Source organism: Aliihoeflea sp. 40Bstr573, assembly GCF_024105655.1.
In the GTDB taxonomy this organism is placed as follows: Bacteria; Pseudomonadota; Alphaproteobacteria; order Rhizobiales; family Rhizobiaceae; genus Aliihoeflea.
In genome coordinates, this window is the sequence record NZ_JAAAMH010000024.1 from 1 (window position 1) to 41,852 (window position 41,852).

33 protein-coding genes, 1 tRNA gene, 1 pseudogene and 1 other annotated feature are annotated in these 41,852 nt (G+C 64.6%); of the genes and pseudogenes, 20 read left to right on the plus strand and 15 right to left on the minus strand.

Going from position 1 to position 41,852, the window contains the following annotated elements:
- Positions 1–171: 171 nt before the first annotated feature.
- The 5 genes from GTK01_RS18500 (at position 172) to fhuB (ending at position 6,504) form a co-directional block, all read left to right on the plus strand.
- Positions 172–504, plus strand: coding sequence for a helix-turn-helix transcriptional regulator (locus tag GTK01_RS18500; protein WP_252928849.1), 333 nt, complete (start codon positions 172–174; stop codon positions 502–504).
- A 158-nt stretch (positions 505–662) separates the two neighbouring features.
- The gene (locus GTK01_RS18505; protein WP_252928851.1) at positions 663–2,846 is read left to right on the plus strand and encodes a TonB-dependent siderophore receptor; all 2,184 of its coding nucleotides are present in this window, start codon (positions 663–665) and stop codon (positions 2,844–2,846) included.
- 2 nt (positions 2,847–2,848) lie between these two features.
- Entirely contained in the window at positions 2,849–3,649 is an 801-nt protein-coding gene (locus GTK01_RS18510; RefSeq protein ID WP_252928853.1) for an ABC transporter ATP-binding protein, read from the plus strand.
- A 33-nt stretch (positions 3,650–3,682) separates the two neighbouring features.
- On the plus strand, positions 3,683–4,549 hold the full coding sequence (locus GTK01_RS18515; RefSeq protein ID WP_252928855.1) for an ABC transporter substrate-binding protein: 867 nt from the start codon (positions 3,683–3,685) through the stop codon (positions 4,547–4,549).
- Positions 4,546–6,504, plus strand: coding sequence for a Fe(3+)-hydroxamate ABC transporter permease FhuB (fhuB, locus tag GTK01_RS18520; protein ID WP_252928857.1), 1,959 nt, complete (start codon positions 4,546–4,548; stop codon positions 6,502–6,504). The genes GTK01_RS18515 and fhuB overlap by 4 nt, the downstream gene beginning before the upstream one ends.
- A 149-nt stretch (positions 6,505–6,653) precedes the next feature.
- Here fhuB and GTK01_RS18525 read toward each other — a convergent pair whose 3' ends face one another.
- From GTK01_RS18525 to fdnG, 12 genes and pseudogenes are all read right to left on the minus strand, one after another.
- A complete protein-coding gene (locus tag GTK01_RS18525) occupies positions 6,654–7,505 on the minus strand; it encodes a universal stress protein (protein WP_252928859.1) in 852 nt (283 codons plus the stop codon).
- A 17-nt stretch (positions 7,506–7,522) separates the two neighbouring features.
- Positions 7,523–9,007, minus strand: a complete 1,485-nt coding sequence (locus GTK01_RS18530; protein WP_252928861.1) for a SulP family inorganic anion transporter — start codon at positions 9,005–9,007, stop codon at positions 7,523–7,525.
- Between the two features lie 77 nt (positions 9,008–9,084).
- Positions 9,085–9,140, minus strand: a sequence feature (sul1 is cis-regulatory element that is thought to sense ions involved in sulfur or methionine metabolism; They are found in Alphaproteobacteria).
- 190 nt (positions 9,141–9,330) lie between these two features.
- Complete coding sequence (locus tag GTK01_RS18535; protein ID WP_252928863.1) at positions 9,331–9,717, minus strand: hypothetical protein; 387 nt, start codon at positions 9,715–9,717, stop codon at positions 9,331–9,333.
- Positions 9,704–10,174 (minus strand): hypothetical protein, encoded by a 471-nt coding sequence (locus GTK01_RS18540; protein WP_252928866.1) that lies wholly within the window; start codon positions 10,172–10,174, stop codon positions 9,704–9,706. Before GTK01_RS18540 ends, GTK01_RS18535 begins: the two co-directional genes overlap by 14 nt.
- A 17-nt stretch (positions 10,175–10,191) precedes the next feature.
- Positions 10,192–10,287, minus strand: a tRNA-Sec gene (locus tag GTK01_RS18545).
- 66 nt (positions 10,288–10,353) lie between these two features.
- Positions 10,354–12,228 (minus strand): annotated as a pseudogene (selB, locus tag GTK01_RS18550) (selenocysteine-specific translation elongation factor); the annotation flags it as partial.
- A complete protein-coding gene (locus GTK01_RS18555; RefSeq protein WP_252928868.1) occupies positions 12,225–12,998 on the minus strand; it encodes a tetratricopeptide repeat protein in 774 nt (257 codons plus the stop codon). The pseudogene selB and the gene GTK01_RS18555, both read right to left, overlap by 4 nt.
- Positions 12,985–14,385, minus strand: a complete 1,401-nt coding sequence (gene selA / locus GTK01_RS18560; protein WP_252928870.1) for an L-seryl-tRNA(Sec) selenium transferase — start codon at positions 14,383–14,385, stop codon at positions 12,985–12,987. The genes GTK01_RS18555 and selA overlap by 14 nt, the downstream gene beginning before the upstream one ends.
- Before the next feature lie 7 nt (positions 14,386–14,392).
- Entirely contained in the window at positions 14,393–15,310 is a 918-nt protein-coding gene (gene fdhE, locus GTK01_RS18565) for a formate dehydrogenase accessory protein FdhE (RefSeq protein WP_252928871.1), read from the minus strand.
- A gap of 85 nt (positions 15,311–15,395) precedes the next feature.
- Complete coding sequence (locus GTK01_RS18570) at positions 15,396–16,103, minus strand: formate dehydrogenase subunit gamma (RefSeq protein WP_252928915.1); 708 nt, start codon at positions 16,101–16,103, stop codon at positions 15,396–15,398.
- Positions 16,104–16,138: 35 nt separating this feature from the next.
- A complete protein-coding gene (fdxH, locus tag GTK01_RS18575; protein ID WP_305883898.1) occupies positions 16,139–17,116 on the minus strand; it encodes a formate dehydrogenase subunit beta in 978 nt (325 codons plus the stop codon).
- Between the two features lie 13 nt (positions 17,117–17,129).
- Positions 17,130–20,210 carry a formate dehydrogenase-N subunit alpha gene (gene fdnG / locus GTK01_RS18580; protein WP_252928873.1) on the minus strand — a complete coding sequence of 1,027 codons (3,081 nt, stop codon included), beginning with the start codon at positions 20,208–20,210 and terminating at the stop codon, positions 17,130–17,132.
- Positions 20,211–20,406: 196 nt separating this feature from the next.
- Here fdnG and selD point away from each other — a divergent pair, with 196 nt between their 5' ends.
- From selD to GTK01_RS18600, 4 genes are all read left to right on the plus strand, one after another.
- Positions 20,407–21,459: a selenide, water dikinase SelD gene (gene selD / locus GTK01_RS18585; protein ID WP_252928875.1), complete on the plus strand. Its 1,053-nt coding sequence runs from the start codon at positions 20,407–20,409 to the stop codon at positions 21,457–21,459.
- Positions 21,460–21,513: 54 nt separating this feature from the next.
- Complete coding sequence (locus tag GTK01_RS18590; RefSeq protein WP_252928877.1) at positions 21,514–22,116, plus strand: hypothetical protein; 603 nt, start codon at positions 21,514–21,516, stop codon at positions 22,114–22,116.
- A 108-nt stretch (positions 22,117–22,224) separates the two neighbouring features.
- Complete coding sequence (locus GTK01_RS18595) at positions 22,225–22,473, plus strand: DUF982 domain-containing protein (RefSeq protein ID WP_252928878.1); 249 nt, start codon at positions 22,225–22,227, stop codon at positions 22,471–22,473.
- Between the two features lie 146 nt (positions 22,474–22,619).
- A complete protein-coding gene (locus GTK01_RS18600) occupies positions 22,620–23,396 on the plus strand; it encodes an SDR family oxidoreductase (protein ID WP_252928880.1) in 777 nt (258 codons plus the stop codon).
- Here the strand turns inward: GTK01_RS18600 and GTK01_RS18605 are convergent.
- Positions 23,389–24,084, minus strand: a complete 696-nt coding sequence (locus GTK01_RS18605; protein WP_252928882.1) for a hypothetical protein — start codon at positions 24,082–24,084, stop codon at positions 23,389–23,391. The genes GTK01_RS18600 and GTK01_RS18605 overlap by 8 nt on opposite strands.
- Before the next feature lie 195 nt (positions 24,085–24,279).
- Between GTK01_RS18605 and GTK01_RS18610 the strand changes: the two genes are divergently transcribed.
- The 3 genes from GTK01_RS18610 to GTK01_RS18620 all read left to right on the plus strand — a co-directional run bounded on the left by GTK01_RS18610 (position 24,280) and on the right by GTK01_RS18620 (position 28,996).
- Positions 24,280–26,295 (plus strand): exopolysaccharide transport family protein, encoded by a 2,016-nt coding sequence (locus tag GTK01_RS18610; RefSeq protein ID WP_252928884.1) that lies wholly within the window; start codon positions 24,280–24,282, stop codon positions 26,293–26,295.
- Between the two features lie 5 nt (positions 26,296–26,300).
- Positions 26,301–27,545 (plus strand): VpsF family polysaccharide biosynthesis protein, encoded by a 1,245-nt coding sequence (locus GTK01_RS18615; protein WP_252928885.1) that lies wholly within the window; start codon positions 26,301–26,303, stop codon positions 27,543–27,545.
- A gap of 65 nt (positions 27,546–27,610) precedes the next feature.
- Positions 27,611–28,996 (plus strand): AMP-binding protein, encoded by a 1,386-nt coding sequence (locus GTK01_RS18620; protein ID WP_252928887.1) that lies wholly within the window; start codon positions 27,611–27,613, stop codon positions 28,994–28,996.
- On the opposite strand, the gene GTK01_RS18625 is transcribed toward GTK01_RS18620, so the two are convergent.
- Positions 28,993–30,093: a glycosyltransferase family 4 protein gene (locus GTK01_RS18625; RefSeq protein ID WP_252928889.1), complete on the minus strand. Its 1,101-nt coding sequence runs from the start codon at positions 30,091–30,093 to the stop codon at positions 28,993–28,995. The two genes, GTK01_RS18620 and GTK01_RS18625, sit on opposite strands and share 4 nt — an antisense overlap.
- A gap of 189 nt (positions 30,094–30,282) precedes the next feature.
- Between GTK01_RS18625 and GTK01_RS18630 the strand changes: the two genes are divergently transcribed.
- From GTK01_RS18630 to GTK01_RS18655, 6 genes are all read left to right on the plus strand, one after another.
- Complete coding sequence (locus tag GTK01_RS18630) at positions 30,283–31,716, plus strand: oligosaccharide flippase family protein (protein ID WP_252928890.1); 1,434 nt, start codon at positions 30,283–30,285, stop codon at positions 31,714–31,716.
- A 2-nt stretch (positions 31,717–31,718) separates the two neighbouring features.
- Entirely contained in the window at positions 31,719–32,846 is a 1,128-nt protein-coding gene (locus tag GTK01_RS18635; RefSeq protein WP_252928892.1) for a glycosyltransferase, read from the plus strand.
- On the plus strand, positions 32,843–34,147 hold the full coding sequence (locus tag GTK01_RS18640) for a glycosyltransferase family 4 protein (RefSeq protein WP_252928894.1): 1,305 nt from the start codon (positions 32,843–32,845) through the stop codon (positions 34,145–34,147). The genes GTK01_RS18635 and GTK01_RS18640 overlap by 4 nt, the downstream gene beginning before the upstream one ends.
- Before the next feature lie 7 nt (positions 34,148–34,154).
- The gene (locus GTK01_RS18645) at positions 34,155–36,092 is read left to right on the plus strand and encodes an alginate lyase family protein (RefSeq protein WP_252928896.1); all 1,938 of its coding nucleotides are present in this window, start codon (positions 34,155–34,157) and stop codon (positions 36,090–36,092) included.
- On the plus strand, positions 36,089–37,075 hold the full coding sequence (locus GTK01_RS18650; RefSeq protein WP_252928898.1) for a GNAT family N-acetyltransferase: 987 nt from the start codon (positions 36,089–36,091) through the stop codon (positions 37,073–37,075). The genes GTK01_RS18645 and GTK01_RS18650 overlap by 4 nt, the downstream gene beginning before the upstream one ends.
- 62 nt (positions 37,076–37,137) lie before the next feature.
- A complete protein-coding gene (locus GTK01_RS18655; RefSeq protein WP_252928900.1) occupies positions 37,138–38,550 on the plus strand; it encodes a hypothetical protein in 1,413 nt (470 codons plus the stop codon).
- A 19-nt stretch (positions 38,551–38,569) separates the two neighbouring features.
- On the opposite strand, the gene GTK01_RS18660 is transcribed toward GTK01_RS18655, so the two are convergent.
- The gene (locus tag GTK01_RS18660; protein ID WP_252928901.1) at positions 38,570–39,883 is read right to left on the minus strand and encodes a nucleotide sugar dehydrogenase; all 1,314 of its coding nucleotides are present in this window, start codon (positions 39,881–39,883) and stop codon (positions 38,570–38,572) included.
- A gap of 323 nt (positions 39,884–40,206) precedes the next feature.
- On the opposite strand from GTK01_RS18660, the gene GTK01_RS18665 reads away from it, so the two are divergent.
- Both GTK01_RS18665 and GTK01_RS18670 read left to right on the plus strand, forming a co-directional pair.
- On the plus strand, positions 40,207–41,385 hold the full coding sequence (locus GTK01_RS18665; protein WP_252928903.1) for a serine hydrolase: 1,179 nt from the start codon (positions 40,207–40,209) through the stop codon (positions 41,383–41,385).
- A gap of 224 nt (positions 41,386–41,609) precedes the next feature.
- Positions 41,610–41,792, plus strand: a complete 183-nt coding sequence (locus GTK01_RS18670; RefSeq protein ID WP_252928913.1) for a hypothetical protein — start codon at positions 41,610–41,612, stop codon at positions 41,790–41,792.
- Positions 41,793–41,852 lie beyond the last annotated feature (60 nt).

The window sequence follows — 41,852 nt, forward strand, 5'->3', positions numbered from 1 at the left end:
GCTGCTGGAGCCTATCGGCAACATCCCGCCGGCCGAAGCCGAGGAACGCTACTACGCCATGCTGGAGCAGCCAGACATGGCAGCGTAACTTAATTCAAACGGCCTCCGGCAAACCCGGGGCGATTCACCCTGTTCGACGTCGCCCCGGACCAGACGAGGCGACGCCCAGCCTTGTCCCGCAAACAGCTTAGAACAGCGCTGGAATACATCGACGCCCATTGTGCGGATGTGTTGCGTCTGAGTGACCTTGCCAGACTTGTCGGAGTTTCGGACACCTATTTCAGCCACGCCTTCAAGGCGGCGACAGGCGTCCCGCCGCATCGGTTCGTCATGCAGGAGCGGATCCGCAAGGCTCAGGCGCTCATGGTCACGCGGCATATCTTGCTCGTCGACGTAGCGGCGCAATGCGGCTTTTCTGACCAAGCGCATTTCAACAGAGTGTTTCGGTCCGTCGCCGGGATGACCCCCGCAGCCTGGCGGCGGGACCAAGGGGCGGCCCAATGAATGATAAATTTGCACCATTTGCCGGACCACGTGTCAGCCTGGAGACAAAATCAGGCAAACTGGTCAAGAATGTTCAATCCAATCGGCTAAAGTAGAGCTAAACGGTCAACTTTGAGGGGCGCGGAACCGAAGCCGCGCGGGGTTGACTGGAGCTCGTTATGACCGACCGTTCGCACTATCGATTGATGCTCGCCGCCGGCGTGGCGACACTTGCCCTTGTGCCGGTGTTCGACGCATCGGCTCAGCAGGCGACCGAACTCGAGGAGATCGTCGTCGAGGGCCAAGGCACGGAAGAGGCAGGCGGCGTCGGACCCGTCACTGGCGTCGTTGCGCGCTCGACGCGTACGGGCATGAAATCGGCGACCGAGATCGAGGCCATTCCGCAAGCGGTCTCCGTCGTGGGGCGCACCGAGATCGACGACATGGGCGCGCAGAATGTCGGCGAGGCGCTGCGCTACACGCCCGGCGCGTTCACGCAGCCCTTCGGCACGGACGCCGACACGAACTGGCTGTTCCTGCGCGGTTTCCAGGCGACGCAGACCGGCGCCTACATGGATGGTCTCCAGCTCTTTGGCTACGCTTTCGGCAGCTTTTACGTCGATACGTTCGGCCTCGAGCGGGTCGAGGTGCTCAAGGGGCCGGCCTCCGTTCTCTACGGCGGCAGCAACCCGGGCGGAATCGTCAACTACGTTTCCAAGCGGCCCGACTTCAGCCGGGAAAAATACGTCGAGAGCGGCATCAACGATGCCGGCAAGGGCTATGTGGGCTTCGACTTCTCCGACCTCGCGAACGAAACCGTTGCCCTGCGGGTCAACGGGCGCGTGCAGGGCGGCAACGGCTACAGCGATTTCCAGGACGGGTGGCGCGGTTTCGTCGCGCCGAGCATCACCGTGCGCCCGGACGAGCTGACCAGCTTCACCGTCTTCGGCAACTACACCCACATCGACGAGACGCACAATGGCGACAGCTTCCTGCCCTACGAAGGCACGGTCGTCGACCGCGTCGTCGGCGGCGTGAACTACGGCCGGATCGATCGCGATGCCAATTTCACCGAGCCGTCGGTCGACTTCTACGAACGCCGCCAGGGCTCGGTCGGCTATGAGCTCGAGCATACGTTCGACAATCAATGGACTGCGCGCTCCAACGCGCGCTTCGGCGTTGCCGACGTCGAGGAGCAGTTTCTCTACGCCAATGGCTACGTCGCCGGCAGCCCGACGCTTCTCGACCGGGTCAACTTCGCCCACCAGACGCGCTCGACCACCTTCCTGATCGACAACCAGATCGAGGGAACGGTCGACACCGGCGCTGTCGAGCACCGCATCCTCGCGGGCGTGAACTACAAGTACTTCAACGTCGATCAGGTGCAGGCCTCGGCTCTGTTCGGCACGACGCCGCCGATCGACGCGTTCAATCCAGTCTACGGATCGCCGCTCACCGACCCGGTGTCCTACACGAACCAGGACCTGACCCAACGCCAGCTCGGCATCTATCTGCAGGACCAGATGCGCTTCGGCGGCGGCTGGATCGCGACGCTGAACGGCCGCTACGACAAGGGCTGGCTCGAAGCTCATGACCGGCCGACCTTCTACGCGCCGACGCAGGACGTGACCCAGAAGCGCAGCGACGGGCAGTTTTCAGGCCGCGCAGGCCTGGCGTACGAATTCGCCAACGGTCTAACGCCCTATGTGAGCGTCGCGAGCTTCTTCAACCCGATCATCGGTACCGACGCGAACGGCGACCTGTTTTCGCCCGAGGACGGCGTCCAGTACGAAGCCGGTGTCAAATACGCGCCGACCTTCATCGATGGCCTCTTCACCCTCTCCGTCTTCGACCTGACACGCGAGAACGTGCCGTCCAATGTCACGGCTTTCACGCAGCTACAGATCGGCGAAGTGCGCTCGCGCGGCTTCGAGGCCGAGGCCAAGGTGAACGTGACCGAGCAGTTCAAGGTGACGGCCGGCCTGACCGCCTACGACATTGAGATCACCGAGGATGCGAACGCCGCGCTGATCGGCAACACCCCTTTCATCGTGCCCGAGGTGCTTGCCTCGGTCTCCGGCGACTACACGTTCCGGGAGGACGGCGCATGGTATGACGGCGTGACGGCGGGTGCCGGCGTGCGCTATGTCGGCTCCTCGTGGGTAGATAACGAGAACTCGTTGAAAGTCCCCTCCGCAACCCTCGTCGACCTCAAGCTGGGCTACGAGAAGGACGACTGGGGCGTGTCGCTCAACGTGACCAACGTGTTCGACGAGACCTATGTGGCGAGCTGCCAGGGAATGGCGGTATGCTCCTATGGCGAGGGACGTTCCTTCAAGCTCAAGGCTCATGCGCGCTGGTGAGGATGGCTGAAAGCGACATTGTGAAACAGGCAGGATTGCTGGCGCTGGAGGAGGTCACCTTCAGCGCCGGTTCTGTTTCAATCCTGCAGCCGGTTTCCCTCGATCTTCATCGCGGCCGGATGACCGGTGTGATCGGCCCGAACGGTTCGGGCAAGAGCTCGATGGTGCGCCTCGTCGCGCGCCAGCAGCAGCCGACCTCCGGCACCATCCGGCTCGACGGACGCCCTCTCGATGGTTTCGGCGACCGTGAGCTGGCGCGGCGGATTGCCTACATGCCTCAGTTCACGCCGCCTGCCGAAGGAATGACGGTGCGCGAACTCGTCGCGCTCGGGCGCTTTCCATGGCATGGCGCGCTCGGCCGATTTTCCCTTGAAGACCGCGAAAAGGTGGACATCGCGCTGGAGCGCACCGAGCTGACCCGTTTTGCCGACCGGCTGATCGACAGCCTTTCCGGCGGCGAGCGCCAGCGTGCCTGGCTGGCGATGATGCTGGCGCAGGACACGGCCTGCCTGATCCTCGACGAGCCGACTTCCGCGCTCGACATCGCTCATCAGGCCGACATGCTGGCGCTCGTGCGCGACCTGACGCGCGAACGCGACCTCGCCGCGCTCATTGTCCTGCACGATGTCAACATGGCCGCCCGCTACTGCGACGAACTCGTGGCGCTGAAAGGCGGCCGGATCGTCGCGCGCGGCGCGCCCGAATCGATCGTCGAGCCCGGGACGCTGGAAGCGCTCTACGGTCTGCGTATGGGCATCCTGCCTCACCCGGCGACGGGACAGCCGCTCAGCTACGTCGCCTGAGCCATGGCGACCGAGCGCCGACTCCCGCTGGCAATGACCCGTCGCGCCTTCATGGCCGCAGGCGCGGCGGCGCTTGCCGCCAGGCGCGCGGACGCGGCCACCCTTCCCCGTCTTGCGATCATCGACTGGGCCCTGCTCGAGACGGCACTGGCGCTGGGCGCGGTGCCGGCTGCAGCCAGCGAACTCATCCAATACCGTTCGCTCGTCGTCGAGCCCGAACTTCCTGGCACGGTCGCCGATCTCGGCCTTCGCGGATCGCCAAGCTTCGAGATGCTGCGCCAGGTCGCACCAGACCTCATCTTGATTTCGCAGTTCTACGACTATCAGCGCCCGCAACTGGAGCGCATCGCACCCGTGCTCAGCCTTCCGGTCTACGAGGCCGGCACTGCGCCTTACGCGCTCGTGGAAGCTTCGACGCTGAGGTTGGGCGAGGCGGTGGGCCTGAGACGCAAGGCGCGCGCCTATGTCGACGACACTGCAAACGAGATCGCGCGGCGGCGTGCAGCGCTTGCGCCGCATCGCGACCGCCCGGTCTTCGTCATCAACCTCGGCGATTCCCGCCATTTTCGTGCATTCGGCGGCGATTCCATGTTTGGGGACGTGGTCGACCGTCTCGGACTCACCAACGCCTGGACCGACACGACGAGCTACAGCGCAGCAGCGCCGGTCGGCATTGAGGCGCTCGCCCGCAGGCCGGAAGCGGGCATCGTCATCGTCGAGCCGTCCCCGCCGGAAGTCGCGCGCGGACTGCCCCGCAATGCCATCTGGAACGCCCTTCCCGCTGTCCGGGACGGCCGCGTCGCGAGCATCGCGCCCGTCAGCCATTTCGGCGGGCTTCCTTCGGCGCGCCGCTTCGCGCGCCTCCTCGAGGCAGCCCTGTCGCACTGGCCGGCATCATGACGTCCAGACGCGTCCTGCTGCCATGGGCCGCAATGGCCGTGCTTGCCGCTGTCCTGTTCGCATGGAAGGTCCGCGACGCCTGGCCTGTAGGCGGCGACCACCTGCAATGGGTCATCCTCCAAAATGCGGTCCTGCCCCGCGCCGCCGTTGCGATCCTGGCAGGCGCGGCGCTTGGGCTGGCCGGCCTTCTGCTCCAGCGCGTGTTGCGCAATGCGCTCGCCGAGCCCTCGACGCTCGGCATTTCGGCGGGCGCGCAGCTTGCAATGGCGCTTGCCACTCTTTTCGCCCCCGCTTTGATGATCTGGTCGGTCGGCTTCGTCGCCTTCACCGGCGGCATCGCCGCCGTCGCGATCATTCTCGCCCTTACCTGGCGGCGCGGGCTCGAACCGGTCTCCGTCGTGTTGGCGGGTATGATGGTGGCGCTGACGGCCAATGCTGCCAGCGCCGCGCTCATCCTCGCCAATGGGGACTATCTGTTCTCGCTCTTCATCTGGGGCGGGGGCTCGCTCGTCCAGCAGAGCTGGGACCCGGCCGTCACCATCGGCTCGCGACTGGCCATCGGCCTTGCGGCAGCGATCCTGCTCCTGCGCCCGCTCGCAATTCTCGGTCTCGACGACGCATCGGCGCGCAGCCTGGGCGTCGCGCTGCACGCCAGCCGCTTCGCCATTGTCGCGCTGGCCGTATGGATCGCGACGACCGTCGTCGCCGCGGTCGGCGTCATCGGTTTCGTGGGCCTCGCCGCGCCCGCGCTCGCGACGCTTTCCGGCGCGCGCACGCTCGGCCAGCGCGTCGTCGCCGCGCCGCTGATCGGCGCGATCCTTCTGTGGCTGACCGATGGCCTGGTGCAGTTGGTCTCGGGTGTCGGCGGGGAGCGCCTGCCAACTGGCGCCGCAACGGCACTTCTCGGCGGCCCCTTGTTACTTTGGATTCTGCCGCGCCTGCGCATGATGGAATGGCCATCCTTGAGCACGCTGATGGCGGCTTCTCGACGTGCGGCCAGACCATCCGCGATTATTGTCATTGCGCTGGTAGCCCTGTTCGGGGCAGCGCTGGCTGCCCTGTTGATCGGCAGCGGTCCCGAAGGATGGAGTGTCGCCACCGGCAGCCTTCTGGCAGACCTGTCGCAATGGCGCGCCCCGCGTATCGTCGTCGCGGCGGCGGCCGGCGCGATGCTTGCCGCTGCGGGGGTGATGGTTCAGCGTCTGACGGGGAACCCGCTGGCAAGTCCCGAGGTGCTCGGCGTGGGAACGGGAGCTGGTGCAGGGCTCACCGCGGTGCTCCTCGTCAACGCCGCCGCAAGCCTGTTCTGGCAGATCGCCGGCGCCGCAGCCGGAGCGCTCGGCGCGCTGTTGCTCATTCTCGGCGTTGCCGCGCGCGGCAAATTCGGCCCGGAGCGTCTGCTTCTGGGCGGCGTGGCGATCGGGGCCGCCGCAAGCGCCGTCATCACCGCTGTCATCGCCATGGGCACCATGACATCCTACACGCTGCTGACCTGGCTGACTGGGTCCACGGCGCAGGCCGATGCGACGCAGGCCTGGACCGCGCTGGCGCTGGCCGTGATGCTCGTCGCTCCTGCGTTCCTGGCCGTGCGCTGGCTCGAGATCCTGCCGCTCGGCGGCGAGACGGCGAAAAGTCTTGGCGTTCCGTTGAAGCGTGCCCGATTCGCCGTCGTGCTGCTCTCCGCGCTGATGACGGCCGCGGCGGCTATGTTCGTCGGCCCGCTCTCCTTCATCGGCCTCATTGCCCCGCACCTGGCGCGCCTTGTCGGCCTCGGCCGCGCGCGCGATCACCTTCTTGGCGCAGTTTTGCTGGGCGCGGCGCTCATGGTGCTGTCGGACTGGCTCGCACGCATGGTCGCCTTCCCCTATCAGCTTCCCGTCGGCCTCTTCGCCTCGCTGATCGGCGGTCCCTATCTCATATACCTGCTGTCAAGCGGTGCTCGCAGCCGCCATTGACGGGGTGAAACCAAGACACCCGCTCCAGCGGCGTTTGCACCACAAGACCGATGCCTGCCAGCCCCACCGCTGCGCCGCAATAGCTTTCTGGAGCCGGCCAGACGCAGGCGAGGCACGGAGCTTTGTATTTCGGACGCCCCGTGAGTTCTTCACCTGAACAAGACTACGGGAATCTTGCAGGATCGAATCATTTGGGCTGTCGTCGAACCGATGATCATCGCTCGGATTCGGGAGTGGCCATACGCTCCCATCACGAGCAGGTCGATGCCATCACGTTCGACGACGTCGGAGATCGCATCTTCCGGCTGCCCGGAGGCGATCTCGGTCGAAGCCTGATGCCCGCCGGCCGCAAGCGTCGCCCGCGCATCTTCCAGTCGTCGCAGACGATCGGCATTTTCGCTGCCCACTGTCAAAAGCCGAATGTCGAGCCCAGCGAAAAGTGGCGCTCGCGCAATGTGATCGACTGCCTTCATCACGCTGGGGCCACCATCATAGGCGATAAGCACCTTCTCGATCGGCCGGAAAGCGCGTGCTGCCACGAAGACCGGCTTGGTCGCCGCGCGGGCCAGGCGTTCGAGATTGGAACCGAGATGAAGCTTTGCGAAATCCGCAGCCTCGCCGCGCTTGCCGATGACGATGCCGTGCGCACCGGATTCGGACTCGGCGACCTCCTCCAGGACATCGCCATGGCGCAGCCGTGAGGTCACTTTCTCGATCCCGGCAGAACGAAGAATTTCTTCGGCGTCTTCGAGGATGGCACGGCCACGCTTCTGCGCCAGTTTGGATCGCTGCTCGTCGAGGCCCGACAATTCTTCCAGCAGGGCCGTACGCGCGCCGAGCGCAATTGAGCCGGACAAGTCAGCACTCGCCGTCTCGCGACGTCCGAGAACATGCAGGAGTTCGACAGGCGTACCAGTGCGGCTGGCGATCCAGGCGGCGTTGTCGCAAACACTTCTTGAATAGATCGAGCCGTCGATCAGGGCGATGAGCTTCTCGGTCATTCGTTTTTCCCCTTTCCTCAGTGCGCCATCAGCTTGTCGAGCGCGCCGGGCTTGTCATGGATGGCCAGGCGGTCGACGATGGTCTCGCTTGCCGCATTCATGCCGACGATCTCGACTTCCGCGCCGTCCCGACGGAATTTCAGCACCGCCATGTCGAGCGCGGCCACGCTGGAAATATCCCAGATATGCGCACGCGAGACGTCGATGGTGACCTTCTCCAAAACCTCCCTGAAATCGAACGCGGCCATGAAATCTTCCGCCGAGACGAAGAAGAGCTGGCCCTCGACGACATAGGTCCGATGACGCCCGTCCGCGCTGAGGCTGGACGACACGCGGAAGAGCTGCGCGATCTTCCAGGCAAAGAAGATGCCCGACAGAAAGACGCCGATCAGCACGCCATAGGCAAGGTTGTGCGTGAAGACGACGGTGACCACCGTCGCCAGCATGACGATGGAGGAGGATCGCGGGTGATCCTTCAGATTGACGATCGACGACCAGGAAAAGGTGCCGATCGAGACCATGATCATGATCGCAACAAGCGCGGCCATCGGAATCCGGCTGACGAGGTCGCCCAGAACCAGGATCATGAAGAGGAGGAAGACGCCGGCGGCGAAGGTCGACAGCCGCCCGCGTCCGCCGGACTTCACGTTGATGATCGACTGACCGATCATCGCACAACCCGCCATTCCGCCGATGAAGCCCGTGGCCGTATTCGCGATGCCTTGGCCGATGCACTCCTGATGACGGTCCGAAGGCGTGTCGGTCAGGTCATCGACGATCTGTGCCGTCATCAGGGATTCGAGCAGGCCGACGACGGCAACCGCCGCCGAATAGGGCAGGATGATCAAAAGTGTCTCGAGGGTCAGCGGAATGTCCGGGATCAGGAAGACCGGAAGCGTGGACGGCAACTCGCCCATATCGCCGACCGTGCGCACGTCGAAGCCGAACAGGATGGCGACCGTGGTCAGAACGATGATGCAGACCAGCGGTGATGGGACCGCCTTGGTCGCATAAGGGAAGAGGTAGATGATCGCGAGCCCGGCAGCGACCATGACATAGGTCAGGTTCGGCACGCCGACGAGTTCGGGTATCTGCGCCATGAAGATCAGGATCGCCAAGGCATTGACGAAGCCTGTCATCACCGAGCGCGAGACGAAGCGCATGACCGAGCCGAGCTTCAGGAAACCGGCGCCGATTTGCAGCAATCCGGCGAGGACGGTCGCAGCCAGCAGATATTCGAGCCCGTGATCGCGCACAAGCGTGACCATGAGGACTGCCGTCGCTGCGGTCGCTGCCGAGATCATGCCGGGGCGGCCGCCGACGAATGCGATCATCACGGCGATCGAGAAAGACGCGTAAAGGCCGATCTTGGGATCGACACCGGCGATGATGGAGAATGCGATGGCTTCGGGAATGAGCGCGAGCGCGACGACGAGCCCGGAGAGCAGGTCTCCGCGCACATTGCCGAACCATTGCGCGCGATAGGCGGACAAGGAGGTCATGAAGTTCCAGATGATGAGAAAACCAAACCAGCGGCCCTGGATATCGAGGGTCGCACCGGGAGGACGGTATTTGATTCAGTTGTCCGGCGGATCGGCGGCCGGAAGAGCCACCCGGAATTGCACCGGGTCCTGATGGATGCCGCTTCTTAGCCCAGGCCTATGCCGCCCTGCAATGGCCTTCGGCGTCGAGTTCGCCGCGAGCGCCAGCACGATGCGGCTTCGGCAGCGTGCGTCCGGGCAGTTCCCTGCTGCCATGAGCGTCGCCGCTTTCCGTGGGAGGCTCAAACCGGGCGCGTCATGGGTCGTGACAGGACGTTTGACCTTTAATGGACCAGTTCATCCACCTTCAGACGCCGGCCCTTGCGGTCGAAGAAATGACCCTCGTTCAGGACACGCCGGTCCTCGCGCAGCCGTTCTTCAAGCGCGCGCAGTTCCTGCCGGGCGATGTCGTTGGATACCGGCCCGGCAAAAAAGGGGCTGAGCGGAAAGAAGGCTGCGCCGTTCCACGGAGCGCCCGAGCCGGCCAGCAATTCGCGAAGCTCGACCCAGTGCGTTTCGTCGCCGATGACGTTCATGAATGTGGAGCGCAGGAGAGTGATCTTCGTCCCGTCGATCACGACCAGAACGACCAGCATGGTAAAATCCCCGCGGCTTCGGTATTCGCCCGACAGCCATGCGTCGAAGCGGTTGGGGCGGTCAGAAGTCGACAAGCTGCGTCTCCGGCATGTAGTGCTCGAACAACACCCAGAAGGGCTTTGCGCGCGCGGCAAGATACCACTCTTCAAAAGCGGCGAGCTCCTGCTCGACGTCAGGCGAAGATTTCGCCTCATCCACCGCGGCAGTGCTCTCGCTGGTCGCGCGAAAAGCGGCGGCGGCCACCACGGCGTAGCGATCCAGCACTTCGGTCCGCGCCTCGCTGTCTTCGCGCCAGCCGAGACGGTGGCGCAGCGCGGCGACAGCGGCCGCAACGGCGATTTCAAGCTGTTCGGTCTGCCCCACCGTATCGAACAGAGAGCGCATCACGTTCATTCTGCGATGGGCGAAAGCGCGTGCTTGCGCGAGCGCCGCCAGGCGCGCGTTCATCGTCCGGCGGAATTCGGATTCTTCCCCCTCGCAGGCCTTGGCCGCCTGTTCGAGGCGATTGAGGAAGGGATGGCTGGTTGTCATGAAACCTTCCGGGAAGCTGGCGGAGGAGAGTGGGAGTCGAACCCACCAGGGACCGTCTCACGGCCCCACCCGGATTTGAAGTCCGGACGCCCCACCGGGGACGATTCTCTTCCTTCATCGCTCGTCTCGAGCGGTGCCGGCCCAAACAGGTCGAGCCGGTGAACATTGAGCCGGCGAAGGTCGCCGCGCCGAAGCGTGACGCCGTGCCGATCGAAAAACTCCAGAATCTCAATAGAGACCTTGCGGCCATTTTCCAACCTGTCGCGCAGGTCGGCCGCGGTGCATTCGCCCTTTGCCCTGCTCGTCGCGACGTCTTGCAGAATCGCGACGATTTCGGAGACGACCGGTCGGGCAAAGAAGCTGTCATGCGCGATTTCGTGCACCCGCCCCATGCGGCTCGCGCGCTTCAAAAGCTGGCGCATGCCCGCCTCCGGGACCGCGAACATGGTGGCCAGATCGCGCGTGCGCGGTGGTCGAAAGCGTTGTTCGCCCGACAGGAGCGGTTCGATCTCGTTCCATAGGGCCTCGTCCGCCTCCGACAGCCGCGCGACATGGGCGGCGCGACGGACCCAGGCTCCGTCGAGCGAAATTTCGTCCTGACGCTGCAGGCTCTGCAGGACCAGCCGAAAGACGGGCGCCGGCAGACGCACTTCGCCCATCAAGCGCAGCCGCTCCAGCCCAACGCCCGGATGGTCCGGATTTTCGGCGTGATAGGCGTCGAGATCGGCGAGCAGGCGTTCGCGAAAGCGCAGCCAGCGCGCCGGTGCCATGACGACCGCACCCGTATCGGGCGGAATGCGGATCAGGTCGCCGGCAAGCTTTGCCATCCGTTCCGCACCGATTGCCCGGTCCCGCGCGAAGCCTTCAAGGTCGAGGAAGAAGGGCGACACTTCAAGAAGTGCACGCAAGGCCGCTTGCGGTTCGCTTTTGGCCAGGGCAGCAAGCTGGGCATGGCGCTCGGGCGAGCGACGCCGACGCGCAGGCGCACGCAAGTCCAGGAATCGGCCACCGCCGATCGTGCGCCGTGCGGAGGTGTCGCGGATGACGAAGCGGTCGCCTGCCGCCGCCGCGATCGGACGGTCGAGCACGATCTGGACCAGCGCGCGGCCGCCGGGCGCAATCGGTTCGTCCTGCAACAGAACGATACGCGCCGGCACCTCGCAGGAGGCGTGGTGCAGATGGACAGGGAACCATTGGCCGATCGGCTTCGGTTCGCTGGCAAGAACGGTGAGTTCCGCATCGATGCGCCCAGACGGCGCGTGCAGGACCGGGTCGACGACCATGTCGCCGCGCGCTATCGCATCACGCCCGATCCCGTCACCTGCGAGATTTAGCGCGCAGCGGTCGCCCGCCCGGCCGAACTCGGCCTTCTCGTTCTGAGCGTGGATCGAACGCACGCGCGCCGGCAGGCCGCGAGGGCTGATCACGACCTGATCACCGATGGTTATCCCGCCCGAAAGCACCGTTCCCGTCACGACCGTGCCCGCCCCCTGGATCGTGAAAGCGCGGTCGACCGCGAGCCGGAAGCGGCCCTGTGCACTGCGTCGCCCTACAGCGAGCGCGGCGTCCGCAAGTTCATTTTCGAGGTCTGCAATTCCCTGCCCGGTCGCGCTCGACACGGCGAGCACCTTCGCGCCTTCCAGCGACGTGCCGGCGAGCAGCGCCTCGATTTCGATCTCGACGGCGAGCAGCCGGTCTTCGCCGGCAAGGTCCGCCTTGGTGATCGCGACGATGCCGCGCGAGACGCCGAGCAGATCCAGGATCGCCAGGTGCTCGCGCGTCTGCGGCATCACGCCGTCGTCGGCGGCGACCACCAGAAGAGCGAAGTCGATGCCACCGGCGCCGGCAAGCATGGTGTGGATGAACCGCTCGTGGCCGGGAACGTCAATGAAGCCGATCCGCGCGCCGTTCGCCAATGTGCGATAGGCAAAACCGAGATCGATGGAGATGCCCCGCGCCTTTTCCTCCTTTAGCCGGTCGGTCTCGACGCCGGTCAGCGCACGCACGAGCGACGTCTTGCCGTGGTCGATATGGCCCGCCGTGCCGACGATCACGCCCCACCCTCCTCGGCTAGCGGCCGCGCGGCGCGCTCCCTGGCAGCTTCGCGCTCTTCAGCGGTCAGCGCCGCCGTGGCGGCGGGCACGAAATTCTGCGCCAGCTTCGAGCCGCCATCCCGGGCGCGCAGCAGCCAGGCGAGTGCTGCGACGGGGTCGCGGGTGGTGCCGGCGCCGGTGATATGCGCCGCACCGAGCATCGCCTGCCCGTCGGCATCGCCAAGAAGCGCCGCTTTGCGCCACCACTCGGCAGCCGCCGCCGCATCGCGCTCGACGCCCAGCGCATTGTGAAGAAGGTTGCCGATGCGCGTCATCGACGCCGCCACTCCCTGCGCGGCTGCCCTGCGGGCATAGGCAAGAGCGCCCTCGTAGTCCTCATTGTCGGCGAGCATCCATGAGTACATGTCCTGCGCGGTCGCATCGCCCTGGTCGGCTGCAAGGCGATAAAGTCGCATCGCCTCCGCCTCGTCCTGCGCGACGCCCTCGCCGCGAAAGTGAAGGGTCGCCAGGTTGCGCTGACCGACCGGATCGCCCTGCGCGGCCGAAAGCTTCAGCCATTTCGCGGCAAGTTCCGGATTTTCCTCGATCCCGTAGCCGCCCGAAAAGCAGGCGGCGATGTTGTTTTGCGCCCGCGCGTTGCCCGCCCGCGCCAGCGGCTCCCAGATGGCGAGCGCGGCGGCAAAATCGCCGGCCTTGGCAGCGCGAAGCGCTTCGTCCATCGGATCGAGCCGCGGTTCTGCGGCGCGCCGGAAGCGTTCAAGCCAGCCCATCGGCCAGGCTCCGGAAATTGGCGAGGAAACTAGGCGCATCGTCCAGGCAGCGCAGATCGAGCAACAGCGCGTCATCGGATATCCGGCCGATGACCGGGACGGGAAGCGCGCGCAAGGCGGCCGCCAGTCGGTCGAGCGCCGAGCCGCTGCCGTCGACGGCACGGAATGCGAGCGCCATGGATGCGAGCGTGTCGAGCGGTAGCGCGCCCGATCCGACCTGGCTCGCACATTCGGCCAGCTCGACCGTATATGCCGCTCCGACCACGGAGCGTGCATCCGGCAGGATCGCCGCTGCCATTTGGGCGATGTCTGACTGGCTTCGCGCAAGCAGCCGCAGGGTCGGCAAGCGCTCGGCGAGCCGGTCAGGATCGCGGTAGAGTTTCAGCGTCGCCTCGAGGGCCGCGAGCCGCAGCTTGTCGACGCGCAACGCCCGCTTCATCGGGTTGCGGTTGATGGCGGCGATCAAATCCCTGCGGCCGACGATGAAGCCCGCCTGCGGTCCGCCGAGCAGCTTGTCGCCAGAGAAGGTGACAATGTCCGCCCCCTCCTCGACGGCGGCGCGCACCGTCGGCTCGCGGCGCAGGCCCCAGCGCGCGAGGTTGACCAGCGTGCCGGAGCCGAGGTCGTTGACGAGCGGTACATTCGCCTCGCGAGCCAGCGCCGCGAGCTCGGGCGCCGCGACCTCTTTCGTAAATCCTTCAATGCGATAGTTCGACGTGTGCACCTTCAGAATCAACGAGATGTCGCCCGCGCCGAGCGCTGCCCGGTAGTCCTTCTCGTGCGTGCGGTTCGTGGTGCCGATCTCGACGAGCCGCGCACCGGCACGAGCCATGATATCGGGCATCCGGAACGCGCCGCCGATCTCGATCAGTTCGCCGCGCGAGACGACCGCACCGCCGCCATGCCCTGCGAGCGTGTTGAGGACGATGAGAACGGCGGCGGCATTGTTGTTGACGAGCGTTGCATCCTCCGCGCCGGTCAGTTCGCATACCAGTTCGCGCAGGTGGTCGTCGCGCTCTCCCCGCTTGCCGGTCTCAAGGTCGAATTCGAGCGCGGCGGCATGGCGCATGGCCTGCGTCGCCGCCTCGATCGCGGCTTCCGCAAGAAGCGCCCTGCCAAGATTGGTGTGAAGTACCGTGCCGGTGAGGTTGAAGACTGGCCGCAGCGAGGATTGCGACGCGGATTCCAGTTGTGAAATCGCGAGCGCGGCAACGTCTTCCGCGTCGCGCAGCGGCCGGCCGTCGCGAGCCGCCTGCCGCTCAGCGTCGAGAACGAGGCGGATGTGCGTGGTTGCTTCTGCGCGGCCGAACCGATTGATCGCCGCCTGCCCGGCTGACGATTTCAGCACGGTGTCGACCGAAGGAATGGCGCGGAAGCTTTCGTTCATCGCGGGTCTAGTACCCCAGCAGAAACGGGTTGAACGCACCCCGCCTGAATGGCGTCTCGCGCATCAGAAGATCGATGCCGAGGCTCCCGACATCGTCGGCGAGAGGCTCTAGTGCGGCGTCCTGCTGCTGGTTCAGAATCTTCACATAGCAGCCGCACTCGTCGCAGGTTTCGGCCTTGATCGTGCCCGGCCCGTCCTCGATCTCCTGATAGCGTATGCCCTTGGTCGAGGAACAAATCGCGCACTTGATGCGCACGTGATGCCAGAGCGTCGCACAAAGCGCGCAGGCGCAATAGCGCGTTCCGCCTGCCTGCGGCCAGGCTACGATGACGGAAGCGACTGGTGGCCCCCCGCAGGCGGGACACGCCCCGCTGGCCACCGATTTGAGTTCGCGCTCCGGCAACGCGGAGGCCGCGCGAACGAAATGAAGCTGCAATGCCGCGGCAACATAGGCATGTTCAGCCATCGTCTCGGCGGGAACGGCATCGGCGAGCAGATTGGCCACCATCGCATCGAAGCGTAGCGGATCGGCTTTTTGCACCGAGGCGAGCGCGCTCTTTGCCGCTGCCGGCTTCTCGACAGCTTCGATCTTGCCGAACAGCCGCTCACTCAGCGAGCGGAATTCCTCGTCGGGTCGGAAGGCAGTCCGGTCGAGCGGTGGCATGGAATGATCGAGCGAACGCTTGACCGCATCTGGCTCGGCAATACGAGCCGCCGGGAGTTCCTGTGCGAGCGCCTGTTGAGCGGCGGCGATGCCGGCAAGGAAGCCAAGATAAGGGCCAATACCTTCCGGCTGGGACAACTCCGCGAAGCGCTTGGCGCGTCGTTCGAACAGACGCACCGGGTCCGGCACGCGAGCGGCTGGCGGCGTGCGAACCTCGCCGATCGCGGTAATGTCTCCCTTGACGGGAACTCGACGCGCCATGAAACCTCCACGAGCCGCACGGGCCACGCGGCATTCTAGATGACAGCTCGGCGCATTGTCACGCCGAGCCTGAATTCGCGTTGGGTCAGGCCAAGGGGCCGCGGCCGCGCGGCGCCTTGTCGTCACGCTTGCCATAGGTGGCGAGCGCACGCAGCCACTTGCGGTGATGCCGCCATGCCCAGCCGCCGGACACGCTGCCGCGCGTCATGGCGCGCAAGGTGCCCTCGACCCAGAAGGCGGCATAGACGTGGATGATCCACACGCAGATGATCGCCACCGCCGACATCGAATGGACCAGCATCGCCACGCGAAGCTGCGGGACGGTGAGATACTGCGAGAAGTACCGCTCCCAGACGGCCAGACCCGAGACGATCAGGAACGTGATCAGGATCGACATCGCCCAGAAGACGAATTTCTGGCCTGCGTTGTACTTGCCGACCTCAGGCAGCTTGTCCTCGTCGCCCTTGAGCACGTCGCCGATCTGCGCGGCCCATTGCGCATCTTCCCGGCGCGGCAGGTTCAGCCGGAAGAACCGGATGAATAGGCCCGCAAAGGAAATGAACAGCACCACACCGATCCAGGGATGGATCGCCCGCGTCCACTGGCCGCCGCCGAACAGCGCGGTCAGCCAGTAGAGCGAGGGGTGGAACAGGGCCAGACCGGAGAGCGCCAGCAGGATCAGGCTGATAGCCGTGATCCAGTGATTGACCCGAGCCCACTTCGTATAGCGGTCGACGACGACCTCGCGGCCGACATGCAGCCGGTCACCGCGGTCGATGTCGGCCTTGGTCACCTGCGGAACCGGACGCCCGTGCAGCGTGCTGTCCGTCATGACAGGGTCTCCTCGCTCGGGTCGAGCGGCGCCGCGCCCGGCGCCGCCGAAGTCAGGCGACGCGCCTCCTCGTCATCCTCGACGGTGACGCGGTTGCGACCGGATACTGCCATGTGCAGCACGCCGGCGGCCGCCGCGATGCCCATGACGGCAAGGCCGGCATATCTGGTCACGCCCTTCCATGCCTCGACCAGCGGCGAGATGCGCGGATCGTCCGGCAGCCCGGCATAGATCGACGGCTTGTCGGCGTGATGCAGCACATACATCACATGCGTGCCGCCGACGCCCGGCGGATCGTAGAGCCCTGCATTGGCGTAACCACGAGACTTCAGGTCCTCGATGCGCTCGGCCGCATGCGCCTTCATCTCCTCCTTGGTGCCGAAGACGATCGCCTTGGTCGGGCATGCCTTGGCGCAGGCCGGTCCCTGGCCCACTGCAATCCGGTCGGAGCAGAGCGTGCACTTGTAGGCCCGGTTGTCAACCTTGGAGATGCGGGGAATGTCGAACGGACAACCCTTCACGCAATAGCCGCAGCCGATACAGTTCTCCTTCACGAAATCGACGACGCCATTCGAATACTGCACGATCGCGCCGGGCGCCGGACATGCCTTGAGGCAGCCCGGATCGGCGCAGTGCATGCAGCCGTCCTTGCGGATCAGCCATTCGAGATTGTCCGTCTCCGGGTTCACCCACTCCGTGAACCGCATGAGGGTGAAGGTGTTCGGCGTCAAATCATGCGGATTGTCGTAGACGCCGACATTGATGCCTACCTCTTCGCGCAGGTCGTTCCACTCCAGGCATGCCGACTGGCAGGCCTTGCAGCCGATGCACTTCGACACGTCGATGAGCTTGGCGACCGGCTCGAGCTGGCGGGCAGGCGTCGGAACAGAGGAAGCGGACCGCCGGATGTAATCCTGCGGTCCCATCTGCATGGCGGTATCCGGCGCGACGGGCGGATTGACGTTGATGGTCATGGTCTCTCCTCCCTTATGCCGTTGCCGGGCCGCTGGACGGCTCGATATTGACCAGGAACGCCTTGAATTCCGGCGTTTCGATATTCGCGTCGCCCACGAAGGGGGTCAGCGAATTCGGTCCCATGCCGTTCTTGGCCGCACCCGTGAAGCCCCAGTGGAGCGGGATGCCGACGATGTGGACAGGCTTGCCGTCGCAGATCAGCGGCTGGATGCGCTTGGTGACGACTGCTTTCGCCTGCACCGAGCCGCGCTTGTTCCAGACCCGGCACCAGCCGCCCTTCTCGATGCCCCGCTCCGCCGCGAGCTCTTCCGAGATCTCGACAAAGAATTCGGGCTGGAGAACGGCGTTCACCCAGACATGCTTCGTCCAGTAGTGGAAGTGCTCGGTGAGGCGGTAGGACGTGGCCGCATAGGGGAACTCCTCCGCATCGCCGAACGACTCGCGGTCGCTTTCGAAGACGCGCGCCACCGGATTGCCCCGGATCGCGGGCGCAACCACGTTGACCACGGGCGATTCGAACGGCTCGTAGTGAGCAGGGAACGGCCCGTCACGCATCATGCCGCGGGTAAACAGTCGCGACTGCCCTTCCGGGTTCATGATGAAGGGGCCGACCTCGCGCGGTTTTGCCGTCGGCGGAATGTCGGGCACGTCGTATCCCGTCCATTTCTCGCCGTCCCACTCGATGAGCTTGCGATCGGGGTCCCACGCATTCCCATCCAGATCGGCCGAGGCGCGATTGTAGAGGATGCGCCGGTTGGCCGGCCAGGAGAACGCCCAGTTGAGATAGGCGCCGGTCGCGTCGGGGTCGGAATTGTCCCGTCGCGCCATGTTGTTGCCGTTCTGGTTGAAGCAGCCCGAATAGATCCAGCAGCCGGCGGCCGTGGAGCCGTCGTCGCGCAGCGCGGCGAACCCCGGCACCTGCTGTCCCGCCTCCACCGTGACCTTCGTCGGATCGTTCGGATCGCGCAGCGTCTCGACGGCATAGCCGTTCAATTCGCGGGCAATCTCATCCGCCTTCGGATCGGTCGGGTCGGCATACGGCCAGTGCAGGTTCAGGATCGGGTCGGGGAACTTGCCGCCCTCCTCCTGATAGAGCTGCTTCAGCTTCAGGTGAATCTGCGCCATGATCCAGGTGTCGTGCCTGGCCTGCCCCGGCAGGTTCTGCGCCGGCCAGTGCCACTGGAGCCAGCGACCGGAATTGACCAGCGCTCCTTCGTCCTCGGCAAAGCAGCTCGTGGGGAGCTGGTAGACCTCGGTCTGGATCGACGCCGAGTCCACGTCGTTGAACTCGCCGTGGTTCTCCCAGAAGCGGGCGGTTTCCGTCTCCAGCGGGTCCATGACGACCAGATATTTCAGCTTCGAGAGCGACCGCGTGATCTTGCCCCTGTCAGGGAACGAGAGCAGCGGATTGAAGCCCTGGCAGAAATAGCCGAACATCTGGCCCTGATCCATCATCTCGAAGGCGCGCAGCACGTCGTATGCGGGCAGATCGAGCTTGGGCAGATAGTCGTAGGCGAACTGGTTTTCCGGCGTCGCGGCCGAGCCCCACATGGCCTTCATGAAGGACACGAAGAACTTCGGATAGTTCTGCCAGTAGCTGACCTGATTCGGCCGCAGCGGCTTGAAACCGCGGCTCGAAATGTAGGTCGCGTAGTCGACCTCCCTTTCGGTCGGGATGTTGAGATAGCCCGGGATCAGGTTCGACATCAGGCCGATGTCGGTCAACCCCTGGATGTTGGAGTGCCCGCGCAGCGCATTCATGCCGCCGCCGCGCACGCCGATATTGCCGAGGATGAGCTGCAACATCGCCATGGAGCGAATGTTCTGCGATCCCTTGGAATGCTGCGTCCAGCCGAGCGCATACATCGACGTCATCGTCTTGGTCGGCGTCGAGCATTCCGAGATCATCTCGGCGACCTTCAGGAACTTCTCCCTGGGCGTGCCGCAGATGCGCTCGACCATCTCCGGGGTATAGATGGAGATGTGGTCTTTCAGCAGGTTCCACACGCAGCGCGGATTCTGCAACGTCTCGTCCATGACGACGTAGCCGTCATCGCCGATCTCGTAATCCCAGGTCGCACGGTCGTAGTCGCGCTTATCGGCGTCATAGCCGGTAAACAGGCCGTCCTGGTAGGTGAAGCCTTCCTTGACGATGTAGGCCGCGTTGGTAAACGCGTTGACGTAGTCCCACTGCACCTTGTCGTTGTCGATGCAATACTTGATGACGCCGAGCAGGAACGCGATGTCCGTGCCCTGGCGGATCGGCGCGTAATAGTCCGCGACCGAGGCCGAGCGCGTGTAGCGCGGATCGACGACGATGAGTTTGGCGCCACGGTTGGCCTTCGCCTCCGTAACCCATTTGAAGCCGCACGGATGCGCTTCGGCGGCATTGCCACCCATGATGACGACCAGATCCGTGTTCCGAATGTCGGTCCACGAATTCGTCATTGCACCACGACCGAAAGTTGGGCCCAGACTGGACACCGTGGGGCCGTGTCAGACTCTCGCTTGGTTGTCGAAAGCCACCATGCCGGCCGAACGAACGGCCTTGTAGGTCAGGAACGCGGTCTCGTTGGTCGTGGCCGACGCTGCCAAAAAGCCCGTGGTCGTCCAGCGGTTCACCGGAACGCCATCCATGTTGCGCTCGATGAAATTGGCGTCGCGATCGTCCTTCATGTGACGCGCGATGCCTTCGATCGCCTCGTCCCAGGAAATCTCCTCGAAGGCGTTCGAGCCGGGACGACGAACCTTCGGGTTCATGAGCCGGGTGTCGGACTTGATGAAGTCGAGCAGCGCCGCGCCCTTCGGGCACAGCGTGCCGCGATTGGTCGGGTGATCGACGTCGCCCTCAAGGTGGACCGCTTCGGCCGTGCCCTGCGCGATATCGCCCTTGGAGTAGATGATGACGCCGCACGCCACCGAGCAATAGGGGCACGTGTTGCGCGTTTCCGTGGTGCCGGCGAGCTTGTAGGGCCGCAGGCCCTCGACGAATGCCGCTTCCGCTTCCCCGAAGCCGAAAGCGCCAAGCGTCGTCGCCGCGACACCCGCGCCGGCCCCCTTGAGGAAGCTGCGGCGTGAGATTTCCATATTCATTCGGAACTCTCCTCCATACCCTATGCCGGAATCCCGGATTCATTCTCGGGTGAAATGCTACAGTTCCGCTATAGTTGTGTCAAAGAAGTAAAAACATGAGTGTTTTTGTCATATTAATAACGCGAAGGCGGGGATTTACGCCTTTTCTTGAAGCGGTAAGTTTCTGCTTCGAAAGTGTGAGGCCGAGGAGGTAGAAATGGACGCTGCAAGCGAGAAACCCCGTCTGACAAGTCTTGCGCATGGTGGGGGATGCGGCTGCAAGCTGGCACCCTCTGTTCTTCAAGATTTGTTGAGCGAAATGCCCAAGGCGGGTCCCTATGCCAGTCTGCTGGTCGGAACAGAGACGGCAGACGATGCGGCCGTATGGGATCTCGATGGGACGACCTCGGTCATCGCCACCACCGACTTCTTCATGCCGATGGTCGACGACCCGCATGCCTTCGGCCGCATCGCCGCCACCAACGCGATCTCCGACGTCTACGCCATGGGTGGTCGGCCGATCTTCGCGCTCGCGATTGTCGGCATGCCGATCGACAAGATGGAACCCGCGGACATCAGGCAGATCCTCGCCGGCGGCGCTTCGATCTGCGCGGAGGCGGGCATCCCGGTCGCTGGCGGACATTCCATCGACTGCCCGGAGCCCGTCTACGGCCTCGCGGTAATCGGCACCTGTCCCACGGCGCAGGTCAAGCGCAACTCGATGGCCCGCCCGGGCGACGCGCTGATCCTCACCAAGGGCATCGGCGTCGGCATCTATTCGGCTGCCATCAAGAAGGGTGCGCTCGACCGAACGGGCCTCGACGAGATGATCGCCTCCACCACGCTCCTCAACCGGATCGGAACGGATCTCGCTCTCGACGCTGCCGTTCACTCAATGACCGACGTCACCGGTTTCGGCATCTTGGGCCACGGGCTCGAAATGGCGCGCGGCTCGGGCGTCACGATCAGGCTGGAGCTTGGCGCCCTGCCTCTGCTGGCGCAGGCCGAGGCGCTGTCCCGGGCCGGTTTCGTCACCGGTGCCTCGCATCGCAACTGGAAAAGCTATGGTGATGCGGTGTCGCTGCCGGACGGGCTGGAAGACTGGCGCCGCCACCTTCTGACCGATCCGCAGACCTCGGGCGGGCTGCTCGTCGCCGTGGAGGGGGGACGCGCCGGCGATGTGCTCGCCGACATTCGCGCCGCCGGCTATCCGCTCGCAACGATCATCGGCAAAGTCGAAGCCGGCGAGGCACGGGTGATGGTCAGTTAGCAACGAAATCCGCGCTCGCGTGTTTTTCCGGTCACTAATGTTTGGAGGAATGGCATGAAACGCTCACTGTTCTCGCTGCCGCTCGTCGGCGCCATGATGACGGCGTCGGTCGCCTATGCGCAAACGCCCCCACCCGCTGCCGCCACGCCGCCCGCCGAGCAAACCGAACCGGCAGCGCCCTCAGCCGCGCCGTCCCCGTCCACCGAACAGGACGAAGTCCAGCCCGAGCGCGGCGACTGCGCGGAACCGGCTGGCCAGTCTGCCAGCGATGGCTCGACCGACGATATGCAGGCAGCGCTTGGAACCGAAGAAGCGCCAGATGCCGATGAAGCAGAACAGGCGGATTCTACCGGCGAGGAGGCGTCCGCGGAGGAATCCGAGTCCGAGACCCAGCCCGTCGCCGGAGCGGACGCGGGCACTGCGCCTGGTGGCGCGGGCTCGACGGGCTTCACGGGCGGCCTTGGCGGTTCGAACATCGGTACCAGCCAGTCGGAAGCGCTCGATTCATCTCCCCAGCAGCAGCATCCGCAGGTCGCTTCCGGCCTCGATCCGATCAGCGGGGAGACGGCAGTCGAAGGTCCGCAGGCGCCGGCTGAACTTGACGAGGATGCGGCCATAACCCCGACGGCCCCGAACGAGGATGCGGCCGACTGCTGACCCAGATCAATCGATCGATCAGCTTGACCGCCGCACGCCGTATTGCGATGTGAAGCGCAGGAATTCGCTCTCAGGACGTCTCGGGCGACGTTTGTCGAGAGAACACGAATGCGCCATCGCAATTTTCACAAGCCGGTCCAGGTGCAGATCGGTCGCGTCGACCGCGACCAGGTCGTTACCAACACGCGGCACGCGGCCCTGCTCCTTCTGAAGAACTGGCCGAACCGGGACAGCCCAAAGCGCCGCTCGGCGATGAAAGCTTGCCTGCAGGTCATCCGGGGCGAAAAACCGCCATCCGTTGCCCGACGGGCCTTCATCGCGGCTGCCAGAGACGTGTCCGTCCTGTTGGACGCCTGACACGTCCGTGCGGCTTGGCGGCATGCCGCAAAATCCCGTATCGTCTCCAGCGCGCCGTCTCCGATAGATCCGTTGGCAATCGCTCAGCCGGATTGCCGGACGGCCCTCCCTGCCATAACAGTCACATGAAAATCAGGGAGGATGGAATGGATCTCGGCATCACTGGACGTCATGTGCTCGTTACAGGCGGCTCGAAGGGCATCGGGCTTGCCTGCGCGAAAGCGTTTCGCGACGAAGGCGCCCAGCTAACGATCATTTCGCGCAGTCGAGAGAATCTCGACAAGGCAGCCGCGATTCTCGGTTCGGTCGGGCTCGTCACGGCCGACCTTGCGAATGCCGAGGACGCCGCGCGGGCGGTCGAAGAAGCGGAGCAAGCTGGCGGCCCCATCGACATTCTCGTCAACTCCGCAGGCTCGGCGCGGCGCACGCCGGCCGAAGAACTGTCGCCCGGCCATTATCGCGCCGCGATGGACGCCAAGTTCTTCAGCTACGTCAACGTCATCGATCCTGTGATCAAGCGAATGGCTGCGCGCGGCGCAGGCGCCATCGTCAACGTCATCGGGAATGGCGGCAAGGTCGCATCGCCGATCCACGTCGCCGGCGGCGCGGCCAACGCCGCGTTGATGCTGGCGACGGCTGGTCTTGCGAACGCCTATGCCACGCGCGGCATCCGGGTCGTTGCCGTCAATCCCGGGCTCACCGAAACCGAGCGCGTCGCCGAAGGACTGGAGGCCGACGCCAAGGCACAGGGGATCAGTGTTGAGGAAGCACGCCAGCGCGGCGTTTCCAGGATCGCGCTGGGCCGCTATGCGCGGCCTGAGGAAATCGCCGATGCGGTCGTCTTCCTCGCATCGGGTCGAGCAAGCTACATTTCCGGCGTGTCGATCACCATGGACGGCGTCGCGGTGCCGACGATCATCTAGGCTCCAGCCGATCGACCATGCGCCGCAGCGTGTCGAGCGTATCCTGTATCGCGTCAAGGTCGGCCTGTCCGGCTCCGGTTCGCTCGCCAATCCCATCGTGGAGTCCGCGCAGCCGGGCAAGCCTCAGTTCCTCGTCGCGAATCTGGCGGCGAGCGTCGTCGAGTGCGGCGTTGCACTTGGCGATTTCCTCGGCGAGCCAGCCGGCCTTCGACAAGGCAAGCGTCAGGCGCTTCTCGGCGTCTTGGAGGTCGTTGTCGGGCTCAGAACCGGCACTGTCGATCTGCCGACGGATGTCTTCGAAAGCGTCCTCGTCAATCTCGTCGTGCGCGGCAGCTTCCTGTAGCCGATCCTCACCCGTCAGCCGCGCCATCCAGCCGCCGATGCGGTGCCTTGGCTTTCGACTGCGTTGCGGCGCGGCAGCGAGGATCGTGTCGTCGCCCTTGCCCGACAGAAGCTGCCCGAACCACCTCTTGGGCTCGACATGTTCCCCGGAAAGCTTGCGAAGGAGCGCAGGACGCATGTCGGCGGCCAATTCGCCAGGCAGGGTTTCCGCCGGCATCTCATTGTTTTCGGCCAGAGGCTCGGGTTCGATTGCAGGCTCCACCGACAGCAGCGATGCCGGCGCGCGCTCGACCGCCCTCTCCGGGGTCGGCTCGCCACGTCGAAACCGGTCCGCAAATCGCGCCATTGCCATGTCCTGCCCGTCTCCATGCCGGCAAACCCGCAGTCTGCACCTAAGAAAACCTAAAGCTTCATGGGTAAGAAAGAGTTAACGACACGTGTTGGCCGCCCTGTCATGGTGAACATCTTCTTAAGGACTGTCACTTAACCTTGCGCGCACGGAATGGATGGCGCATCGCGCCTTATCGACGAACGAGGCAGGATGAGCGACGTGGCACTCGGTGGCGCCGGCCAGCCGCAAGGCACTCACGACGACGGCAAGGTCACGATCTTCGACTTCGCCGCGCTGCTGCGCACGCTACGTCGCCGCATATTGTGGATTCTCGTCCCAACCATCGCGTTCCCGGTCATCGCGGCAGCGGCGTCGCTTGCCATGTCGAACTACTATTGGGCAACCGCTCAGGTTCTGGTCGATCCAGAGGGGATGCAGGTTCTCGAAGGCGAACTTTCGGCAAATGGCCGCTCCGAACAGACCGCCCTCATCTACGCACAGAACCAGGCCTATATCATGGGCTCGAACCGGGTCCTGATGGAGGTGGTCGAGCGCGAAGGGCTGGTGACAGACCCGGAATTCGGCGTTCCTCCGCCCGGTTTCATCGCGTCCTTCTTCCCTTCTTCGCCAAGCGCGGTTCCCGCCGACCGCCTGGCGCTGCGCGCGCTGGAGCGCAATTTCAACGTCTCGCTCAACGAGGCGAGCTTCGTCGTTGAAGCTTCCGTCAAGTCGGAGGACCCGCAAAAGGCCGCGCGTCTCGCCAATACCATCGCCGCAATCTATGTGGAGCAGCGCGCCGAAACGCGCGCGGAGGCCGTTGGCCGGGCAGCGGACGGCCTGTCGTCGCAGCTCGACCGGCTTCGCGAGCGTGTCGAGGATGGCGAGCGCGCCGTTCAAGCTTACAAGGTCGCCAACAACATCATCGACGCCGATGGACGGCGTATCGGCGAACAGCGGCTGGCAGACATCACAACGGAGATCACCCGCGTCGGCGCCCGCATTGCGGAAGACGAGGCACTCGCGGCTGAAGTCGAGCGCCTGCGCGCCGATGCAGACCCGGTCAGCTCGGTCGCCGAAACGAACCTGACGCCTGCCATCGTGTCGCTGCGCGCCCGCCTCGCCGAGGCACGGGAGGAAGAGGAAACGCTCGCCTCCTCGCTTGGCGCGCGCCACCCATCCTATCAGCTCGCGCGCACCCGCGCGCAGTCCGTCAGCCGACAGCTCGATGCCGAGCTGGACCGTTTCGCCGCCTCCGTCGGCCAGCGGCTCGCCCGTTCGCGTGCCAACCTTGCCAGCCTGGAAGCACAGCTCCAAGCGGCGGGGGCAACGGTCACTGCCGAGAACCAGTCGAGCGTCGAACTGCGCCAGCTCGAGCGCACGGCCGCTAGCGATCGGCTCGTCTACGAGGCCTTTCTGCTTCGCACACGCCAGCTCTCCGAGCAGGAGCAGGCGGTCAATCCAGAAAACCCGCAGATCATCGCCGCCGCCCTCGCCCCTCTCGAAAAGGCCGGCCCGCCGCGCACGATGATGACCGGCGGCGCGCTTGTCTTTGGCTTCCTGTTCGGTGTCGGCCTCGCCATGCTGCGCGAGCAGTTCGACCAGACAGGGACGCCCGCAACGGCTCGCCGTGGCCTTCCCGCCGGCGCTCCGCCGGTCTTCCGCCTGTCGCGCCCCGCGACCGCTGGCGACGAGATGGCGATGCTCGCGACACGGCGCGAGGCCCCTGTCTTCTTCGACCTTGCCGGCCTGATCGACCGGATGCCGGCGACCGGTTCCGTCGCGTCGGTTGCCATCACCGGCGAGAATGCCGACGACCGCGCCTTCGTCGCGCTCAACACGACAATCGCCGCGTCCAAGGGCGGGCGCAAAGTGCTTTTGGTCGACGCCGGCCAGACCAGCAATCCGCTCACCGCCGCTTTCGGCCTCGAGCGTCATCCCGGCCTCAACGACGTCCAGTCGCTGCGCAGATTCGAGCCCGAATTCGCGCTCACGGTCGATGCAGCCGGCTTCGCCTTCCTGCCGCGCGGCCTGACCGCGATCGGCAGCGGCGAGCCGGCGCAAGATCTCGACCTCGCGCGCTGGGTCGCCGCGTCGGGCAAGGATTTCGACCTGATCGTTGTCGATATGCCAGGCACCGGGCGCATTCGCCATGACGGCGTGATCGCGGTCGGCGAGACCACCGCGGCCGGGTCCGTGCCTGTCATCGCCCGGGTCGTCAGGACCTGAGCGCGATGAGCGATGGCGCCTTTTCGGCGTCCTTCGGGCGCGAGCGCGACAGATCGCTCTGGCTGTTCCTCTTTGCGATGGCAATTGGGGCGATTTGCCTGCGCGTTCTCATCACCAATCCATTGATGAACGAGTTCGTCGAATACACGACGGAAACGGGCGCGATCTACGAGAAGATCCATTTCGGCACCTATGCGCTGCTCGGCGTCGCGGCGATCGTTCCCTTGTTCCGGCCGATCCGGCTCGAGATCTGGGAGGTCGCCCCTTTTCGCGCGTTGCTTTTCTTCGGCTTCTGGGTGCTTGCCATTGCGGTCGGCCTCGTTGCGATCGGGCGCGGTGGGTCGGCAGGCTATCTGATCGATTCCTACGTCGCGGCTGCTGCTGCCGGCCTCGCCCTCTTCATGCTGCCGCTCCAGATGCGCCGGACCGCCGGCCACCTCATACTTGCCATCCTGATGGCCAGTGCGCTCATCGGCATCGGCGAGGTCGCGACCGGGACGCGCTTCCTTCCCTACGACGTCGGGGAACTCGATTTTCGACCGACAGGCCTGATGGGCCATCCGCTCAACCAGGGCCTGATGCTTGCCGCCGGCATCGGCTTTCTGGCCGCGAGCCGTTTCCGCTTGTCGATCAAGTTGCTCGGCGCAGCCCTCCTCCTCATCGGCGCCGCCGCCGCCGGTGCGCGCACCGCGACCATCATGGCCGCCGTCGCAATCTTCGCCTGCCTGATGCTGACCCGCTGGCAAAATGTCGACGCCGCCCGCCAGGCCTCGATGAAGCTGATGGTCCTCGCCTTTGCCGCCATCGCCACCTTGCCGGCTATCGGCCTCCTGATCGGTGCCGGTTTCCTCGATCGGTTCGAGGGCGGGCTGATCGACGAGAGTGCAATGGCGCGGCTCGACGTCTACCGGGTGTTCGAATACGTCTCGTGGGCTGATATTCTTGCAGGCACCGATATCGCCATCATTCAGAAAATCGTCGAGACCCGGATCGACCTTCTCTACATCGAGAGCACGCCGGTCATCCTGATCTTCCAGCTCGGCCTGCCGGGCGCACTTTTCTTCACCGGCCTCGTCGTCTATCTCTTCGCTCACCTCTTGCGGCTCAACGGCCGGGCGGCAGCTATCGGAACCGCGATCTTCTTCATCGTGGCGCTTTCCAACAACCACCTTTCTACAAAGATGGCGACGGTCACCATGGTCGTCGTCATGCTGGTCGCGTTCATGCAACGACCGGTTGTCCGGCGCTGACTTGAACCTTCTTTAAGCCGATCCCTGTATTCGGGAGGCGAGGAATCATCGAAGCGGAGAACAGCGTGCGCCTTCTGGACATTGCGCGCAGTGCCTATGTCGGCAGTCCAATCGGTCTGCGGCGGTCGATCGCGCCTTTGATGGCGATGGTCCCGACCTGGCTCAAGTACGGCAGCGGCTATCGCACATGGCGCGCGGACATCGCCCGTAGCGTCCACGATCCGGCCTTTGTGGATGCCGAGCGCCGCCGCGCCCTGTCCGAACTTCTCGCCATCGCCTCCAAAAGCCCATTCTATCGCGAAATCCTCGGCCGCCATGCGCAGCTGGAACCCCAGGACATCGCGCGCCTACCGGTCGTCACGAAAGAGGACCTCACGGCTGCCGGCGCCGACGCACTTGCCGTGCCGCGCAAGACGCTCGACGCAGGCAACACCAGCGGATCGAACGGCGAAGCGCCCTTCGGCTTTTATCTCGACCGTGACCGCTCTGTGCGCGAGATCGCCTTCATCCACCATGTGTGGAGCCGTTGCGGCTTTCAGGCCGGCGAGCCGCGCGCCATGCTGCGCGACGCCTATCTCTACGGCCGCAAGGGTTTCATCCATGAATGGGAAGGAGCCCTCGGCGAGTTGCGCCTCTCCGTCTTCCCGATGACACCGCAGGACATGGACCTCTACCTCGACCTGATCGATGAGCGCTCCATCCGCTACCTGCACGGTTTTCCTTCGGCCATGGAAATGCTGGCCCGCCACGTGCTGACGACCGGCCGCCAGCTTGGCCAACCGCTCAAGGGCGTTTTCCCGATTTCCGAACCGATCTTCGCACATCAGCGCGAGACGATCCGCGCCGCCTTCGGCGATGCCCCCATCCTGCCGTTTTACGGCATGAGCGAAAAGGCAATCTTCGCCGGCGAAGTCCCGAGCGAGCCGGGCACCTACGAGTGCGAACCGCTCTATGGCATTGCCGAACTCGTCGACGAAACCGGCGCGCCGATCAGCGAGCCCGGCCGAGAGGGGCGGCTCGTCGGCACCTCGTTCGTCACGCGCGGCATGCCCTTCATCCGCTACGATACGGAGGACCGCGCGACGCTCGTGCGCGCCGCCACGCGCGAAAATGGATGGCGGATGCGCATTCGCGACATCACGCCGCGGCGCAAGCCCGCCTGGCTTGTCGCTCGTGACGGACGGCGCATCGTGTCGACCGATTTCACCCCTTCCGACCCGGCCTTCTTCGACGGCGTCAAGGAATTCCAGTTCTATCAGGACACGCCCGGAATCTGCGTGATGAAATACGTGCCGAGCGCGGCCGGGACGAGCGAGCAGGCGCAGGAGATTGTCGCCGCCCTACAGCGCAAGGCCGGCGAAGTCGTCCAGTTCCATCTGGAAAAAGTCGAAACACTCTACGCGAGCAAGAACGGCAAGCGGCCATTCATCGACCAGCACCTGAAAACCTAGGCGGCTCTCCGCACATCTCCCATGATCTCGCGATAGCGCTCGATCAGGCCCGGCACCACCGTCTCGGCAGTATAATTGCGCGCGATCCGCTCCGCGGTGCGGCGCGACAACTGCAACCACCCGCCGCTCGTGATGATGGCGCGCACGGCTTCGGCATAAGCCGCGCCATCCGCGTTGCGGTCAAAAATCCGCCCGCAATCGCCGATGACGGATCGGTTGAAACCGTTGTCGGCGCAAAGCGGCACCAGCCCTTCGGCCATCGCCTCGGTCAGTGCGTTGGAATGCCCCTCCCCGTCATGACGCGTCGGGAATATGAAGAAATGCGCGCCGCGGATCGTTTCACGCACCTGCTCGGCATTCACCGCGCCCCTGAACTCGACTGGCAGGCCGGCCGCCAAGGGTTCCAACCTTTTGGCGTAGTCTGGGGACGCGCGGCCGAGGACCTCAAGCCGGACCTCGAGCCCGCCTGCCGCCAACACCCGCACCGCCTCGATCGCCGTCTCGATGCCTTTTTCCGGCACGATGCGCGCCAGGAAGACGAGCCGGACCGGATCGGACAGTCCACGAGGGGCAAGCCCCTCAGGCCCTTTCGAAACGTAGTTCGGCAGATAGTGAACGGGGGTATTTGTGTAGCGCCGGGCGAAATCCACATATTCCAGCCCTTCTACCGTCACCAGATCGGCATGCCGCAGAAGCTTCGCCTGCATTCGGGCGCCGAGCGCACCCTCTTCCATCTCGTCCATGAAACAGCCCGCCCGGATATCCACGACCAGTTTGCGCCCGCGCGCCTTGGCGTTCATGCAGATCACCGCCTCGGGGAGGATGAAATGGCGGCGCAGGGGCGTGATGTGGAGAATGTCGAACCGTCCCGCCTCGCCCAGGATGCGCGCCGCGGTGCCGGCGAAATTCGAGGCATAGGCCAACGCCTTGCCGGCTGGCGTCGAGCGCTCCGGGGCATAGGGATATTCGGCCACGCTCAGCCCCTGCCCGCGCAAATCGTCAATCAGCCGGCGATTTGCCGATTCATAACCGCCACGCGCCGGCTCGCCCGGCTGGGCGATCGGGCCGCAATAGGCAATGCGTGGCAAGACGGACATGGCGGGCTCCTGCAAATCGCCGCGACCATAGCGGGAAACCATGTCGAGACCGCTAACGCGAGCGAAACGCCGCGCGTGGCACGATCAACCGCTTGGTAACCCAATTGGCCGAAAGGCTGGCCGCGTTCACCATTGCTTGGCCCGTCTCGCTTAGGTTGCAGCCGAAGTCGAACAGGCGCGCGCTCCCTCATGCTGATCCGATCCACGATCATCTATCTGCCGGCAATCCTCTTGCCGCGCATTTCGGCGATCCTGCTTCTGATCGTCATGACGCGGCTCGTCAGCCAGACGGAATACGGCCTGCTGGCCCTCGTCGTCGCCATCGGCGAGATGACAGATGCGGCCGTCTCCAACTGGCTGCGCATCGCGCTCCTGCGCCTTGGCGGCACCGGCACCATTGCGTCCGGTAGCCTCAAGCGCGCCGCCACCGTGCTCGGCGCCACGTCGGTGACCGCGATCCTCGTCGCGATCTTCGCGTCGTTTCTCATCGTGCCGGAACGTGCAAGCGAGTTTGCGCTCGCCGTATCCGCCTACATCGTTGCCGGCAGCGTCTCGCGCCATGCACTGTGCATTCTCCAGATGCAACAACGACGCGTCACATACACGATGATGGAGTTCGCGCGCTCGATCTGCGTCATCGTCCTTCCCATCGCCGCGGTCCTCTTCATTGAACCGACCTTCCTCGCCGCCTCGCTCGCGACCAGCCTCGGGACCCTGCTATGCGGCTTGATCGGCCTGCGCGTCGCCTATTCCAAGGTCGAGCACGGACCTGCGCGCTTTTCCTATTCCGAACTGTTTTCGCTCGGCGTTCCGCTCATCGTCCTGGCCCTGATCAGCTTTGGGCTAGACGCCATCGAACGGCCTCTTTTGAAGCTCTTCCACGATGCGGGCGTCGTGGCCATCTACGCAGCCGCCTATGCGCTGGCACGCCAGCCCATCGACATTCTCGGCAATGCCATCAACCAGGGCGCCTTTCCCGAGATGGTGTCGATCTTCGATACGCGCGGACCCGCGGCCGCAGGCGCCTTCATCGTTCAGCAGCTCAATCTGATCGCGATGCTGATCCTGCCCGCCGGCGCCTTCCTGATGGTCCTCGGCCCGGACATCGTCGGCCTCGTGCTTCCGGCGAGCTACCACGCCGATGCTTCCGCCATGTTCCCGGTGGTTGTCGTCTCGGTCGTGCTCTTCAACTTCAAGGTCTTCGTCTTCGACAACGTCTTCCACGCGCACAAGCGCAACTGGCTACAGTCGGCCTCGCTGCTGCCGGGCGCCGTCATCGGCATCGCGCTCAGCCTCTATCTGATCCCCACCTACGCCGCACTGGGTGCGGCATGGGGCTATCTCGCGGCCTGCGGGATCGGGCTTTTGACCAGCATCGCCATGTCGTCGAGCCTGTTGCGACTGCCTGTCGCGCTCGGTGATCTCGCGCGTGCGCTCACCGTCGCCCTCGGCGTCTTCGTCGCCACCGCCCTCGTTCGGCAATTGACCGCCGACCAATGGGTGCTCGTGCGTCTCGTTCTTGCAGGCGCTGCCGGCGGTATGGCCTTCCTGGCGCTTGTCGCGCTTCTCCACAGGCAGGAAGCGCGCACGCTGATGACCACCTTGCGGCTGAGGCGGGCGTAGCGATGCGGATCGGGCTTTATCTTCCCAGCCTCGAGGGAGGCGGCATCGAACGGCTTTATCTCGGCCTCGCCCGCCAATGGATCGCGCGCGGCCACCTCGTCGAGCTGGCGCTCAACGAGCGGCGCGGCGAACTTCTCGGGGACGTGCCCTCCGGCGTTCGTATCCGTGATCTCGGGGTGCGACGTCAGGCGGCCTCCCTTCCGGCCCTCATCCGCTATCTGCGTACCTCGCGGCCGAACGTGGTCATGGCCGGGCACGATCACAACAACATCATGCTGTGCGCGGCCAGCTTTGCGCGCACGGGCAAGACCCGCATCGTCGCAAGCCAGCACAACACGTTGTCGGCAAACGACACGCGCGGCGCTAAGTTCGGCCCGGTGCCCCTCCTCTACCGCGCCCTGTTCAGCCAGGCCGACGCGATCGTCGCCGTCTCGTCGGGGGTCGCCGACGATCTCGCCTTGACCTGCCACCTGCCGCGCGGACGCATCGACGTGATTCACAACGGCATCGTCCCCGCCGATCTGGCAACGCGCATGGCGGCGCCCGTGGACGACACGCTCTATCGCGAGGGCGTCGCGACGATCCTCGCCATGGGCCGCATGGTCGAACAGAAGGATTTCGCGACGCTTCTGGCAGCGTTCGCGCAGGTGCGGCAATCCCGGCCTGCACGGCTCGTCATTCTCGGCGAAGGACCGCTGCGCCCCGCACTCCAGGCGCAGGCCGATGCGCTCGGCATTGCCGGCGACGTCGCGATGCCCGGCTTTGTCGACACGCCATTTGCGCACCTTGCCCGCGCTTCGCTCTTCGTCCTCTCCTCGCGCCATGAAGGCTTCGGCAATGTCATCGCCGAAGCGCTTGCCTGCGGGACGCCCGTCGTTGCGACCGATTGCAAGCACGGCCCGGCGGAAATCCTGGGTGGCGGTCATTTTGGAACGCTGGTTCCAGTGGGCGACCCGGCGGCCATGGCATCCGCCATCGTCAACGCGCTCGACCACGATCCGGACCACGAGGCGCTTCGCACCCGCGGCGCAGCCTTTTCCGAAGCCGCCTGCGCATCCCGCTATCTCGAACTCTTCCGGCGCATCGTCCCGCGGGGCCTTGCCGAAACCGCTCGCAAGGAGGTCGCATGACCGCTCTACCCAGACAGGACCGATCGACGACGGCCGTCGTCCAGCCGACACCTTCTGCACGCAGCGCCGCCGAGGCGCGTGAACGCGCTGATTCAATCCTCGCCGCCAAGCCCCTGTCGGGAAAAGGCATTCTCATCATCGTCGAGAACCTGCCAGTGCCATTCGACCGGCGCGTCTGGCAGGAGGCGACCACGCTGCAGAAGGCAGGCGCCACGGTCAGTGTCATCTGCCCGACCGGCAAGGGGTTCGACGCCCCTTACGAAACCATCGATGGCATCCACGTCTATCGCCACAAGCTGCCTCTCGATGCCAACGGCGCGCTCGGCTATCTCGCCGAATATTCCGCAGCGCTCTTCTGGGAAACCCTGCTCGCCTTTCGCGTGCTTCGCCGGCACGGCTTCGACGCGATCCACGCCTGCAACCCGCCGGACCTGATCTTCATAGTGGCGGCGCTGTTCAAGCCGTTCGGCAAGAAGTTCATGTTCGACCATCACGACATCAATCCGGAACTCTACGAGGCCAAGTTCGGAAAGCGAGGCTTTTTCTGGCGGCTGATGGTGCTTGCCGAGCGGCTGACATTCGGCCTTGCCGACGTGTCCATCGCGACCAACAACTCCTATCGCAACATCGCCATCGCACGCGGCAAGATGGCGCCCGAAGACGTCTATGTCGTGCGCTCGGGTCCAAATCTCGACAAGCTGCGGCGCGTACCCGCCAACCCTGCCTGGAAAAACGGCCGCGCGCATCTCGTCGGATATGTCGGCGTCATGGGCCAGCAGGAGGGAATCGACCTGCTGCTCGAATCCATCTCGCACCTCGTCCATACGACAGGGCGCACCGACATCCAGTTCTGCCTCGTTGGCGGCGGGCCGGCACTGGAGGAACTCAAGGCGCAGTCGACCGCAATGGGACTGGACGAGTTCGTCACATTCACCGGCCGCGCCAGCGACGAGACGTTGTTCGAGGTGCTGTCGACATCGGATCTTTGCGTCAATCCCGATCGGGTGAACCCGATGAACGACAAGTCGACCATGAACAAGATCCTCGAATACATGGCGTTCGCAAAACCGATCGTGCAGTACGAAGTCGTCGAGGGCCGCTACTCGGCGCAGAGCGCATCGACCTACGCGCGACCCAACGACGCCGTTCACATGGCCGAGCAGATCGAGCTTCTTCTCGCCGATCCGGAACGGCGCGCCGAGATGGGCCGCGTGGGGCGCGCGCGCGTCGAGAACCAGTTCAGCTGGGACCATCAGGTGCCCGCGCTGATCGCTGCATACCGCAAGATCTTCAGGCTCTGAGGCATCGATGTCGCTGAGCTGGTACGTCAATCGCCTGCGCAACATGAGCCCCGGTGAACTCGCCCACCGGGTCTTCGAGAAAAGCCGCAAGCTTTCCTCGAAGACCCGGCACGAAGGCTGGGCGCGGTTCGCTCAGGAAAGCGACGACATTCCGCGCATTCCCGGACTGAACGATGCGGTCCTGCAGGCCTCGCCCGCCGTTCGCGAAGCGCTCGACCGGTCCTGCGCGGCGCTGTTGGGCGGGCGGTTTTCCGCGCTGGGTGTCGCGTGGCCCGAGCGCGCCCTGGACGCGCTCTTTTCTGTCGACATCTGGCGGCTCGACCCCGTTTCCGGCCTTTCCTGGCAAGGTGCGGATGCCTATTGCTTCGACATCGCCTATCGGCATGAAACGCGGCTCGGCGACGTCAAATATGTCTGGGAATTCAACCGCCTCCAGTTTCTCCAGCCACTTGCAGCCAAGCTGGCGCTCGACGACGATGCAGTTGCGCGCCGCGCCATCGAGGACGCTATCGAAAGCTGGTACCGCGCGCACCCGCCCTTTCGCGGGCTCGTCTGGAACTCGGGCATCGAGCTTGCCTTGCGTTCCATTTCGCTCCTCATCGTCTCGAGCGTCTGCGGCTCGCATCTGTCGCCGGATACGATCCGCCGCATCCGCGAGATCCTCGCCGCGCATGCCTTCTGGCTGACGCGCTTTCCCTCTCGCTTCTCGTCCGCCAACAATCACCTCATCGCCGAAGCCGCCGGCGAATATCTCATCGGCATCGCCATGCCCGACCTCGCCGGCGCCGACGCAATGGTGGCAACCGCACGGAGAACTCTCGAAGCTGAGATCGAAAACCAGATTCTCCCGGACGGCGTGCCTGCCGAACAGTCGCCGACCTATGGCGCATTCTCGATCGAGTTCGCGCTTCTAGCCGGACTCGCCGCGCGGCAGATCGACGATCCCTTCGGCCCTGTCTTCGAGGCGCGCCTTCTCGCCTTCGCCAACTGGATCGCCGCCATCTCGTCGGACGGGACCGCACCGGCGATCTGCGACGACGACGAGGGCCGCGTCATCGCCGTGTGTGAACCCGAGCCGCGTTACCCCGCCTCCATCGCCAATGCCGCGATGGCGTTCGCCGGCGTCCCCTCGCCTGTCGCGGCGAGCGAGCCGCATCTGCGCGACGCCGTCTTCGGCGAAGCGGCAGCGAGAGAACCGCAAGTAACCACCGGCGTGACGACGTTCTCTGAAGGCGGCTACAGCGTCCTCGAGGCAAGGATCGCCGGACGCGACGTCAAGCTCGTCATGGACCACGGCCCGCTTGGCTACCTCACCATCGCCGCGCATGGTCATGCCGACGCGCTCTCCATCCTGCTTTCCGTCGACGGCGAACCGGTCCTCGTCGACCCGGGCACCTATCTTTACCATTCGGGTGGCGCGTGGCGCGACTGGTTCCGCTCGACCCGCGCGCACAGCACGCTAACGCTCGCGGGCGCGGACCAGAGCGTCATGTCCGGCGCTTTCAACTGGTCGCACAAGGCCAACGCCCGCCTGATCGAGGCATCCGACACCGCCATCCTCGCCGAGCATAACGGCTATGTCAGACACTTTGGAGCCACCCATCGCCGGCAGGTCAGTCTTACGGATGACGGCTTGCGCATCGAGGATGATGTTTCGGGCAAACCGCAGCCCGTCGAACTCGTCTTCCAGTTCGCCCCTAGCCTCGACATCCGCGTCGACGGCGCTTCGGCGCATGTCGCCAAGGGCGAGACTTCGATCGCGATCCTCACCCTGCCCGACGTCAATTTCACCATTGCCACCGGCAAGGACGCATTCGACGGCGGCTGGGTTTCTCCCTCGTTCGGCATCAAGCGTCCTGCCCCGCGCCTGTCATGGCGCGGTCAATCGGGCAGTCCGCTCGTCACCGAGATCCGCATTCTCCAACGGCCAGGGAGCCGCGCATGACCGATATTGCACCCCGAGCAGCGGCCTTCGCCCCTGCAGATATTCGTGCGCTGACGGTGGCGCCGATCGACACACCATCGGAGTGGAACTCTCTTATGACGAGCGTCCCTCTTCCCCACGTCACTCAGGCCTATGCCTATGGCGCGGGCAAGGCTGCGGCAGGCTGGCATGTGCGCCGCGTGGCCTTCAAGGACGGAAACCGCACCGTCGCTATCTGCCAGTTGCTGGAGAAGCGCTTGGCGGGGCTACGCGTTGCAACGCGCGTCAATCGAGGCCCGCTCTTTCTCCAGGAGCATCCGGGCGACGCCGACGTGGCGTCGACTTTTAACGCCCTACGCCGGGGATGGGGCCGTCTGGGACGTGGTGTCCTGCTCATCGCGCCGGCGTTGCCTGCCGGATCAGAGAGCGAAACGGTCTTGCGCAAATCAGGCTTCAGGCTGCGAAATGCAGTAACGTGGACGTCGGCCCGCGTGGACCTGACCCGCGACGAAGACGCGATCATCGCCAGCTTTGCCCCGAACTTCCGCAACAAGATCCGCAAAGGCGAACGCGCCGGTATCGACGTCGAGATTTCAACATCCGTCGACGCCGTTGAATGGCTGATGGATCGACACAGGACCCACATGCGCGAACTCGGCCTCGATTACGCTGGCGACGCCTTTTATCGAGGTCTTGCCAATGACAGCGAACATGGACTGACCGTCCTGCGGATCATGCAGCAAGGCCAGCCCGTGGCAGGCATCGCACTGGTGCGCGCGGGCAAAATGATGGAGTACAATGTCGGCTGGTATGGTGCCGACGCGCGCCGCCTCAACGCGGGCAATGTCTTGCTCTGGGCCGCCATCCGTGAGGCGAAGCGCCACGGATGCACGACCCTTGACGTCGGCGGCCTGTCGGCGTCGGACGGAGGGTTCTCGCAATTCAAGCGCGGAATGAATGGGCCGGAATATACGCTGGCGGGCGAATGGCTTTCTTTCCTGTAACTTAGCCGAATCTTAAGCGCGCGATGACAGATTGGTGATCGCATTCTTCAGGGGGATTGGCCTTGCGCCTGCTGGACATCGCGCGCAGCGCCTACGTCAAGAGCCCGCCGGGCCTGCGCCGGTCGGTCGCGCCGTTGATTTCCATGATGCCGCTCTCGATGCGCTATGGTGCGGTCTACGAACGCTGGCGCCGCGATATCGCGCGCGCGCGGGTCGATTCCGAATTTTCGACCGCCGCGACCACGGCCGGCTTGCGTGCGCTGGCGAGCGTCGCTGCCCAAGCCAGCCCGCTTCACCGCGCGCGTTTTGCGGCCGCCTTCGGCGCGAATTTCGATGTGCGCCAGATAGAGGTCGAAGACCTCGCCCGCCTGCCCATCTTGACCAAGCGCGACCTGCGCGTAGCGGGCGAAGCGGCGCTCACCCGCCCCGCGAAAAACCTCGTGCGCAACTGCACCAGCGGCTCCAATGGCGAGGAGCCATTCGCGTTTTTCGTCGATCGCGACCGTTCGGTGCGCGAATTCGCATTCGTCAACGATGCCTGGGCACGCGCCGGCTATACGCGCGATCAGGCGCGCTGCGTCCTCAAGGGCTTTCGTATGAAAGGCGCAGAGGATCGCCTGTTTGAATGGGAACCGGCGCTCAATGAATTGCGGCTCAGCGTCTTCCCGATGACCGAGGCCGACGTCGCGCTCTATGTCGACATGATCGACGCGCGCCAGATCCGCTTCCTGCACGGCTATCCGTCGGCCATCGAACTTTTCTGCCGCCAGATGCTGGCGCTGGGGCGCAGCTTCAAGACACCGATCAAGGGCGTTCTGCCAATCTCCGAACCGCTCTACGACCACCAGCGCGCCACGATCCGCAAGGCGCTCGGCGACGTCGCCTTCGCCCCCTTCTACGGCCTCAGCGAAAAGGCGCTTTTCGCCCGCGAGGTCGCCGACGACATCTACGAATTCGAACCGCTCTACGGCCTTGCCGAAATGGTCGACGACGAGGGGGCGCCGGTCACCGAACCCGGCGAGGAAGGCCGCCTCGTCGGCACCGGCTTCATCACGCACGGGACGCCGTTCATCCGCTACGAAACCGAAGACCGCGCGCGCCTCGTCGAGGCGGGCACGCGCGCCAATGGCTGGCGCATGAAGGTCGCGGCCATCTCGCCGCGCCGCAAGCCGGGCTTCTTCATCGGCAAGACTGGCAACCGTATCGTCGCGACAAACTTTCCACCGCAGGACGTGGCGTTCTTCCGTGGCATCAGCGAATTCCAGTTCGCCCAGTCAGAGCCCGGTAAGGCGGTCATCCGCTACGTGGCTGCAAAGGATGGCGTCCCAGCCGACGCGGAACGCATCCGCTCGGCGCTCGAGGCGAAGGCGGACGGCCATTTGACCTTCACGCTGGAACGCGTCGAATGCCTCGCCTGCGGCAGCCAGGGAAAGCGCGCCTTCATCGATCAAAGCCTCGATCTGGCGGCGTACTGAGAACTCCCGCTCCGTGCACTTACCAGTTGATTCCGTCCACCCGTCCTGCGGCTCCGGCCACATTTGGCAATCGCGCCATGTCGAGAAGGACCTGGTCGGGACGCATCGCGGTGACGACAGGCTCGTATTCGGGTGCGCGGTTCGTGGCGACGATGATGTCGGCATGGTCGATGATCTCGTCCAGGGACGACACCATCAGTTGGGTGACGTGCGGGATGGCGTTCATCAGATACGCCTTGTTGGCCCCGACCAGGCGAGCCACCGACACGTTCTTGTCGAAGACGCGCACGTCGCAGCCCTTGCCGATGAGGCGCTCGATCAGTTCCAGATACGGGCTTTCGCGCAGGTCATCGGTTCCGGCCTTGAACGAGAAGCCGAGAAAGCCGACCTTCTTCTTGCCCTCCCGCAAGACCCAGTCGAGCGCGCGCTCGACTTGCTGCTTGTTGGAGGGGATGAGCGAACGCAAGAGCGGCGCCTCGACATCGTTTTCAACCGCGAACGCGTTGATGGCGCGCACGTCCTTTGGCAGGCACGAGCCGCCGAAGGCGAAACCGGGCAAGAGATATGCGTTGGAAATGTTGAGCTTGTCGTCGGCAAAGAAAATCTGCATCAGTTCATGGCTGTCGACGCCCGCGGCCTTGCACACATTGCCGATCTCGTTGCCGAAAGCGACCTTCAGCGCGTGCCAGGTGTTGTCCGTGTACTTCACCAGTTCTGCGACGCGCGGATCGGTGAGGATCAGCTTGCCCGGCAGTCCCCCGTAGAGCGCCTTCAGGCGGTCGCGGGTCTCGTCGTCGCTGGCGCCGATGACAGTCTTGGCCGGATTATCGAAATCGGCGACGGCAGATCCTTCGCGCATGAATTCCGGATTGGACGCAACGCCGAAGCCCTCGCCATTCTTCTTGCCCGAAGTCCTTTCGAGGGCTGGTACGGCGAGCGTTTCCAGCGTGCCGGGCAGGACCGTCGATCGCATGACGACTGAATGGAAGCCTGTTTTCTCTTTGAGCGCCGCACCGATCTGCTCGCAGACCGCCTCGACATGACCCAGGTCGAGCGATCCGTTCTGCTTGGACGGCGTGCCGACGCACAGCAGCGAAATGTCGGAATGCGCGATGGCTTCGGCGGTCGACATCGTGGCGCGCAGGCGGCCTGAGGAAACGTTGGAGGCGACAAGTTCGCCCACATCCTTCTCGATTATCGGGCTCTGGCCTGCATTGACCAGATCAACCTTCGTCTCGCTGACATCGCAGCCAATCACCTCATGACCGCGTTGCGCCAGACACGCAGCACACACAGTGCCGACGTAGCCGAGCCCGAATACCGAAATCCTCATCGCCTTGCTCCGTTCGACCCCATGTTCCCCGGCTGCATCGATGCGCGGGGGAATTGCATGCCTGGTGACTATCATCCGGAGGTAAAGGCCGCCTTATCGCGCCGCAGCAAACTTGCCTGATCGTCTGGGCCGCGAATCTGGGCCGGGCACAGCGATGATGTCAGATTTCGAAAACCGGCGTAATGAACATTTGGGCGAACGCGCGCTGGAAGCGCGGGCCTCTCAAGGGGAAATATCAATACACCCTTCGCTGGACCAACGCCAGGCGCCTTGACTGGGGCCGCCCGAAGCGCGTTTGACGGGAGCAAGACGATGGAGGCACCATGACGATCGACCAGGTATCGCGAAACGAAGTCACGCTCGCCAATTGGCGCGAACATCCATTCAGCACGTTGAGCTTCCAGTCGGTCAGCGAATTCGTTCCCGTCGCCCCAATGACCTCTGCCCGCGACCACGTGAGGGCTGCGGTCGGCAGCGGCGCCATCGATGGCATTGCGTTGCAGATCGACGGCCGCGCCACGACGCTTCCAGACTACCTGCGCGCCTCGTGGACCGACGCCTTCGTGGTGCTGCGAGACGGCAAGGTGATCGCCGACTGGCATGCACCCCATGCCGACCTGAACCGGCCGCACGTCATTTTCTCGATCTCGAAATCCGTGACGGGGATGCTCGCTGGCATCGCGGTCGACGACGGGCTGCTCGACCCCCATGCGCCGATCACCGACTACGTGCCCATGCCCGGTTCCAGCGCCTATGGAAGCGCGCGCGTGCGCGACCTTCTCGACATGACTGTGGATCTCGATTTCGACGAGGAATACACAGACAAGGACAGCGCCTTCGATCGCTATCGCCGGGCCATGCTCTGGAATCCGGAACGGGCCGATGCGACGGCCCAGACGATGGAGCAGTTTCTTGCCACCCTGCCCCCGCGCGGTGCCGCCGACCACGGTAAGCGCTTCTACTATGCCTCGCCTAACACCGATCTTCTCGGCCTCGTCATCGAACGCGCCGTCGGGCGGCGGTATCACGACTATCTCGCCGAGCGCCTCCTCAAGCCGATGGGAATGACCGGCGCGTCCTACGTTACCGTCGACCGCGTCGGCACGGCGCGGGCCGCAGGCGGCATCTGCATCACCGTCGAGGACCTCGCGCGCCTCGGCGATCTTGTGCGCCTTGACGGGCGCAACGCTGCTGATCAACAGATCATTCCAGCCGAATGGATTGCTGACATGCACACCAACGGTAATCGCCAGGCCTGGGTCGATGGCAATTTCGCCGACATGTTCACGAATGGTCGCTATCGGTCCTGCTGGTATCAGGTCGGTGACGGTCGAGGGTCGTTCTGTGGCGTCGGCATCCACGGACAGTGGGTGTGGGTGGACCCTATCAGCCGAATCACCATCGCGAAGACCTCGTCGCGGCCCGATGCCAGCGAAGATTCAGGTACCGCTCGCGAGATCGCGGCGCTGGGCCAGGTCGCGCGGGCCCTGGAATCTGCCTAAATTGACGGCACATCGGTTAACACAACCTTCGCGATCAGGTCGAGTGCATACATGATGCGCATTTTTTGTTGCAGCGACGCAACGAGGTTTTGAGCCACAACATTGGACCCGTATTCAGCAATTGCGCCGACGAAATTTCACGCACAGTTTCCCCAGTGACATGGCGCAGAAGACCGGAGGGGTTGGCGAGCGCGATTTTTTCAAGACATCTTTCTGGGGGTCCAATGAACCTGTTCCGTACTTCGGCAGCCGCCTTTGCAATCGCTGCCGTTTCCACCCTTCCCGCCATCGCCGCCGACGCCATCGTCTATGAAGAGCCGGTCGTTCTGCAAGAAGAAGTTGATCCAGCCCCACTGAACGGGTCCACCTTGAGTTATGGTTTTGACCATGAAGGAGGACCACGATGAGCAACAAACGACACAAGCCGGAAGAGATCGTCACGAAGCTTCGGCAGGTTGAAGTCCTGC

What these genes read in the sequence shown, in the direction of transcription:
- GTK01_RS18595 (WP_252928878.1), top strand. Translation starts at nt 22,225, where the DNA reads ATGCGCCATCGCAATTTTCACAAGCCGGTCCAGGTGCAGATCGGTCGC.
- fdhE (WP_252928871.1), bottom strand. Translation starts at nt 15,310, where the DNA reads ATGGCGCGTCGAGTTCCCGTCAAGGGAGACATTACCGCGATCGGCGAG.
- GTK01_RS18510 (WP_252928853.1), top strand. Translation starts at nt 2,849, where the DNA reads ATGGCTGAAAGCGACATTGTGAAACAGGCAGGATTGCTGGCGCTGGAG.
- GTK01_RS18630 (WP_252928890.1), top strand. Translation starts at nt 30,283, where the DNA reads ATGCTGATCCGATCCACGATCATCTATCTGCCGGCAATCCTCTTGCCG.
- GTK01_RS18665 (WP_252928903.1), top strand. Translation starts at nt 40,207, where the DNA reads ATGACGATCGACCAGGTATCGCGAAACGAAGTCACGCTCGCCAATTGG.
- GTK01_RS18530 (WP_252928861.1), bottom strand. Translation starts at nt 9,007, where the DNA reads ATGACCTCCTTGTCCGCCTATCGCGCGCAATGGTTCGGCAATGTGCGC.
- GTK01_RS18645 (WP_252928896.1), top strand. Translation starts at nt 34,155, where the DNA reads ATGTCGCTGAGCTGGTACGTCAATCGCCTGCGCAACATGAGCCCCGGT.
- GTK01_RS18605 (WP_252928882.1), bottom strand. Translation starts at nt 24,084, where the DNA reads ATGGCGCGATTTGCGGACCGGTTTCGACGTGGCGAGCCGACCCCGGAG.
- GTK01_RS18555 (WP_252928868.1), bottom strand. Translation starts at nt 12,998, where the DNA reads ATGGGCTGGCTTGAACGCTTCCGGCGCGCCGCAGAACCGCGGCTCGAT.
- fdxH (WP_305883898.1), bottom strand. Translation starts at nt 17,116, where the DNA reads ATGACCATCAACGTCAATCCGCCCGTCGCGCCGGATACCGCCATGCAG.
- selD (WP_252928875.1), top strand. Translation starts at nt 20,407, where the DNA reads ATGGACGCTGCAAGCGAGAAACCCCGTCTGACAAGTCTTGCGCATGGT.
- GTK01_RS18540 (WP_252928866.1), bottom strand. Translation starts at nt 10,174, where the DNA reads ATGACAACCAGCCATCCCTTCCTCAATCGCCTCGAACAGGCGGCCAAG.
- GTK01_RS18590 (WP_252928877.1), top strand. Translation starts at nt 21,514, where the DNA reads ATGAAACGCTCACTGTTCTCGCTGCCGCTCGTCGGCGCCATGATGACG.
- selA (WP_252928870.1), bottom strand. Translation starts at nt 14,385, where the DNA reads ATGAACGAAAGCTTCCGCGCCATTCCTTCGGTCGACACCGTGCTGAAA.
- fhuB (WP_252928857.1), top strand. Translation starts at nt 4,546, where the DNA reads ATGACGTCCAGACGCGTCCTGCTGCCATGGGCCGCAATGGCCGTGCTT.
- GTK01_RS18600 (WP_252928880.1), top strand. Translation starts at nt 22,620, where the DNA reads ATGGATCTCGGCATCACTGGACGTCATGTGCTCGTTACAGGCGGCTCG.
- GTK01_RS18640 (WP_252928894.1), top strand. Translation starts at nt 32,843, where the DNA reads ATGACCGCTCTACCCAGACAGGACCGATCGACGACGGCCGTCGTCCAG.
- GTK01_RS18610 (WP_252928884.1), top strand. Translation starts at nt 24,280, where the DNA reads ATGAGCGACGTGGCACTCGGTGGCGCCGGCCAGCCGCAAGGCACTCAC.
- GTK01_RS18650 (WP_252928898.1), top strand. Translation starts at nt 36,089, where the DNA reads ATGACCGATATTGCACCCCGAGCAGCGGCCTTCGCCCCTGCAGATATT.
- GTK01_RS18615 (WP_252928885.1), top strand. Translation starts at nt 26,301, where the DNA reads ATGAGCGATGGCGCCTTTTCGGCGTCCTTCGGGCGCGAGCGCGACAGA.
- GTK01_RS18525 (WP_252928859.1), bottom strand. Translation starts at nt 7,505, where the DNA reads ATGACCGAGAAGCTCATCGCCCTGATCGACGGCTCGATCTATTCAAGA.
- GTK01_RS18625 (WP_252928889.1), bottom strand. Translation starts at nt 30,093, where the DNA reads ATGTCCGTCTTGCCACGCATTGCCTATTGCGGCCCGATCGCCCAGCCG.
- GTK01_RS18515 (WP_252928855.1), top strand. Translation starts at nt 3,683, where the DNA reads ATGACCCGTCGCGCCTTCATGGCCGCAGGCGCGGCGGCGCTTGCCGCC.
- GTK01_RS18635 (WP_252928892.1), top strand. Translation starts at nt 31,719, where the DNA reads ATGCGGATCGGGCTTTATCTTCCCAGCCTCGAGGGAGGCGGCATCGAA.
- GTK01_RS18670 (WP_252928913.1), top strand. Translation starts at nt 41,610, where the DNA reads ATGAACCTGTTCCGTACTTCGGCAGCCGCCTTTGCAATCGCTGCCGTT.
- GTK01_RS18505 (WP_252928851.1), top strand. Translation starts at nt 663, where the DNA reads ATGACCGACCGTTCGCACTATCGATTGATGCTCGCCGCCGGCGTGGCG.
- GTK01_RS18660 (WP_252928901.1), bottom strand. Translation starts at nt 39,883, where the DNA reads ATGAGGATTTCGGTATTCGGGCTCGGCTACGTCGGCACTGTGTGTGCT.